This window comes from Pseudomonas sp. B13(2017) (assembly GCF_002113245.1).
Taxonomy (GTDB): Bacteria; Pseudomonadota; Gammaproteobacteria; order Pseudomonadales; family Pseudomonadaceae; genus Aquipseudomonas; species Aquipseudomonas putida_Z.
Genome location: NZ_NEJX01000013.1, coordinates 113,035 through 166,665, shown reverse-complemented (window position 1 = coordinate 166,665; position 53,631 = coordinate 113,035). Strand labels below are relative to the sequence as shown.

Below are 53,631 nucleotides of genomic sequence, written 5' to 3'. Positions count from 1 at the left end.
CGTCGTCTGCGGCTTCGGCCAGCCCGACGACCACGGCAACGTTTTGCGCTTGTGCGGCCTGTTGGACTGCCGTGATGCTCGGGCCGTCCAGTGGCTCGGCGATGCGGCCGATGTTTTCTTCGGTTGGGAAGCCCATCAGCTGGGTTTCCGGGAAGACCAGCAGATCGGTATCGGCGCCGCAGTTGCCGATCGCCTCGATGGTGCGCTGCAGGTTGTACGCGGTATCGCCATCGCGACCGGCCAGTTGGACAAGCTCTACCTTCATTTCCAATCCTCGACTAACGGCTTCGACCGCCATGCCCTGGCGGCATGGGGTGTAAAAAACGATCCCGGTACAGGTTCGCTCAGCGTAAGCTAGCCCGGATTATGGGGTGGTCATCATGGCGGGGGGTATTACGCCCACGTGGTAACCCAACAGGGGTAGAGGATGAATTTTACGCTGCACGACATCGCCTGGCACCGATCGGTAGGCCAATTGATCGAAACCCTCGACAAGGACCACTTCTGGACAGCTCTGGTGCGGTTGCTGAACGAGTACGTTGCCTGCGACAGCTGGGTTGCGCTGCTGTTTTCCGCAGGGCGCCCGCAGGTGTTCGCCGAATGCCCCAGTGCAGACGGCAACCCTGATCCGCTGTTCCAGGATTACCTGAACGGCCTGTACCTGCTGGACCCGTTCTACGTGGCCAGCCGAGAGGCTGCGGTGTCCGGCCTGGTGCGCCTGGCGGATGTGGCCCCTGAATGTTTCGAGCAGACGGACTACTACCAGCGCTATTTCCGGCTTAACGTGGTTGCCGATGAAATTCAGTTCAACGTGCAGCTGGATGCGCAGCGCACGCTGTGCCTGTCGCTGGGTAGCAAGCGCCGGTTCAGCATCGAACAGGTCACCCTGCTGGAACTGTTGCGGCCGTGGGTCACTGCGCTGATGCGCCAGCGGATGACCTTCGAGCGGGAATTGCTGGAAGAGGCCACCAAGCCCGCGCCGCACTGGCAAAGCCGCATGGAGGACAGGGTCGAGCAGATGGAGTCGCCGCTGACCGGGCGTGAGCTGGAGGTGGGCCGGCTGATGCTCAGCGGGTGTTCCAGCAAAGAGATCGCGCGCAAGCTTGAAATCTCCGTGGAGACAGTGAAAGTGCACCGCAAGCATATGTACAGCAAGCTGGGTATCAAATCGCAGTCGGAGCTGTTTTCGCTGTTTCTTCAGGCCCAGCTGGGTTGATTCCGGCCAACTGCATGCCCCCTCTCATGGGGCTGCACATGACTTGTTGCTTTGGCAGGGACCCTGTGTGTGGGTTTACCCGCGAACACCGGCTTGGCCGGTGCCATCCACCACGTCGCCTGCTTCGCGGGCATGCCCGCTCCCACAAGGACTGCGCTGGCACCCAGGCCTGCGCTGCATCTTCAGATTCGACTGGTAATCAGAAATGACCCGCCCGCTGTTTGTTTCCATCGATGGGCCCAAGGGCACCGGCAAGACCACGCTTCTGGAGGCGGTTACCAAGGCCCTGAGGGCTGACAACAAGAAAGTGATCCGGCTTTGCGAGAAAAAAAGCGACCCCTACCGGGGGGAAACCATGGCCCTCGTCAATCAACTGGTCAGAAACCCCTCCCGGGACCTGGAATTGAGGGTATGCGAGCGCTTCGCCGAAAGCCGTGCCTGGATTTCCCGGCATGTGCTGCCGAGGCAGCCAGTAGACAGCATCATCCTGATCGATCGCTGGTACCCGTCTGATGCCGCATTTCGCCGCAGCGTGGCGTTCGACGAGATCCTGCGCCTGAACCTCGAGCGAAATGTGCAAGTGCCCGATTTGCATGTCGGCGTTGTCACGGCCCCTGATACTTCATGGGCAAGGGCCGCGGCACGAACGCGCGGGTTGGGCAGTACGGTGATCCATAGCCTGGACGAGCAGGTTGCCTGTACCGAGGCGTTCGAACGTGCGGTTGTGGAACACGGCTGGGTACTGTGCCGTAATGAAGGGGCCATCGAGGATGCAACGCGGCAGGTAGTGGCCGAGATCGATGGCGTGCTTCGACCACGTCATCGCTTGCGCTGCGAGCACTGAAACTTTAATCCAGTCATGTTCCTGTCCCAGGGAGAAATACGATGACAATCGATTCGCTGGCCTTTACGCCATGGTCCGCGCTGGCCGGTGGTGTGTTGATCGGGCTGGGGGCTGGCCTGTTCGCTGTGGTGAACGGCCGTATTGCGGGAATAAGCGGTTTGCTTGGTTCGATGCTGCAGCGAGGCGGGGAAGGGCGCAGGGAAAAACTGGCCTTTCTTCTGGGGTTGCTGGCAGCACCGCTGCTGTGGGGGATATTTGCCACGCTGCCGTCGCCGCGCTTCACCACCGCATCGTGGACACTCATCGCAGCGGGCCTGCTGGTAGGGCTCGGCACCCGCTACGGCAGCGGTTGCACCAGCGGCCACGGCGTCTGTGGCCTGTCGCGCCTGTCACCCCGTTCGGCGGTGGCAACGCTGTGCTTCATGGCCACCGGTTTTGCCACGGTGTATGTCGTCCGCCACCTCGTACAAGGGGCCTGACATGCCAGTGTTCAGTGGTTTTTTCGCCGGGCTGCTGTTCGGCGTGGGGTTGCTGCTGGCAGGCATGGCCGACCCCGCCAAGGTGCTCGGTTTCCTCGACATTGCCGGGCAATGGGACCCTTCGCTGGCGCTGGTGATGATCGGGGCGATTGCCGCGGCATGGTTGCCGATGCGCTGGGCGCGCGGTCATTCAACGGCACTGCTGGGTGGGGCGATGCAATTGCCCGGCCGACGTGATGTGGACCGACGTCTTATCGGTGGCAGCCTGGTATTCGGCATTGGCTGGGGGCTTGCCGGCATCTGCCCGGGGCCGGCTTTGGTGCTGCTGCCTGCAGGGTACTGGCAGGCCTGGCTGTTCGTCGCTGCGATGCTGGGTGGCATGGGGTTGTTCCAGTGGCTTCAGGTGCGCCGTGCTAGCTGATGGTCGGGCTGCCCGAGAAAACCGGCTGGACTATTGATAGACATCAATATGGCAGGGCGCCGCTGGCACATGATCGAGTGACACATCCAGACCGCAGAGGTGTGCCATGTCCAACCCGCAGAGACTACTGCTCATCGCGTCACCATTGATGCGTCGCACCCCGGTCTATGACCGTGCCGCAGCGCTGGCCAAGGCCAAGGGAATGGCGCTGCACATCGTGGCATTCGATTACCTGGAAGGGCTGGCCACGGCGGGCCTGGTCAATGACCAGGCACTGGCCACCATGCGCGACGGGTATGTGCAATAGCACCGCCAATGGCTGGAAACCCAGGCGCTGTCGATGCGGCGCAATGGCGTGACAGTGACCACCGAGGTGGTATGGGCCCAGCATCCGCTGGATGAAATCCTGGTGCATCTGCGCGAGCAGCCGTTCGCCATGCTGATCAAGGCGTTCGAGCACGAACCATGGTGGATGCGCGCGATGTTCACCTCGCTCGATATCCAGTTGTTGCGCGAAGCACATGTTCCACTGCACCTGGTGCACAAGGCCGAGCACGCCCTGCCGCGCAGGATTCTCGCAGCCGTGGACCTGTCCCGGCCGGACGATCAATATGCGGGGTTCAACGACCGGATCATCAACGAAGCGCTGAAACTTGCGCTGCAATGCAACGCAAGCCTGGACGTGCTGTATGCCTACGATCTGGGCTCCATGTACCTGGATGCTGGCGGCAGTCGGGAACATTCGTTCCTGTTCGATTCAAACCTGGCCCAGACCCTGCACGAGGCCCAGAGCGACGCTTTCCAGGCATTGGCGGAGCGCAACGGGATCGCCGCCGAACAACGTCACATGCGGGTAGGGGACCCGGCCAAGGTCCTGGCACTGTTCATGGAAGCCAACGCCATCGATGTGGTTGTGGTGGGAAGCCATCATCACCATGGCGTCGGCTGGTTCATTGGCAGTACCACCGAGCGGGTACTGCACCGGTTGGGCAACAGTGTGCTGATTGTTTCGCCCGAGCGTTGAACGGCAGGGGCCTTGGCTATCCGTAGCCAGAGGCTATTGATCATCGCCACATCCGGCCGGAGGTTTCCCATGGGCCATTATCGACAACTGCTGGTGCTGCTCACCGACGTTGACCCGCATTCGGCCGCTTTGCGCAGGGCCCTGGCCCTGGCGCATGCGAGCGGCGCCGCCGTGCATGTGCTCGGGTTGTTCGAGCCCGTCGAGGAACATCTGCTGCGCGAAGAGCGCTTGAATGAGGCCGATGAACAGCGCCAGTACGAGCAATTTCGGGAACGGCTCGCGGGGCTGATCGAGCGGCACCGGTCCGGCGGCGTCCCGCTGACGCACGACAGTGTTTACGCCGACGACCTGCGTAGCGAGGCCATCGACTACATCACCGAGCTCCAGCCCGATATGGTCATCAAGGACAGCGAGGCTACACCGGTACTGGCGCGCGTGTTCGGCACACCGCTGGACTGTATGCTGATGCGCGCGACCAAGGGGCTGACGCACTTTGTGCCCAAGGCCGCCACGGCGTTGCCGAAACGCATACTGGTAGCCGTGGATACCGCCTTGAGCGAAACCCCCGACGCCCAGGCTGCGTTCAATCGGGCGCTCATCCAGTCAGCACGAGCGTTGGCATTGCAGTGCGACGCTCGGCTGGACCTGTTATCGGCATACAACCTGGCCGGGGTTTTCGCCGCCGATATCAACCTCACCCAGACGTGGATCGATGAAATGCGCGATGCCTTGCAGGCGAGCTTCGACACGCTGGCAGATAGCCAAGGCGTTCCTCTGGAGCGCCGGCACTTCAAGGAGGGGCCGCCGGTGCAGGTGATTCGCGAGCAAGTGCTTGCCTTGGATATCGATGCCGTGGTGATGGGCGTCGTTCAGCCCAAGGGGCTGGACAAGCTGCTGGGCGATACCACCGAACGTATCGTCAGCAAGCCGCCATGCAGTGTGCTGGCGGTTCATCCCCATGTAATCGATACGTGGGAGCCGTAGCGCCAGCCCCCGTGCATTGACGGCGATGCGGGAGGTGTCATGGATACACAAGCAAGGGCAAAGCTCAGGGCCTGGTTAAAACGCCCCCGGGGCAGTTTTGGCTGGATCGCAGCGATCGCCACGTTGGTGCTGGTGGCCTCTGTTTACCAGGCGCTCAGCCCGGTATGGCGGCTGCCAATGCGTACCCCGGCAGTGCTGCTGGCTTTGTTTGCATTGAGCGCAGCAGTCGGATGGGCCGTGCAGCGCAGCGTCAAGCGCATGGTTGGCAATACCATTTTCACCGGTGGCGCCATCGGCTGGCAGGCAAGGCTCAAGCGCATCCGGGCGGTGGCCAGGGAGTCGAACATTCTGTTGGCCATGTTGGCGTTGATGGCAGGGTTTGGCGCAGGCACGCTATGGCTGGCCGGGCGTACCGTGGAGAACATCGTCAATGCGTGCGAGGCCAATTTCCAGGCTCAGGCCGCTGTTCCGCAAAACGCGCCTATCGTCGCACAGGTGGCAAATCCGGTCTGCCAGTGCCTGGCACAGACGTTTCTGGATCGCAACGGGGTGATTCGGCTGGCGCTGTTCAATACACCGCTACTGGACGCGAGTACATTGAAGGGCGTTACCGCAATTGATGAGCGGCGGTGCCTCGAGCAACTGGATCTGTTGCTTTGATCATTGTCAAAGCGGTGCACCATGTACGAACCCTGGTGGATTGCTGCATCATGCCCGGCCAATTACCGCCCCAGGGAGACAGCGATGATCAAGACTGGCGATACACTGCCCGACGTAACGCTTTACCAGTACAGCAACGGCGAGGGCGGCTGTGCGATCGGCCCGAACGCGTTTTCCCTGCACGAGCGCTGCAAGCAGAAAAAAGTGGTGATCTTCGGCTTGCCTGGTGCCTTCACGCCAACCTGTTCGGAGCGGCATGTTCCGGGCTACGTGGCTGCGGCACAAGATCTGTTCGCTGCCGGGGTTGCCGAAATTCTCTGTGTTTCGGTCAATGATGCATTCGTCATGAATGCCTGGGGCGCGAGCCTGCAGGTGGGCGAGGCGGTCAGGATGATTGGCGATGGCAACGGTGAGTTCAGCGAGGCGCTGGGCCTGATCCAGGACCTCTCGGCACGCGGCATGGGCCGGCGTTCGCAACGCTATGCCATGTTGGTCGACGACCTGGTGGTCAGGCACATCGCGGTCGAAGCACCCGGCAAGTTCGAGTGCAGCGACGCTGCAAGCATGTTGGCTGTTTGTAAGCCCTGAAGGCATACACCGTTACTGTGGGAGCGGGCGAGCCCGCGAAACGGCCACCGCGGTGCATGGCACCGGCTGCGCCGGTGTTCGCGAGCACGCCCGCTCCCACAGGGGATGTGACCCGCTCTCGAATATTGTTCCCTGCGCGACAGCGCAGCTCGAAGGGCTGGGCAATTGGCCCGTCAACCTTTACTCGCCGCCTCACGCCGGGATGGTTTCAACTGAACCCCCTCCCAGCGGGCAATCACCAGTGGCGCTATTGCATTGCCGAGCACGTTCAGCGTGGTAGTCCCGCTTTCGATCACTCGGAAGATGCCTGCCACCAGCGCCACAGCATCGAGGGGAAGCCCGGCAGATGCCAGCGTGGCCGAGAGGATGATGATTGCGAAGCCTGGAACACCGGCTGCGCCCTTGGAGGTGAGCACCATGGTCACGACCAGCAGTATTTGCTGGGACAGTGTGAGGTCTATACCGTAAAGCTGGGCGATGAAGATCGTCGCGACTCCCAGGAAAATCGACGCCCCATCCAGGTTGAACGCATACCCGACCGGTACTACGAAGCTGACGATACGCCTGGGAACACCATAGTGTTCAAGCTTCTCCATCAGCTGTGGCATTACCGCCGCGGATGCCGCACTCGAGCACGCCAGGATCAGCTCATCCTTGAAATAGCGGACAAGCTTCGACAGGTTCTCGCCGATCAACAGGCAGATGCCGCCAAGTACGATCAGTGCGAAGAGGATCAGTGCCAGGTAAACGACCCCGATCAACTTCATCAATGGCAGCAGGGAGGCGAAGCCGAAGGTTGCCACGGTGGAACCGATCATGCCGAACACCCCAATGGGCGCGTATGCCATGACATAGTTCACCAGCTTGAACATTGCGTCGGCGGTGCCCTGCAGTGTTGCCACGACTGGCGCACTCTTTTCGCGCGGCAAGGCGTTCAGGGCCATGCCGAACAGTACCGCGAAGAACAGGATGGAAAGCAGCTTGCCTTCGGACAGCGACTGGAAGAGGTTGTCCGGCACAATGTTCTGCAGGATCAGCAAAGCGCCTTTGGCAGGTTCCGATTTAATGCTCGCATCGCCTCCCGCCATGCCGGCGATCACCGTACCTGAACCAGGCTCCAGAAGATTGGCCAGCACGAGCCCGACAATGATGGCCAAGGTGGTGATTGCGAAAAAGTAGCCGAGGGACTTGACCCCCATACGGCCAAACGACTTGTTGTCGCCACCCCCTGCAATGCCGAGCACCATGCAGCAGAAGACGATGGGCACGACAATCATCTTCATCATCTTGATGAAGATGTCACCCAGGGGTTTGAGCACTTCACTGCTGACCCATTGTTGATGTTCCGGGTGTGTATTCAAGAACCAGCCAACGCCGATGCCGAGCAACAAGCCGATAACGATCTGCCAGACCAGTGGGACTTTTTTCATGACGCCAGCCTATTTTTATTGATTTAAGGTGTGCTGCGCTGTTGGCAGTAATTGAAGGCGTGAGCGAAGGGCTCACGCCCGGGGGCACGCGGGCAAACAACGCTATTTGGCGAAGATCTGCCCCATGTCCTTGAAGGCTTTGAACTCCAGCGCGTTACCACACGGGTCGAAGAGGAACATGGTGGCTTGCTCGCCCACCTGGCCTTTGAAGCGGACGTAGGGCTCGATGACGAATTCGGTACCCAGGTCGGTCAGGCGCTTGGCAAGCGCTTCCCACTCGTCCCACTGCAAAATCACGCCAAAGTGAGGGGCTGGCACATTGTGGCCGTCTACCGGGTTGCTCAGCGCATGTTCCTGGTAGGGCATCTTGGGATGTTCGTGGATGACCAGTTGATGGCCATAGAAGTTGAAGTCGACCCATTGGGCTGCGGAACGTCCTTCTTCAAGGTTGAACACCTCGCCGTAGAACTTGCGAGCCGCGGGAATATCGTAAACCGGAATGGCGAGATGGAAGGGGGACAGGCTCATCAGAAACTCCTTGAGGGCTATGGGTAACGACCTGTGAAGCAACAGGTCGTCATTGGGGTGGGTGGCTTGTTTCTCGTTTTTGCCGATTCTAGGAGTGGCCAAATAATAAAAAAATCAATATATTTTTCTTAAAAACACAAAGGAAAATTGTGAATGATCCGCGAGCTCAAGACCCTGATTGCCGTGGCCCGGGAGGGCACGTTCGCTGCAGCCGGGCTCAAGGTGAACCTGACCCAGGCGGCCGTAAGCGCGCAGATGCAGAGGCTGGAGGCCGAACTGGGGTATGAAATCTTTGAACGCAAAGGCCGCAACGCCCAGCTGAACAGGCGCGGGCAGCAGATTCTGGAGCAGGCCCAGGAGCTCGTCAGGCTCTACAACAGCCTGGGTTCCAGTGCTCAGGGTGTGGCGCCTACCGTGCAGGTAGAGGTCGGCGCTATCGCGTCGGTACAGAGGTCACTGCTGCCACAAGCACTGGCGCAGTTTCATGGCGCCCGGCCTGAATGTCGCACGCGGATCATCCCTGGCCTGTCGCTGGAGCTGCTGAGTGCGGTAGATGCCCGGGAAATCGACATCGCCGTGATCATCAGGCCGCCGTTCGAATTGCAAAGCGATCTTCACTGGACAACGTTGGCAAGCGAGCCTTACAGGCTGATAGTTCCAGCCGGGCTCGCGGATGCCGAGTGGAGCGAAATGCTTTCGACCCAACCCTTCATTCGCTACGATCGCTCGTCATTTGGTGGGCGCCAGGTCGACCGCTTCCTTCGACAATTTCATTTCAATACCAGAGACGTGTGCGAACTGGACGAACTGGATGCCATCACCGAACTGGTCGGGAAGGGTGTGGGGGTAGCGTTGGTGCCACAAACAGTCAGCCGAGACGCCTGGCCTGCCTCCGTGCGCGCCTATGATCTTGGCGGCCACACGTTTCATCGCGACATTGGCCTGGTTCACCCTGCAAACGTTGCCTTGAGCGTGCAGGTTACGCTCTTGGTCCAGCTGATTGTCGAGGCGGCTGTTCAATGCCACTGACAACCTGAACCGGCGCACCCGGTTCAGGTTTGGCAGGCCAGCGACGGCTACGCGGCAAAGTCGGTAGATAGCGACAGGTCCCGCCACTGGGCCAGTTCTTGCTCGACCGCGCTGTTCTTGGCCTCGATGCGCGCGACGGCGTCGCTGCCCAGCGCCAGGCGCAGTGGCGGGTTCGCCGCATTGGCCAGGGCCAGCAGGGCTTCGGCCAGTTTCGCAGGGTTGCCGGGCTGGGCATGGTTGGCCGCCTCGGCGTGGTGGCGCATGACACCGACGGTGGCTGCGTAGTCAGGCAGCTCCAGCGCCGTCTTCACCAGCGATTGGTCATCCAGGAAGTCGGTACGAAAGAAGCCCGGCTCGACCACGGTCACCTTGATCCCCAAGGGGGCCAGCTCCTGATGCATCGCTTCGCTGATGCCTTCGACCGCGAACTTGGTCGAACCGTACACCCCCCAGCCCATGTAGGCCTGGTAGCCGCCGAGCGACGAGATGTTGATCACGTGGCCGCTGCGTTGGCGACGCATGTGGGGCAGTACGGCGCGGGTTACGTTGAGCAGCCCGAAAACGTTGGTGGCGAACAGCCGTTCGGTTTCGCTGGCGCTGGTTTCTTCTACCGCGCCGAGCACGCCAAAACCGGCATTGTTGACCAGCACGTCGATTTGCCCGAAATGCTTGATGCCAGCAGCGACCGCCGCATGGGCGTCCTCTTCGCGGGTCACATCCAGGCGCACGGCCAACAGGTTCGGGTGCCGGCCAAGGCGAGCCTCGATGTCTTCCGGGTTACGCGCCGTTGCGATGACGGCGTCACCCGCTGCCAGGGCCTGTTGGGCGATCAGGGTGCCGAAACCGCGGGAAGCGCCAGTAATGAGCCAGGTACGCATGTCAACTCCTCCTGTATCCGACCCTGCACCATGCGGGCCTTCTCGATGAGTTGAGCGAACTTTAAAATCTGCGGATTGCTGTGATAATCCCATGAATATTACATAGGCCTTTGAGTAGCTTTCAGCAATGAAGCCAACCAGCACCGCCGACTTGTCCCTGTTCCTGTGCATTGCCCGCCACCTGAACTTCAGCCGCGCGGCGGTCGAGCTGGGCCTTACGCCCTCGGCCCTGAGCCATGCGCTGCGGGCCCTGGAAACCCGTCTTGATGTTCGCCTGTTCAACCGCACCACGCGCAGTGTGGCGCTTACCGAGGCCGGGGAGCGTCTTTACCAGAGGCTGCAACCGGCCTTTCGGGACATCGCCGACGCGCTGGAGGACCTCAACAACTTCCGCGACAAACCGTCAGGCAACCTGCGCATCACCGCCGGGCGCGCCGCAGTAGAGCTCGCGTTACTGCCACTGGCCAATCGCTTTCTGCTGGCGTATCCGGATATACGCCTGGAAATCGTCAGTGACGATGCGCTGGTGGACATGGTGGGCACCGGCTTTGACGCCGGCGTGCGCCTGGGGGAGCGACTCCAGGCGGACATGGTTTCGCTGCCCATCGGCCCTTACCTTCGTTCGGTGGTGGTAGCGGCGCCCGCGTTCTTCGATCGATATCCTGTTCCACAGCACCCGCAAGACTTGAAGCAGCTACCTTGCATCGGGCACCGCTTCCCTGGTGGCGCACTTTATCGATGGGAGTTCGAGCGTGGGGGCGTGCAACTGGAGGTCGATGTCCAGGGGCCCTTGGTATTGGGTGACGTCAGCCTGATGCTGGCGCCTGCCTTGCAAGGGCTCGGCCTGGCCTATGTGTTCGAAGACATGGCCAAGGAGCATCTGGAGCGTGGCCATCTGCAGCAGGTGCTGGGGGACTGGTGTCACTACTACCCGGGGCTGTATCTGTACTACCCGAGCCGCCGCCAGGTGCCTGCGGCGTTGAGGGCCTTCATCGAGTTCGTACGGCAGCAGCGCTAGCGTGAGCGTGGCTTCTGGAGGCAGGTAGGGAAGGGCTAAACTGGCGCCAGTTCCAGACGTTCGCTTTGCCGTCGCTGCCTGCATACCCCGGAGGTAACTCATGGCTTCTGCACCTGAAAGGCTCTTTTTCGAGGACTTGCAAGTAGGTGAGTCCTTCATGAGCGGCTCGTATGAAATGACCCAGGAACGGATCCTGAGCTTCGCCTCGGAGTTCGACCCCCAGCCATTCCATACGGACCCCGATGCTGCCCAAAAAACCTTTTTTGCTGGGCTGGCTGCTAGCGGCTGGCATACATCCGCAGTCACGATGCGGTTATTGGTAGAGAGTGTTCCTGTGGCCGGAGGGCTCATCGGGGCCGGCAGCGAAATCACCTGGCCAAGGGCTGTGCGACCAGGTGACCTGCTGCGAGTGACCACAACCATAAGGGAGCTTGCCGCGTCGAAGTCTAAGCCTGACCGGGGCTTCGCTGTCCTTGAAAGCATCACGCTCAATCAGGACGATGCCGTATGCCAAACCACTGTTTCAAGGGTATTGGTGTTTCGCCGGCCAGATGCGTAAGGCCCCGAACCGTCCACATCAATCAATGCTCATGGGCATGCGAGTGAACGGTCAGGGCACCCGGCACCTTGGTCCGTTCGAGCCCGCCGTGGTCCAGCCACCGAAGCGTCTGCTCATAGGCCCGCTCCAGCAATGACTCGGTCTGGTCGAAGTTGAATACCGAGAAATCCACCGGGCACAAGGGCGGGACGATATGCAGGCTGGTGAGCGTGCGGAAGTGTTCGATGTCACTCACAAGCTGGCGCATGCTCATCAGGTTGACAGTGTGCAGGGCCAAGGCAACAAGGCCGCGGGGCGGTTGAGTCAAGGCGCAGCTGAGCCCGGTGGGGATTACCACGACATTGCTGGCGCCCAGCGCTACGGCAGTCGAAATAGGCGTGTTGCTTGCCACACCGCCATCCACCAGGAACTGGCCGCCGATCTGCACGCAAGGGAACACCAGCGGGATCGCGGCGCTGGCCAGTAGCGCCTGCTCGAGTTCGCCATTGCACAGCACTGTCTCGGCACCACTGAGCAGGTCGGTGGTGACGATATGCAGGGGCAGTTTCGCATCCTCGATGCGATGGATCGGCAGCGCCTTGCCAAGCAATCGGTGCAAGGCCGCTGGCTGCAGCAGGAAACCACGCCGTTTGAGCAGGCCTCGGCAGGTATCGAGCCAGGACAAGGGGAAGATGTCGGTTCTGCTCAGGCCTCGCCAGAATTCGGCGAGTGTCTCGACACCCTGAGCGTTGGGCCTTGCTGCAAAGTAGGCACCGTTGATGGCGCCTACCGAGGCGCCAACCACCATGTCGAACTGGACTTCGGCTTCGACCAGGGCCCGCAGCATCCCCACCTGGACCGCACCCAGACTGCCGCCGCCAGCGAACACGATTGCGGTTTGCGTAGGCATGATTACTGTCTCTGCGCAGACGTGTGTCGACTGAGTGTAGTTGGCCGGGTGCCGGCGGGGCTGGTTGCTGCGGCTGCTGCGCACGTCTCATTTCTTGCCCGGCAATACCGAACCGAGAACTTGCCGGGCCGTCTGCACGATGACCCCAGCCTGGTCCGGGTCGCCCTTGAGCAGGCTGCTGGCGAACTTCTTCGCCTGTTCAAGCTTGATGTGCGGCGGCAAGGGAGGTACGTCCGGATCGGTCTTGAACTCGATCAACACCGGCCGGTCAGCCGCCAGGGCTCGCTCCCAGGCGCCGGCAATGTCTTCTTCGCGTTCCACATAGATGCCTTGCAAGCCGATGGAGATGGCGAACAGATGGTAGGGCACATCAGGAATCGTCTGTGAGGCCTCGAACTTTGGGTCGCCCTCCATTACCCGTTGCTCCCAGGTCACCTGGTTGAGGTCTTCGTTGTTGAACACCGCGCAGATCCACTGGGGGTTTTCCCACTGGCGCCAGTACTTGGCGACGGTGATCAGCTCGGCCAGGTTGTTCATCTGCATCGCCCCGTCACCCACCAATGCCACCACGCTGCGCTGCGGATGGGCGAACTTGGCGGCGATGGCATAGGGTACCGCCGCACCCATGCTGGCCAGGCCACCGGACAACGAACACTGCATGCCCTGGCGTATCTGCAGGTCGCGGGCAAACCAGTTGGCGCAGGACCCGGAGTCGCTGGTGACGATGGCGTGGTCGGGCAGGCGAGGGGAGAGTTCGTGCACCACGCGCTGGGGGTTGATCGGGTCGGCCTTGACCAAGGCGCGTTTCTGCAAGGTCTTGTCCCAGTCTGTGCGCCAGCCTTCGACCTTGTCGCGCCAACGGCGCTCGGTCTTGTGTTCGAGCAATGGCAGCAGTGCCCGCAGCGTTTCGCTGGCGTCACCGACCAGGTTGACCTCCATGGGGTAGCGCAGGCTGAGCATGTCTGGCTGCAAATCGATCTGCACGCCACGGGCCTGGCCTTCCTCAGGCAGGAACTCGGCGTAGGGGAAGCCGGAACCGATCATCAGCAAGGTGTCGCATTCGCTCATCAACCGATAACTCGGTTCGGTACCTAGCAGCCCGATGGCGCCGGTGACCCAGGGCAGGTCGTCTGGCACTACGGCCTTGCCCAGCAGCGCCTTGGCCACGCCTGCACCAAGCGTTTCAGCTACCGCGATCACCTGTTCGGTGGCTTGCAGTGCACCGGCTCCGACCAGGATCGCCACTTTTCGTCCAGCGTTAAGTACCTCGGCGGCACGTTGCAGGTCCTGCTCGAAAGGCACCACCTTGGGCCTGCTGTAGCCGATGCCGGAATGCACCGTGCCATGGGCTTTCGGTGGTTCGTGGTAGGGCAGGTCCTGCAGGTCGTTGGGCAGGATGATGGCGGTGACCCGGCGTTCGCCGACGGCGGTACGTACGGCGCGATCGAGCAAGTGGCGCACCTGTTCCGGGGTCGAAGCCTGCTGGACGAAGGCACCTGCGACGTCCTTGAACATCGACAGCAGGTCCAGCTCCTGCTGGTAATGCCCGCCAAGCGCTGCTCGCGCCTGCTGGCCGACGATGGCCAGCACTGGCTGGTGATCCATGCGCGCGTCATACAGGCCGGTAAGCAGATGTGAAGCGCCGGGGCCGGAGGTGGCAATGCACACGCCCAATTCGCCGGTGAACTTGGCATGGGCGCTGGCCATGAAGGCTGCCATTTCCTCGTGGCGTGCCTGGATGAACTGGATCTTGCCCTCGGCCCGACTCAACGCCCCGAATACCCCGTTGATGCCGTCGCCGGGGTAGCCGAAGATGCGCCGCACCCCCCATTGATACAAGCGCTCCACCAGAAAGTCGCCTACCGTGCTGGTCATTGTCTTCTCCCGTCCTGTGACCGATAGGGGTCTGGACTTGGCTCGGATCGGGAAAGTTTCAAGCGTGTGCGCACTGGTCTACCGACTGGAACCTTGCATGAGCCATCGGGTTCGCAAGTGAACGGACAACAGGATCAGGATGCTCGACATGAATGCGACAGACACTGCGGGTGCCACCGTGCAGACCTTGTATTTCAAGGACGACGGTGCAACGCCGAACAGCCGTTTCCCGGTATTGCTGTACCGCTTGCAACTCAACCCGTCGCAAGACTGCGCCAGTGCCTTCGAGGCGCTGTTCACCGCACACCAGTGGGTGCCGCTGTGGCGCGGCGGGATCTTCGATTACCATCACTTCCACCCCAATGCTCATGAGGTTCTGGGCGTCGCATGCGGCCGGGCGCGGGTGACGCTGGGCGGCGAAGCGGGGCAGACAATAAGCGTGAAGTGCGGCGACGTACTGGTACTGCCGGCAGGAACTGGCCATCGCTGCGTCGAGAGCAGCGATGATTTTCTGGTGGTCGGCGCCTATCCCAAGGGGCAGGAAAACTACGATATCCAGCGCCCAGAAAGCGCAGCGCACCAGCAGGCGCTGGCGCGAATCGCTTCCGTGCCCGACCCTGCACAAGACCCGGTCAACGGCACGCGTGGCGCCCTGATGACGGCCTGGCGCTGAGTTCCTGAGCCGGTCGTCGTCGCTGCTGAACGGCTGCACTCAAGCCAGGATCAATCGAGCTGAGTCGCCCGATTTCACTCAGCCAGCAGGAGTTACAGCGATGGCCAAGTACCTGTACCTGATCAGCTACATCCTCGACAACCAACCCGGCACCTGCGAGTTGCGCAGCGACCAGGAGGACCTGAGCCGCGAAGCGGCGCGCGATTACCTGCAAGGCATGCACCGCAACGAAGCGTCATCTTTCACTGACGTGCAGGTGCAGCGTCTGGAGCACGACCATGAACCAGGCACATCGCCGGGGCATTATCAGCAGCCATGAAAAGGTGAGGGCTGGCAGATGAAACGAAGAGGTGAAACCTACAGACGGTGGTGCGACCCGATCCTGCACCATCAAACCCATGAGGAAACGCTCGGCACCGGCACCTGCCTGGAGGTGCAGACACGCTTGTCACGCACAGGCGCCACGCAGTTGTTCATCGGGGTCTATCGCACCGACGGTTCGGTGCTATACGAACGGATCTACGACCAGCGCGCAGGGGAAACCATGAGGCGGGCGCTGCTGTGGGGTGTTGGGTATGCCCGGCGCGTCGCGGGTGAGGGCGAGGCGTTGCGTAGCGAACCAGCAGGTCGTTGAATGATTCATCTGGGTTGCGCTGGCTGGAGCCTGTCGAGCCGTTACGCCGAGGCATTTGAGCAGCCCGGTAGTCACCTGCAACGCTACGCCAGCCGCTTCAATGCGGTGGAAATCAACAGTTCCTTCTACCGACCCCATCGCCCCGAAACCTACGCCCGTTGGGCTGCGTCCGTGCCTGAGCATTTCCGCTTTGCGGTGAAGGTGCCCAAGGCCATCAGCCATGAGCAGCGGCTCTGCGGGTGCGAGGATGCGCTGGACAGATTTCTTGCTCAATGCGGGCAGTTGGGCGACCGCCTGGGTTGCCTGCTGGTACAACTGCCGCCATCGCTTGGCCATGACCCCGAGCATGCGCGACGTTTCTTCGAAAGCCTGCGGCAACGGTATGACGGGCCGGTAGCGCTGGAGCCCAGGCACGCCAGCTGGCAATCGGCGCAGCCGATGCTGGTCGATTTGCGCATCGCCCAGGTTGCCGCGAGCCCGTCGCGTTTCGTTACCGATGCGCAACCGGGTGGTTGGCCAGGGCTGGTCTATTGGCGCCTGCATGGCGAACCGAGGATCTACCACAGCGAGTATCCCGACGAATATCTGCAGCGTCTGGCTGAACGCTTGCAGCACAGCCTTGCCGCTGGAGTGCCCACCTGGTGCATTTTCGACAACACCGCCTCCGGTGCTGCGATAGCCGATGCACTGGCTCTGGAGCGGCATTTGCGCTGAGTACGTGATGGAAACATGGCGATGGAAAAGAGCGATGACCAACCAGTCAAAATTAATGAATCTTTTTACACGTTGCTCGCTCCATTAGTCTGAATTGGTGAAGGAGAGTGCAATGGCTGGACAGCAGTTGTATGTGATCGAGTACGAGCTTCATGGGGAATTTCGCACCTTCATCATCCGGCTCGAGCGTATGGACAACGCCGAAGCCTGGCACTGGGCAAGTTGCGATGCTGGCGTGGGCATCATTCCACGGTTCGGCCAGCACAAGATCAAGAAGGTCAGCCGGCCGATGGCTGAGCGCTACGGCATCAACAATGTGCGCTGGCGGGTATCGGGCGACGGGCCGGAGTTCGTCGCACCGACCATTGATGTAAAGAAATTCTCCAATAGCGGTACCGGCGGTACCTGAAGCTTGTTGTGACCAGGACCTGCCTGAAATCTTCAGGCAGGCCTTCACTCATGGGTTCGCTTCTCAAGTTTCGAGGCACCATCATTCTCACTTTCAGGAGCCAGTACGTGCCGCGAATCATCACTCCAGGCACCCCTGAACACGAGATCAGCGAGCGGAACGCCCGCATGTTCGGTTCGCCAAAAGAGCGCCTTGATTTCTACCGCCGTGAAATCCAGTACGAGACCAGCATCCTCGCCAACCGCACTGACGCCTATCTTGCCGCGCAGTCGTTTCTGGTGATCGCCTTCGTATCGTCGATGGGTAACCTCAACCAGAGCTGGGGCGAGATGTTCACGCTGGTGGTTCCGCCGTTTCTCGCATTGCTGGGGGTGTTGAGTTCACTCAATGCCTGGCCGGGCATTCGCGCGGCCTACAAGATCATCGAGCACTGGCAATTGAAACAGAGCCACCTTCTGCGCAGCGAGCCACTGATGGGGCTGGCATATGACGAATCGCCACTGTTCAGCGAGGCGGAAACCTCCCTGGCCGGGCACCGCAAGTCGTTGTTGTTTTCGCTGCGTACACCTTGGATATTCCTGGGCTTCTGGATGATTCTCGGTATTTACGCGGTCTTCATCCAGCTGGCCTGAGCAGCACGGCTGCTCCCGAGACAACGCGGTGCTCGAATCGTTGTCGACTCTGATTACCGCCACCTTCAAAGCCTTTGCTCCGGTACCAACAACCAGGTTTGATTGCGCCATTTTCTCTGGGCCTCCAAGCAAATGTCATAGATCACAAACGCTGAACTCCTGCCGCCTCACCTGCGTCCCTCGAATGAATGCCCCAATAAAGGCGGCACTCACCCAACAATCAGCTTCGAGGGCGAAACGATGGACAAGACCAATCAAAGCTCGACCTCTCCACCCGGCAGCACCCAGGAACATGCCTTGATCGATGACGCCGGTGCGCTGCTTGGCGAGGCCAGGCACAAAGGCAGCGAGCAGTTCGAGCACTACCGCGATAACGCAGCCGATCAGCTTGATTCGCTTGAGGAGGGGGCGCGCTCGGCTGCTGCTGCGCTGCAAGGCAACGACAGTCTCGGGCTGTCGCAGTACCTGAACCAGGCAGCAGAGTGCGTGGGTGAGTTTGCCGAGCAGGTACGCCACGAAAGTGCCGAAAGCCTGCTGCAGCGTGGTGCTCAGTTGGCCAGGAGCAACCCGGCGCTCTTCCTGGCCGGTAGCGTCGCCATCGGGTTTGCCGTGTCGCGTTTCATGCGAGCCAGCACCAGCCATGAGTCCACCACCCCTGCGTCGTCCGCGGATTTGCGCCAGTCCCGCCCCGCGCAGCCCGTTCCTGATCGTGGTAGCGACGTATCCAACCGTGAACCTTTCACCCCCGTCGACCCAGTCGGCCCTGGTGCAGGCACGCCGGTCAGTGGCAGCCCGTTCGAGCGCGATCCACTCAAAGGAGGTGAATGATGAACAAAGACCCCTTGCATACCACCCCAGGCTTGCACACGGTGGAAGACGACGCCGTCGGTGTTGGCGGTTTGTTGCGCCAGCTGATGCGGGAAGTACCGGACCTGTTCACCAAAGAGCTGGCGCTGGCCAAGGCAGAGCTGCAGCAGAACCTCGCCACCCTGAAGGCCGGCACGGCTGCGGTGGCGGCGGGAGCGATCGTGATGCTGGCGGGCTTCGTCATCCTGTTGCTGGCGGCAGTCTACGCCCTGGCGATGGTGGTCGAGCCTTGGCTGGCAGCCTTGATCGTGGGCGCGGTCACCTTGGTGATCGGGTTCATCATGTTGCAGTCGGGCAAGAAACAGTTCGAACCCACGCACCTGGCCCCTGACCGCACCTTGCATGCCATGCAGCAGGACAAGGACACGCTGAAGAGGAAACTGCCATGACCACTTCCTTCGAACATGAGGCGCACAAAGACCCTGACTTGCTCGAGCAGGAAATCAACGCCAAGCGCGAGCACATCAGCGATCTGGTGGACGCCCTCGAACAGCGCCTGAGCCCGGGCCAGATAGTCGACCGAGTCCTGGCCTATGCCAAAGGCAATGGCGGCGAGTTCTTCCAGAACCTGGGCACCACCCTCAAGAACAACCCCGTACCCGCTACCCTGACGGTACTGGGCCTGGCTTGGCTGGGCCTGAACCAGAACCGCCCCTTCAACCCCGGGCCTGCGCACCAGGGCCCGGGGTTGGGCGAAAAGCTCGGCGACGCGGTGGACACGGTGAAGGGCGCTTTCGCGCAGGCGGGGGAGGCAGTGCACGACGCCAGCCAGAAGGTGCGCATGAAAGCCCACGACATGCGCGATCGGGCCAGCGAACTTGGCAGTGGTGCCCGCGACTCCGTGGGCGCTTCTGCGGATACCCTGCGCCATTCGGCACACAAGGCCGCAGACCAGGCCACGGCTCTGAAAGGCCAGTTCGATCATCTGCTTCAGGAGCAACCGCTGGTATTGGCCGCTTTGGGGATAGCACTGGGTGCGGCATTGGGGGCGGCGCTGCCCAGTACCCGCAAGGAAGACCAGCTGATGGGCGCCAGCAGCGATCGCTTGACCGACACACTCAAGGCCAAGGGCCGCGAGGTGAAGGCGTCGGTCGAAGAGTCGCTCGATCAGGCGGGTGGTAAAGCGTCGACACAGGCAGAGCGCAGGCCTGGAAACTCCGATCTTTCCTCGGGGTTGGGCTTCAATTCCTGATCCTGCGGCATCTTCGTCGTCGGCCCAACTGCCCCGGCAGAGGGCCGGCGGTTATCTGTGTGCAGGACAATCGCTTGCAGCTTGAATCAGGGAGGCTCTGCTTTGAAGATCGACGCGTTGTTGACCGAACTCCTCAATGCCCGTGGACCTCTAGCGCTGCAGGTTGTCCCGAGCGGCATCGTCTGCCTGCTATTCGCGAGGCGACTGTGGGGCCGTTTCGCAGTTTCGGCCCATCGCCTGATACTCCTTGCGAAGTTGATGGATCTCTCGGTTGTCGAGAGATTCGAGACCTAGTACCGATTGCTCTGCGGACTTTGTAGCGCGGATCAGTTCGTCGAGCTTCACGTGGATGATGTCGTTGTCACGGTTCTGGGTGTTCTGAATCAGAAAGACCATCAGGAAAGTGATGATGGTCGTCGATGTGTTGACGATCAGTTGCCAGGTGTCGTTGTAGTGAAACCAGGGCCCGGACGCAGCCCACAGGGTGATGAGCACCACGGCGATGAGGAAGGTACTGGGTTTACCAGCGTGCTTGGCGAGCCATTGGCAGAACAGCGCGAATTTCATGGTGTTATCTCCACTGCTATCTACGATTCTGACCGCAGCGGTGCGCTGAAATCTTTTTTGCTTTTTCGCCTGGATGACGGGATACACCTGGCGCGCTGCAATTCCTGCAAGCCAACGCTGGGCAGGTATCAGCATTGCCGCTACGCTTTGATCCTCGCGCCAGGTCAAGAATTTTCCACAGTGAAAAAAACAGTTCGGGTTGATGATCTTCAGGTCTTCGTCACAACAGCCTCGGCCGGCAGCTTCTCGGCAGCGGCCAGGTTGTTGAATATTTCACCGGCCTTGGCCAGCGGCGCAGTCCAGCGCCTGGAAAGCTGCCTGGGTGCCAGGTTGTTCGTGCGTTCCACGAGGCGTTTGCGGCTTTCGGATGATGGCGAGCGATACCTGCCTCATGCCCGTCAGGCCTTGGAGGCACTGGACAACGGTGAGGTGGCGCTGACCGAGGGGCGAGATGAGATCGCGGGTACACTTCGCCTGTCCATGCCCTCGGATATTGGCAGGAATCTGCTGCTGCCCTGGTTGGACGATTTCCAGCGATTGCACCCCAAGGTGATGCTGCAACTGCGGATCAGCGATCAGGTGGCCGACCTTGTCGGCCAGCAACTGGATGCGAGTATCCGATATGGGCAGCTGGCAGATTCCAGCCTTGTTTCACTGATGCTTGCCCCTGGAAATCGCAGAACGGTCTGCGCCTCGCCACATTACCTGGCACGACATGGGGCACCAGGGGCCTTGGAAGATCTGGGCAGGCATAATTGCCTGCGTTATGTGATGGGCGAGCAAACCTACGAGCGATGGAGCTTCCATTTGCCCGATGGCGTTAAGACCGTGCAAGTCACAGGCGACCGCGTGAGCGATGACGCCGATATCGTTCGGCGTTGGGGTGTTGACGGATTGGGGGTCGTTTACAAATCCAGGCTGGACGTGCTGGCGGACATACGTGCCGGGCGGCTGATCGAGTTGTTTCCCGGGGATTACGGTCAACCTGCGCCGTTGCAGCTGGTATGCGCGCATCGAACATCGCTCACGCCTGCTGTGCAGGTGCTCAGAGCGTTTCTGGCGGAGCGTTTCGAGCAGCTCATCGCTGCTGATGGATAAGATGACGGGGCTCATGGCCCCGCCTTCGTTGCGTTGACCGGGCGAGTGATCAGAAGCCTTCCAGAACGATCTTGCCTTTTGCCTTGCCGCTTTCGATCAGGGCATGGGCGCGTTTGAGGTTGCTGGCACTGATGCTGCCGAAGTGCTCGCCAACGGTGGTCTTGATGACCCCCTCGTCGACCAGCGCCGATACCTTTTCCAGCAGGTGGTGCTGCTTGATCATGTCCTCGGTCTGGTACAGCGAGCGAGTGAACATGAGCTCCCAGTGCACCGACAGCGATTTGCGCTTGAACGGCACGATATCGAGATGCTGAGGGTCATCGATCAGCGCGAGCTTGCCCTGTGGGCGCAGCACTTCGACGATCTGCGCGAGGTACGCATCGGTGTGGGTCAGGCTGATGACGTAATCCACCGAGTTGAACTGAAGTTGTTCCAGTTGCAGGGCAAAGGATGCCGAATGGTCGATGACATGATGTGCCCCGAGTTCGCTGACCCAGGCCTGGGTTTCAGGGCGTGACGCGGTACCGATCACCTTGAGCTGGGTAAGCTTGCGTGCAAGCTGTACCAGGATCGAACCAACACCGCCGCCAGCACCGATGATCAGCAGGCTCTTGCCAGCGCCGCCATTTTCCTCCACACCCAGGCGGTCGAACAGCAATTCCCATGCGGTGATGGATGTGAGCGGCAAGGCTGCGGCGCTGGCATTGTCCAGACTACGAGGCTTGTGCCCGACGATTCGCTCGTCGACCAGGTGATATTCGCTGTAACTGCCCGGGCGGTCGATTGCACCGGCGTAGAACACTTCGTCGCCAGGCTGGAACAACGATACCTCGGCGCCGACTTCGCGAACGATCCCCACGGCATCCCATCCCAACACTTGAGGGTGGTCACCGCTGCGGCTGGCTCTGACCTTGGTGTCGACAGGGTTTACCGCGATGGCTTTGATTTCCACCAACAGGTCCCTGGCGCCGGGTGTGGGCTTGGGCAGTTCGTGCTCGTACAACGATCGGGAATCCTGGATCGGGAGGCCGGGGGTGTCATAGACGATTGCTTTCATGGGGATGTGACCTTTCAGGTGAGCAGTGGTGGCAGGTTAATCGCGTCGAGCCCCCTGAAAAACCAGGTTGTTGCCGGAACACTTTCAGCGTTTCGCTGATAATCGGGTACCTCTACACAGGGAGCAGGTGCTCTCGTTCAAGCAGCTGGATGTTGGACGGCTTGACCTGCACTTCGTGAAGTTCAGGCGCTGTAAACCAGCGGCACTCCACGATCTCGTGATTTGCGGTAGGTTTTGCACCAGGTTCGACAGGCAGCTGATAAAGGTAATGTTCCTCGCCTGCGAGCACGTAGTGGTTGAGGAATCGAGCACCATTGAAGGGTAGGCAAGTCTCCTCCATCAGCTCGCGCTGCGCAGCGTCCAGATGATGCTCGCCCGGATCTATTTTCCCGCCTGGCAACGACCATTCAGCGCTTTGCTTGCGCACGAAAAGGATGCGTCCTGCTTGCAGGCAAATGACCGTCGAATGCCGTTCTCTGGAGTTGTTCATCAGGACCTCCCGTACGTTGGAGGTGGCATCAGGGCAAAACTCACCCTGATGCCGGCTGCGGATGATCAGCGATCTTTATCCCACTGCTGGTCATCTGCCTGGTTTTGCTGGCCGCCCATGCGGTCCTTGTCTGTCAGGTTCTGGTTCTGCTTGTCGGTCGTACGTTGGCCGCCTTGGCTCCCTGTGTCACGGGAACGTTCCCAGTCCTTGTTCATCTTGTCCTCAGGTTTCTGGCCGGACTGGCTGCCACCTTGCTGCTGTTGGCCGGGCATCCGGCCGCCCGAACCCTGGCCGCCTTGCTGGCCGGTGCCGGCAGTGTTGTTACCCATGCCGGTGTCAGCATTGCCTTGGTTGCCACCCTTGTCTTGATTGTTTGCCATGATCGCTTACCTCAGGTCAGACACAGGAAGGTCTGTGTGTACTGTTATGACCGAAGCCCGTTCCCGCGGTGTGCAAGGAATATTTGGCAAGCTGACTAAACGCATTAATTTCAAGGGTGCGAAATGTTGGTGTGCGGCCAGGAACCTATCTGAAGGCGAGTTCGACTTCGTGATGGTTGCCAAGTTTCGGGATGCCACCGAGTACACCGACTATATCTACCGGTTTCTCGACACTTGCAGGGATATTCCGATTCGCACTTATTCCTCGACGTTAGTGGTGCGTACGGTGAAGAAATCGTACGAATTGCCGCTGGGAGGAGGGCTGCAGCAGGCTGTCGATGCCTGATCGTGTTTCCAACCTCGTGGCTTTGCGCGGGCTCTTGTGGGAGCGGCCTTGTGTCGCGATTGGGCTGCGAAGCAGCCCCGGCCATTTGTGCACTTGTGCTGAAACCTTGGGGCCGCTTCGCAGCCCAATCGCGACACAAGGCCGCTCCCACAGGATCCTTTACAGGCCAGAAGCTCGATGCAAGGCATGTGCGATCTCTTTGGGAGATTACCCTGCCCTTTGAGCTGGCGCTGTTTGACGTAACTCCGAAATATCGCGTTTCGGCGGCGTACCGAATTGCCGCCCATATTCGCGACTGAACTGCGAAGGGCTTTCATAGCCGACCTTGAAGGCTGCCGTGGCAGCATCCAGGTGTTCATTGAGCATCAGCCGTTTTGCCTCGTTCAACCTCAACCATTTCTGATACTGCAGCGGGCTCATCGCGGTGAGCTGGCGGAAGTGCTGATGGAAGGTTGAAAGCCCCATCTGCACCCGAGAGGCCAATTCATCTACCCGCAACGGCGCGGCGTAGTTCAGCTTCAGCCAGTCGATGGCCTTTGCGATTCGATGCCCCTTGCTGCCGACCGAGGCGATGTAGCGGAGCAGGGGGGCCTGGTCGCTCTGTAGCAACCGATAGTGGATTTCTCGCTGAATCAGCGGCCAGAGCACGGGTATTGCATCAGGCTCTTCCAAAAGCCCGATCAGTCGGCTGAAGCTCTCCAGCAGCTTCGGGCTTAGCAAACCCACGCCGGCGCTTGTGTGAACAGACTGGCTGCCCGCCGGCAGGCGGCCGTCTTGCGCGATCAACTCTGCCAGAGTGCGCAGGTCGAGCTTGAACACCAGACCCAGGCAAGGTGCGCCTTCGCGGGCCATCGTCACTGCCGAATGGGCGGGGATGTTCAGCGAGGTGACCAGGAACCGGGTCGAGTCATAAGGGAACACGTCGCCGCCGATGACCATTTCCTTGGCGCCCTGCACGACCAGCACGATGCTTGGCTCGACGATACAGGTGACCGGTGGGGCCGGTACGTTGCGTCGGTAGACGCTGAGGTCTGCGATGCGTGTCGCGAAATCGCCAGCCGTTGGCGCGTGGGCGCCGATGACCTTGCACAGCGTGGCCATCGGGTGCGCGTGTGAGGTCGGTTGTGTGGGGGCGGACATAGGAAGCCTCAGGTCATCTCTTGGAAAGAAACTACTCGCGCGTCACTTCCGCTGTCCATGCCCCGTCGACAGGGTCTGGAGAATCAGGCAAGAAAACTGGTCGTTTGATCTACTGATACGCCGTTTTTCACGAGGAAGATGGGCGGCAGGCAATGTTGCCCAAGTGCTCGAGTAGCGCGAGGGCACCCGTATTTCATAACCTGCTGCACGAGAACCACCATGACCAGCTCAGCGATCCCCCTTCAACATTCCAGCAGGCAGGTCTGGGGCGCCGTGCTGGCTATGTCACTCTGCGCCTTTGCCCTGGTAGCGTCCGAATTTCTGCCGGTGAGCCTGCTTACACCACTTGCCACTGATTTGTCGCTTACCGAAGGCCAGGCCGGTCAAGCCATTTCGATCTCGGGCTTCTTCGCCGTAGTCACCAGTTTGTTGCTGTCCACCCTGACGCAGGGTATTGATCGAAAACCTGTCCTGCTGGCCACCACGGCGCTAATGCTGGTTTCCGGTGCAATGGTGGCGTTTGCCCCGAACTACCCGACCTTGATGTTGGGGCGGGCCGTGCTTGGGATCGCCATTGGTGGATATTGGTCGATGTCCACCGCAGTGATGATGCGTATCGCGCCTGAAGCCCTCGTTCCCAAGGCCATTGCCGTGATGCAGGGCGGTACTGCGCTGGCCACGGCGATCGCGGCCCCGGTCGGCAGTTACCTGGGCGGCCTGATCGGCTGGAGAGGGGCCTTCTTCTGCGTCGTACCTTTGGCCGCAATCGCGTTGATCTGGCAGGCCTTCACGCTGCCGGCGATGCCTGGCGAGCGTGGTACGGCTTCGGCGACCGCATCCCTGCGTTTGCTGCTAGACAGCAAGGTTGCGCTTGGCATGGCTGCAGTTGCATTCCTCTTCATGGGGCAGTTCACGCTGTTCACCTACCTTCGCCCGTTCCTGGAAACCGTGACACAGGTGGACGTGCCCACGTTGTCGCTGCTTCTGCTGATCATCGGCGTCGCGGGGCTGGTAGGAACGATGATGGTAGGTTCGCTCGTAGGCCGGCATCTGTTCAGAGTGCTGACCGGTATTCCACTGCTCATGGCCGTCATCGCATTCGCCGTGATTCCGACAGGTTCCTGGGTCGTCCCGACGGCGGTGCTGCTTGGTGGCTGGGGCTTGATTGCCACTTGCGCGCCAGTGGGCTGGTTCACCTGGCTGGCCAGGATGCTGCCCGAGGACGCCGAGGCCGGTGGAGGCCTGATGGTCGCGGTGATACAACTGGCGATCACTGTAGGTGCGACCTTAGGTGGGGTGCTTTATGACGGCGTTGGGTACAAGGCGACCTTCATCGCCAGTGGGATGATGCTCTTGGTAGCGACTGCCTTGACCATGAGGGTAGGGCGGCATCGATAGAGTACAAATGTGCTCCCTAATTGAGCAAAGGCTCAGCCAGCATAGACGCCTGTCGCTGCCAAGCCTGCGGCGACATCCCCTCGGCCTTCACGAATGTGCGACAAAAGTGGGACTGATCGCAGAAACCGCACTCCAGTGCGATCTCAGCGAGCATCATTCCCGAGCCCCCCAGTAGTTCCTTGCTTTTGCGCAACCGTTGTTCACGCATCCACTGCTGCGGGGGCACATGCAGGGTATCCCTGAACATTCGTGTGAAATGGCTACGCGACAGCGAGCAGGCTTGGGCGAGTTCCGTAACAGTTATGCCGGTGTCCAGGTTCTCCAGCATCAACCTCTTGGCAGTCGTGACCTGCCAGGGCTTGAGGAGTCCGGTTGTTTTCAGTGCGACAGTCGCCAGCACAGTGCAGTGATCGCTGTTCATACAAATCCATTAATCAATGAAGTGGGCACGCACGTTTCGAGTGGGCAGAGCAGGCCACTGCAGCCGCGGGCGGGCTACAGACGATAACGCTCGATTCGATGGCCTGGCTCAGCCAGCCGGCGTACCCATCAGCGGGTCAATGAACAGCCCCCGGAGGCAGGGGCTGGCAATGGTCAGACAGCGGCAGCAACCGGGGCCAGGGTTGGGCCGTGCTGAACGCGCTCTGGTGCTTTGTGCACCATGGTGTAGGCATAATCGACACCCATGCCGTAGGCGCCGGAGTGTTCTTTCACCAGTTCCATGACGGCATCGTAGGTGTCGCGGTTTTTCCAGTCGCGCTGCCACTCCAGCAGCACTTGTTGCCAGGTCACCGGAATCACGCCTGCCTGAATCATGCGCTGCATGGCGTAGTCGTGGGCTTCCTTGGTGGTGCCACCGGAGGCGTCGGCAACCATGTAGATTTCATAGCCGGCATCGTTCATCGCCGACAGCGCGAAGGTGGTGTTGCACACCTCCGTCCACAGGCCGGAAACGATGATCTTGTTGCGCCCGTTTTTCTTGAGCGCGTCACGCACCTTCTGGTCATCCCAGGAGTTCATGGAGGTTCGCTCCAGCAGCGGAGCGTCGGGGAAGACGGCGAGCAGCTCGGGGTAGGTGTGCCCAGAGAAGCTTTCAGTCTCGACCGTCGTGATGGTGGTGGGCACATTGAAGATCCTGGCTGCCTTGGCCAGGCCTACGGTGTTGTTTTTCAGGGTCTGGCGGTCGATGCTCTGAACGCCGAAGGCCATCTGTGGCTGCTGATCGATGAAGATCAGTTGGCTGTTGAATGGGGTCAGTACTTCAGTTTTTGGATTGTTCATTCTTGTTCCCTGTCAGCTGGATGATGGTCATCGCACAAGTCACGGCGCCTGCTTTGTGCAGACTGTGCTGAGGCACTGGATGACGTCCTCAGTGATGCCCGTTGCTTGAGTCCGAGCACAAGATAGCGAATCGCAGAGCGAAGCGGTGGCGCACTTTTGCGCTCTCAGGAGCGCATCAATGCGCCATTCGCTTGCTCATCCTGCTGCTAGGATTCGCACGCAAACGCGGATCTACCTGATCCGGTTTACGCCAGGAGAAAGCGATGGCAGCTTCACAACCACTCAACAAACAAACCGCCTATTGGGGCGTTCCGTGGGAGAATTCTTACGGGTATCCGCAGGCACGGCGGGTAGGGAACGAGATCTACGTATCGGGCCAGTTCAATCATGACGAAGAAGGCAACCTGGTCGCGCCGGCACCCCTGGATCGTGACGGCAGGCCCTGTGATTTCTCTTCGATGGGGGATCAGATGCGCGCCGCCTACGACAATATCGCCAAGCTGCTCGCGCTGTATGGCGCGACGCTTGAAGATGTCGTGGAAGAGACGCTCTACGTACTGGACATGGACGCGGCCTTTGCCGTGGTCGGCAAGGTGCGCAAGGCCGCCTACGGCACGGAACGGCCTCAATGCGCCAGCAACATCATCGGCGTCTCGAGGCTTGCCCAGCGCCCACAGCTGATCGAAATCGCCTGCAAAGCGGTACTTGGCTCACGCGCTGAGTGACCCGCACTCCCGGTTTCGCTCTACGTGACCGGGAGTACCAGTTGGCCCTCGATCAACGGCTTCTGGTTGGCAACGGCAGCTGCACAGAACGTCATGAATGCTTTGACCCGCCACGATTTGCGGATGTCCTGGTGCGTCAGCAGCCACAGCTCATCCTGCAGCTCCGGCACCACAGGGCCGACGCGTTCAAGCCCAGGCGTGATATCACCCAGCATGCAGGGCAAGAAACCCACCCCCAGGCCCGCCGCGATTGCAGCACTTGCCGCCGCAACCGAATCGGTGCGGTACGAGATGCACTCGGCAGCGACCCTGTTTTCGACATAGCTCGTTGCCTTGAGCCCGCGTAGCGCCGCGGAATAGGAAACCCATGCCTGGCCTTCCGTGAACAGAGGAGTAGGCGACGTGTGGTTGCTGCGGCCGTAGGGAGCCCAGGCGATTGTGGCCAGTTTGCGGCCCACCAGGCTTTCGGCGGGTTTCCTGGTCGCCCGAACCGCAATATCCGACTCGTCTCGCGCAAGGCTCAGTGATTCGTTGCCCACCAGCACCTCAATCGTGATTCCTTCATTGAGGGCCTTGAAGTCCGCGATGATGGGGGTGAGGAAGTAAAGCAGCAGTGAGTCGCTGGTGGTGATACGAAGCTTTCCGAGTGGCCCCTGGCCGGCACGTGAGACACGCCGGGTCACGCTGACAATGTCCAGCTCCACGCGCTCGGCGAGGGCACGCAATTCCGCGCCCTCGATGGTGAGCAGATAGCCTGATTTGCGGTGATCGAACAAGGCTACGCCAAGTGTTTTTTCAACCTGGGAGACCCTGCGCGAGACGGTGGACACGTTGATGCCGAGCTTCTTGGCTGTGGCAGCGCGATTGCCACACTCACTGAGCGTTTTGATGATCCGCAGGTCGTCCCATGAGAGCTGGTTGGCAGCCTCGCCCACGTTCCATTTCACGTCCTTGGGGGCAACCGGGGCAATTGGGACATTTCCAGGTAACGACTTCACGAAATCCGTTCCAGATCAGATTGCGACGATCATACGAGAAGGGGCTGCGTGAACCAAGTATCAGCATGAAAGCGAAGGAGGGGGCTTCGGTCGTCCCTTCATGCGCACATCGACACTTGTCGGCGTTATCCTGTCTGTTGAGCCAAGAGCCTTTGGGGAACTACTCATGCGCAAGTTGACACTGTTGTTGGCGATCGCCGCATTTGCTGGTTGTCAGGCGCCGATGCCAACTGCCAACCCACAGATGGCTTGGGTCGATCTCTCGACGCCATTCCCGAATGACCGTGTGCTGTTGGCCGAACGCCTGGATAAACAACGCCTGCGCGACGGGCGCTTCTTTGAGGTCAGCCCCGGCAGCCATGAATTGGTCGTCAGGTTCGACTACGAAGTAAATGGGGGCGGTGGCATCAGCCTGATGGGAGGCACCACGGTAAGGCAATGCTACCTGACCCTCGACTACGAGCATTTCAAGGCTGGGCAGCGCTACGTGCTCGAGGCCCGCTCCATGGCCATGACGCCAGAGGCGAGGCTTTATGATGCGAAGGGAGAGATTGTGGCAGAGGTTAGGGAATTCTATTGCCTGATGTGATGATGAATCGTTCGTTGTTCATTGATTACAACTAGCCTCGAAAAATCAGATTTTTTCGCTTTCTTGTAGGGCATTTCCCAAAGATACTGTTGCCGCCTATTTTCCGTTGCGGGTGCCCTGGCAGGGCTCTAGTCTGGGCCTGTCGCTGCTCATCAGTGACACGGCTTTGACAGGCCGTAACGGTTTAAGCATTCGGCTTTCCCTTTATGGTGGCTGTGCGTGGGGCACGCTTGCGTGCGCCGGAACTTGCTTATTCCGCCGGTCTGTCAACCTACGTACAGCTGCCACCCTTCTGTTTGACAGCAGCCAGGTGGCGCACTCATAAAGGTAATAAGCAATTGACTACTGACGAATCGAACGAGAAAACCACCGTAGGCAAGGCCACGTTCTACCAAGGTGAAAACCAGACCCATCCGTTGTTTCGCATCGAAGCCGGCATTCCTTGCAAGAGCGCTCGGGAGCAGTCTTCGGAATTGATGGGGTACGTGCGGGAACTGACGATTGTCGGGTTGATGGATGAAAAGCCGATGATGATCTGGGCTGCGCATTACCTGAGCGCGTTGGCCAAGGCGCTTATGGACGATGCCGAACTGGGTATGGTGCGCTGACTCCATTCCACCCGCGGCGGTTCGCGAAACGCGGCCGCCTTCACATCAGTGGGTGTCTTACGTCTGAGCCGGATGTGGGCATACGCTTAAACGGCGATGAGCTTCCTGTTCGGATCTTGCTGCATGAAGAGCAGGATGTCGAAGACCCGTCCAGGCTCGAATTGAAGGGCAGGGTGATCGCTCTTCAAAACGGCTTCAGTCAATAGCTCCTTGTTTTGCTCCCAGCATTGACCAAGCGTGAAGGGCAGCCTGCAGAGCTTTTGTCCGGCAGCTTTGTGGGTGTCGCTGGGGAGCAGGTAGCGAGAACTGCTGAATCCTTGAAAACCCGCGTGCTGCAATCCTTTTCTTACCTGGCTATCCAATGCCGGCATGAATCCCGTTATCAGCAGTAATGCTTTCATGGGGTAAGTGACATTGGTGTTATTGACGAACAGCGCCTCGGCCAGCATCTTCAAGACCCCGAGCAGATCTGCATCAAAATGAGCCGCTGACGGATAAAGCGCCTCGGTGGTGAAGATCCGTTTATCTGCGGATGACAGCGCGAATCCACTCAGTTGGTGACTGTCAAAACGGACAAGCTTAGCGTGTAGGTTCGGGTCGCAAAGCCTTGCTGCAGCTTGAGAAGGCAGGTGCAGCATCGGAGCCTTTCTCGCGCCTGCGCCCCAGTTCATCAAAGCACTTCGAAGCGCGTCGGCCAGCGCTGTGGCGTTTTGCGTCGTGAGTGCAGTCAGGTAGGCTGCTGAAATTTTCCTCACCCGAGAAAAGTCTTCATGGTAAGAGGAATTGAATCTGTTGATCGCGGAACGGATGTCTATCTCTTCACCAACCACTCTAAGCATGTTCGATCCATTGGGTAAGGCTAGGCACCCGGAAGTGAGTATGACCAGCGGCGCCAGATTGTATTAGCGGCCAGAATACCATCAAATGGCCATCTTTGAGCCTCGGTCTCTCGGATCGAACAGACTTCCCGGATTGCTTGGCGAACCTGGATAATGGAGGGGAATCACAAGGGCCATGCCATGCTGACCATCTCTAGTAACGTGCATCTGCCAGATGCCGACATCGAACTGACATACATCCGCGCGCAAGGCGCAGGTGGGCAGAATGTCAACAAGGTGTCCAGCGCCGTGCACCTGCGCTTCGACATTCACGCCTCGTCGCTGCCCGAGTATTACAAGGAGCGGCTGTTGGCGCTGCGTGACAGTCGCATCACCGGCGACGGCGTGTTGATCATCAAGGCACAACAATACCGCACACAAGAGCAGAACCGTGCTGACGCACTGGCGCGTCTTGCCGAGTTGATCATCAATGCCGGCAAGACTGAGAAGAAACGCCGTCCCACCAAGCCGACCCTTGGCTCGAAGACCCGTCGCCTCGAAGGAAAAGCCAGGCGCAGCACTGTCAAGGCGGGTCGGGGCAAGGTGGAGTTCTAGGCTCTGTACCAAAAGAGATGTCGCAAACACCGGAGCGAAGAAGCCGAGCTCAATCAGGATCTGTTTCGATGTAACCTTGTGGCTACAGCCGTCGCGACTCCTGGTCGGCAAGGTCAGCATGATTCAACCGTGGGCACATACAGCCCGTGCTAGGTGGGCGTAACGCGAGCTGTTAGTCCTTCTTGACCGGCCCATTCAAGTAGACCTCGTCGGACACAGGTTCCAACCAGTCGACAGGTTTGCCGTCAAGGTACTCGTTGATAGCCACGTGCTGCATCGCGGTGGTATCGGTGGCTCCGTGCCAGTGACGGCGTCCACAGTTGCACCAAATCAGATCGCCAGCGCGAATCTCAGTCTTGGGCCCGTTCTCACACTGCGTCCAACCCACACCATCTGTCACGAGCAGGGCTTGACCCAGCGGGTGGGTGTGCCAGTTGGTGCGAGCACCTGGTTCAAAATTGACGACCGCTATGCCAACGCGTGCTGGGGCTGGAGCAGTGAAAACGCGGTCAATACGTACGCGACCGGTGAACCAGCCTGCCGGCCCTTCGATTGCTTTGCTGGAGCCTGCGCGATGAATCTGCATGTCTGCATTAGCGGTGTCGATATCAGTCATGACGCTTACCTCAATGTATGGTTGAGTCAACTGTACCTACTGCGTTTTAATTCGAGTATCAGCAAAATCCAGAAATCGGTTTGAAGCGGAGCTTAATAATGCGGGCGGATAATCTCAGTGATCTGGCGGTCTTCGTCGCTGTAGCGCGCGAAAGCAATTTCACCCGAGCGGCGGCCCACCTGGCGGTTTCACCTTCAGCCGTCAGCCAGACAATACGTCTGCTTGAAGAGCGGCTTGGGGTGCGACTGCTCACCCGTACTACTCGAAGCGTCACACGAACGGAAGCAGGGGAGCGGCTCTTTCAAGAGATAGCGCCGCTTCTGGACAAGATCGAGGGGCACCTTGGCTCTTTGTCGGAATTCGGCCAGCGACCCTCTGGCCTGGTGCGCATAACTGCAGATGAATTCGCAGTGCGCCAGGTTCTTTGGCCGAAGCTGCAGTCGGTGATCGAAAATTACCCCGATGTGACTTTAGAGTTGATGACGGACTACGGCCTGACTGACATCGTCGCTGAGCGGTTTGATGCGGGGGTGCGTCTCGGAGGGATCATTGATGCTGACATGGTTGCCGTACCAATAGGGCCACCTATGCGAATGGTGACCGTGGCTTCACCGGCTTACCTCAAACGGTATGGTGCTCCGAAGCAACCTGAGGACTTGATGACTCACCGCTGCATCAACCTTAGACTGCCGACACATGGCGGACTCTATTCATGGGAATTTACCAGCGACGGCGCCGAGTTTCGTGTCCGTGTGCAGGGGCCACTGATCATGAATAGCGTGGTTCAGATCCTGGATGCCTGCCTGGCAGGCGTAGGGTTGGCGCAGTTGCCCGATGCCCATGTGCAGGAACACATCACCAGCGGCGCGCTCAAGGAAGTGCTTGGTAAATGGTCAGAGCCGTTCCCAGGCTATCACCTCTATTACCCTACACGCCGGCAGCAAACGGCTGCCTTCAGGGTGGTACTGGAAGCGCTCCGGAGCGATCAGCTCCAGACCTGACTCAAGCAAGCACGCCGCCGCTTCATTGGCCGGAAAATTTAATGCGTACCTTGTGGATTCCTAACATCTGAGCCAGGCCATCGGGATTATCAATCCTCCCAATTGGCGTGTAGGAGCAGGGTGTCTGGAACGTCTTGTAGAAGACCACCAGTGGTTGATTTACCTAAAACCCTTCATCATTAGTCCCTGCATGACGAAAGTGCTGATGGAGAAGTTCATGACCCGCCTCGAGCCTTCGCGCGACTACGCCGAAACAACCCTGTCAGGCTTGGCCGCTCTGATTGCCAAACATGTTCCTGGTACGGGTGACTTAGTGACTCGTTTGCCCGCGCTGAGCCTGCATCGCAGGGCCTCGCCGACTGACCCCATGCCCTGCATCTATGGCTTGGGCCTTGGCGTTGTTGCGCAGGGGAGCAAGCAGGTCATGCAGCAGGAAGCGGTGCTGCATTACCAAGCGGGTCAGGGCATGTTGACCAGTATCGACCAACCGGTGGTGTCCCACGTTTCAGTGGCTTCAGTCGCAAAACCGTTTCTGGGCTTGATGCTGACGCTTGACCCCAACCAGGTCATGCGAACTGTCTCTGACCTGCAACTGCCGCCACCGCCAAAGGAAAGCACGCACCAAGCGATCGTCATCGCCGAGCTCGACAGTGATGTAGTGCGAGCACTTGAGCGCCTGTTGAAACTGCTGGATGAACCCGTACTGTTTGATCATCTTGCTCCGTTGGTCCTACAGGAAATCATCGTCCGATTGCTCGTCGGTCAGCACGGCATAGCGCTGCGGCACCTGGTCGCCGCAGGCTCTCCAATGCAGCAGATTTCCAAAGTCGTTGCCTGGTTGAAGCAGAATCTGGCGGAACCCATGCGAATCGACGACCTGGCTGAACGTGTGCATATGAGTCCGTCGACCTTCCGTCAACATTTCCGCACGCTGACCGGCGTAAGTCCTTTGCAATTTCACAAGCAACTGCGGCTGCAGGAGGCCAGGCAACTGATGCTGAACCAGCATCTGGATGCAGGGCAGGCGGCTGGAATGGTTGGCTACGAAAGCGCCTCACAGTTCAGTCGCGAATACAGCAGGGCGTTTGGTGCTCCCCCGCAACGAGACGTTCGACGTATGCGCAGCATGACTTGAGTTCAGTGCAATAGGCAATCACTGCACTGCCGTTCATTAACCCAAACATCGCTGTCGCTGAGCTTTTGGCCAGCAATAGCATGCGTTCAGCCTGAATCATGCATTTTCACACGACTGTGCAATCTCCTTGGAACGTGCAAGCAAGCCGACCGATTAGGCAAAAATCCGAGTCTGCCCGTTCCTATACTTGTCTCCAACGAAGGGCAGAAGCGCTGCCCACTTGGAGGCAACACCATGCAAGACATCCAGTTCAACAACCGCAACATCGTGATGGCAGGCAACCTCTACCTGCCGCCAGCATTCTCTGAAAGCCAAAAATATCCCGCGATCATCACCGTTCACCCGGGCGGCGGTGTAAAGGAGCAAACCGCAGGCACCTATGCACGCTTGCTGGCCGAGCAAGGTTTCGTAACCCTGGCGTTCGATGCCTCCTACCAAGGAGCGAGCGGCGGCGAACCGCACTTCCTGGACGAGCCGATGAATCGCGTCGCTGATGTCTACAGCGCTGTTGATTACCTGGCCACCCTTGGCTTCGTCGATGCCCAGCGCATCGGTGTGCTGGGCATTTGTGCCGGTGGTGGTTTTGCCGCCAAGGCGGCCTCGGTCGATCGCCGCATCAAAGCGCTGGCTACCGCCAGTGCGGTTAACGTAGGTACGGCCACGCGCAAAGGCTGGGAGGGCAAAGGGTCCATCAACGACTTGTTGCCGGTGCTCGACGCACTGGCAGGTCAGCGCTCGGCCGAAGCAGCTGGTGCGGAACCGGTGTATGCCCCTTATGTTCCGCAATTGGGTGATACCAGTGCCCCGCGGGACCTGCAGGAAGCGGCCGATTACTACCTGACGCCTCGCGCCCAGCATCCCAATGCGCAGAACAAGATGCTGATGAACGGCCTCGGCGCCTGGGTCGCCTTCGATGCCTTCGACCTGATCGACCAATTGCTGACCCAGCCCACGCTGGTTATTGCGGGCAGCGAAGCCGGCTCCCTATGGCACAGCCAGGAGCTGCATGCCAAGGCGCTGGGGCAAAAGGAACTGGTGGTGCTTGACGGTCTGGCGCACATGGACCTGTACGACGGCCCAGGCGTCGATACGGCCATGACGCACCTGACGCCGTTCTTCCAGGCCAACCTCTGATTGTGCCGGGCGGCACCGGACCAGGCGCCGCCATCTACCCCATGAAGATTTCAGGATCGACAGATGAAAAACGTACTGGTAATCGGTGCCTCCGGGCAGATTGCGCGCTGGGTCGTGGCCATGCTGGCCGGGCGTGAGGACGTAAAACTAACCCTCTATGTGCGTGACGCCAGCAAACTGCAAGACCCTGTTGCGGCCAATGCTTCCGTCATTGAAGGTGACGCGCTGGACTCACGCGCCCTGGTTCGCGCCATGGTTGGGCAGGATATCGTCTACGCCAACCTGGCGGGTGATATCGATGAACAGACCGACCGCATCATTGCCGCCATGCACGCGGCAGGCCCCAGCCGCCTTATCTTCGTCAACTCACTGGGCATTTATGACGAGATTCCCGGCAAGTTCGGCGAGTGGAACCGCCGTGAAATCGGCCAATACCTTCCCCCATACCGGCGATCGGCCGATCTGATCGAGGCCAGCGACCTGGACTACACCATTCTACGTGCAGCCTGGCTCAGCGACCACGATGAAGTGGATTACGAGACCACTGGCCGACATGACCCTTTCCAGGGCACCGAGGTTTCCCGCAAGAGTGTTGCGGCACTGATCGTTCGGATAATCGAGACGCCCAGTTGGCTGTCGCGTGACAACGTTGGCGTCAACAAACCCGGCAGTGACGGCGACAAGCCGGCGTTCATATAACCCACTGCCCCCTGTGTATACGACCTAATTGGAGAATCCCATGAGCGATATCACTGTCAAGCACGTCAATTACCAGAACCTGGGCTGGCAAACTGCAGCGGATCTGTACCTGCCGCCAGGCTTCGATCCCTCCAAGCAATACCCCGCGATTGTCAGTACCCATCCAATCGGAAGCTGCAAGGAACAGACCGCCGGTAACGTCTACGGCGCTGGCCTGGCACGAGAGGGCTTCGTGGTCATCGTCTTCGATGCCAGCTTCCAGGGTGCCAGCGGCGGCGAGCCTCGCTTCATGGAAGATCCGTCGATTCGCGTGTCCGACATCCGCTATGCCATCGACTACCTGGTGACGTTGCCCTACGTCGATCCGGCGCGCATTGGCGCCCTTGGTATCTGTGGCGGTGGCGCTTACACGGTGCATGCCGCCATAACTGACCACCGCATCAAAGCGCTGGTATCGATCACCGGGGTCAACTTCGGCCGCCTGATTCGTGAGGGCTTCAGTAATTTCCAGCCGGTAGCAGCGCTACAGGCCATGGCCGCTCAACGCACCGCCGAAGCTCAAGGTGGCGCTCGGCACGTGATCAACTACCTCCCAGGATCAGTGGAGGAGGGTCGTTCAGCCGGGATTACCGATATCGATGTGCTCGAGGCGACCGAGTACTACAAGACTGCACGTGGGCAACAGCCCAATGGCGCCACCAGCGGTCTGTTCTCGTTCAACAGCGCAGCGTTTGGTTGGGATGCTTTCCTGCATGCCGAATCGCTGTTGACCCAGCCATTGCTGGTGGTCATTGGTGACAAGCCAGGCGGTTTCGGGGCCTACCGCGATGGTTGGGAAATCTATGGGCGGGCCGCGTCTTCCGATAAGCAGATTTATGTCGCTGAAGGCTGGTCGCATTACGACCTGTACGACAAACCGGAGCCCGTGGCGCTGGCTATGGCTCAGGCGGTCTCCTTCTTGCGCAAACATCTGTAACAGTGCTGGTGGGCCAGTGTGTCATGCACTGGCCCGCTCAAGCCGAATCTGCCGATTTAGGCAAAATTTTTCATCCCCGCCTTTAGCACGACTTCAAAGCATCCTAGACAAGCCTGGATTTTGAAGGGGTAGCTTGCCAAAAATTCAAACAGATCGAGCAAGTCTACCGTTGGAATAGGCAAAGTCGGCTTGACCTTCGTCCTTATACTGGCTTCAACATTTTCAACGTCTGGCAGTTACCGCCAGAGGAGCAAACCACGATGAACGATCAACGCCTACAACGTCGTGTGGTGCTATTCAACACTTACAACAGTCATTTCGCCCCCGAGTACATCGCGGCGTTTCGTGATCGCGTCATGGCACAAGGCGCCAGCAGTTTCGAGCACCGTTCGGTGCTACGCGGGCGCATGACTCGGCAGCTCACTCGCGAACAGATGTTGCGACGCATCGATCAGGACTGGTTGCCCGCGAACGCGACGCCAACCCCCACCCACTGACCTGCCAACGTTTACCGAGGTAGCCCATGAACGCGCCTTTCGAACCCTCGCGGCCGTCTGTTACTAACAGTCGCGCCCTGGCCGCGGCAATTGCCCGCATCGCGCCATCCGACGGCGACTACGAGACGGCCATCCCCGGCCTGACCTTGCACCGGCGCCGCGCGGTGACCCAGCCGATGCACTGTATCTATGGCCTGGGGCTGGGGATTACTGCCCAGGGCGAGAAGCAGGTGGTGTTGGGTGACCAGGTCCTGCATTTCGGGCCGGGGCAATCGTTGCTGACGGCCGTCGATCTGCCGGTGGTATCCACTGTGGTCCAAGGCAGCCACGCAGAGCCGTTCCTCGGCCTGATGTTGCACCTGGCCCCCCAGGACATCCTGCAACTGGCTACCGAACTGCGTCTGCCGTCACCCACCCGCGATTGTGGCTTCTGCTCGATGGCGGTGGAGCCATTGACCGATGGGCTGCTGGATGCAGTGCTGCGCCTGGTGCAGTTGCTGTCGGACCCTGTGCTGTTTCCCTACCTGGCGCCATTGATTCAGCGTGAGATCGCTTACCGTCTGCTGACCGGCCCCCATGGTGCCCAGCTGCGCCACCTGATCAACCAGGGTGCGCCCAGCCAGCAGATCGCCGGTGCCATCAACTGGCTGAAGCGCCATTTCGCCGAACCGCTGAAGATCGAGCAACTGGCCGCCAGTTGCCACATGAGCGCTTCGACTTTCCGCCAGCACTTTCGCACGATAACCGGCTTGAGCCCGCTGCAGTACCAGAAGCAATTACGCCTGCAGGAGGCCCGCCAATTGATGCTCACGCAGAACCTGGATGCAAGCGTGACTGCCGCGCGGGTCGGCTATGAAAGTGCATCGCAGTTCAGCCGTGAGTATGCCCGGCTGTTCGGCGAACCGCCCCAGCGCGACATCCGTCGATTGCGCCTGAACTGAAGTCCCCCGTTGTCATTTGCTGGCACCGCCACGCCAACTCTTTCTGGAACGCACCATGAAACCGAACTACCCCGGCGTCTTTCGTCCTCTGCATTTCGCCAATGGCCTGAGCGTCGACAATCGCCTGGCCATGGCACCCATGACCACTTGGTCCGCCAATCCCGACGCGAGCACCTCCGAACAGGAACTGGCTTACTATCGCCGCCGCGTGCAAGGCGTGGGCCTGGTAATCACTGGCTGCACCCATGTGAGCGTCGAGGGCATCGGCTTCGATAATGAGTTCGCCGCATGGGACGATCATTTTTTGCCTAGCTTGCGGCGCCTTGCCCAGGCCGCGAAAAGTGGCGGGGCGCCCGCAGTGCTGCAAATCTTCCACCCGGGCAGCAAGGCCATAGCGGAACAAGCGCCAGATGGCGAAATCGTCAGTGCCAGTGCTGTCAGGGCGCCCGCGGGGCCGTTCAACAGCGGTGATGTAACACCGCGGGCGCTGACGCAAGCGCAGATCCTCGGTTTGGTAGAGGCGTTTGCCCAAACTACCCGGCGCGCCATAGAGGCAGGTTTCGATGGTGTGGATTTGCATGGAGCACACGGCTTTCTGATTCAGAACTTCTTGTCGCCGGCCTTGAACCAACTAAACGACCAGTGGGGAGGCTCGCTCGATACCCGTACCGAGCTGAGCTTGTCGAAGCTGAGCTTGCCGTCCGGTTTCGGGTACTCGATTTTCTGCGAGTCGGCCGCCAGCTTCAGGCAGGCGTAGTCTGGCTTGGTGTCGTGCAGGGTGAACGGCAGCTTGCCGCCGAACCAGTTCTGGTCCACGTAGTTGAACGCGCCACCGAGCAACTGCCCCATCAATGCAGCCTTGAAACAATCCTCGGCTGTAGCGCCTTCAGGCAGTGCATCCATGCAGCGGTTGATATGCCGTACCGCACGTGGCCATCCTGACCACACGGGCCGAGTTGGGTCCATACGCGGCGGTGGATTGTGGTGGCTTCATCAGCGCCTTCCTGCTTGCAGCCCAGGCCCACGGTGTGGCCACCGCGCCACAAGCGGCATTGGCACGGCATGCCCGGTTCATTCGTGACTACTTTGGGACAGCCGAGGATTGTCCCATGGTCTGCGGCATCTCTTTCGGCTACGCCGATAGCGAGCACCCCGTGAACAGCTTCCGCACCAGCCGCGCTGCACTGAGCGAAGTGCTGCGGATCGTCTGAGTGGTAACGGGCGGGCATGATCGTTAACTGGCCAGTGGAATGAAAACCTGATCCGGCGCTTCACTCGCCAGCTGAATGCCCAGTTGGGCAAGCTCCAAATGCAGTGCCTCGCCATGGGCGCGCACATCCCACTGGGTGTCTGGCGCCTGCGAGCTGCTCTGGTGGGCTATCGCTAGGCGCAGCTGTTCGTTGGTTGGAAAGAACACCGTGAATCCATTGCCTTTCCAGGCCGTGGTGGTGAAACCAAGGTGGCGGCAGATATTGACCTTGGCCAGCGCATCTTCGCGGTCGGCCTGCCGCGAGGCGTCGATCAACTGAAGCAAGGCGGGTGGTGGCAGCCCATCCGAAGCGATCAAGGGCTCCCCATCCATCTGTGACCATGCCGTTGTCGGGCACTCCTTGGTTGCCGGGTTCAGTACGATGAACGGATTGACCTCCATCGGATAGATTCGGCATACCAGTGGTCGCTCGGTGTAGATCCCGCATCGGGTATCGGCGAGTTGGTTGGGGCAGCCCTGCAGATTGGCCGCCGCGAACACCGCAATGACCTGAATGTCCGCCGAACCGGAGCGCGCCGCCGCTGAGCGAGCGTGGTTATGCCGGTATTCTGGAGATTGCTCGTTGGCACCCAGGGTGGAAAATGCCTCCAGGAGCACGACCACATCATCGCCACGGGCCAGCCAGGCTTCGGTTTCCGCGAGGGTCAGGGGTACGAAGCGTCCCTTGCAGCAAGCGCCGCAGCCGGCAATGCAGTCGAAATGTACAGGGGAGTTCATGGCGCGTTTTCCGAGGCAGTTGGACAACTGCATGCTACGAAGCCGGCCATGGCTTTCCTTGCCCGATTCCACGAGCTTCTTGCACAAATGAAACGAGTGCGATAGTGGGCAGCAGGATCAGGCATGCAGCTCGTTGAATTGGGCAAACCCGTTTGAGTGACCGTTTTTATACTGTCTGCTCAACCACTGCGCCCGCACGAGGTCTGCAACTTGAAACGCCCTTCACTGATGCGCACACCGATTCTCGAATACGGCGACTCTCCCCAATCTCGCGAGGGGCGCTTTCACAATCTGTCACCGCGCCCTGCAGACATGCCTGAACCCGACGCCAGGACGATCTGGAACGCGCTGTTCAACAAGCCAACGTTCACGGTGCCGCGTGCGCCGGTGCCGGTGCTGCAGTTGACCCGTGCACAGCTCGATGCTGCGCCGCACGCCAGCTTGTTCCGCCTGGGGCATTCCACGGTCCTGTTCAAGCTGGGCGAGGGCTGGTGGCTGACGGACCCGGTGTTTTCCAAACGTGCCTCGCCATTCACGTTTGCGGGCCCGAAGCGGTTCCATGCACCTCCTTTGTCCCTGGATGAGCTGCCACCGATTCGAGGCGTTATCCTTTCCCACGACCACTACGATCACCTGGACCGGGCGACGATCAAGGCACTGGCGCCCAAGGTGGAGTGCTTTCTCACGCCGCTGGGTGTTGGCGACCGGCTGCTGGCCTGGGGTGTGCCGGCAGCCAAGATTCATCAGTTCGACTGGTGGCAAGGCATCGAGGTGGGTGGCTTGCGCCTGACGGCGACACCCGCGCAGCATTTCTCCGGCAGGGGGCTGCGAGATGGCAACCGCACGCTGTGGTGCTCGTGGGTGATCCAGGCAGCGGAGTTGCAGATGTTCTTCAGTGGCGACACTGGCTATTTCGATGGCTTTGCCGAAATAGGGCGGCGTTTCGGGCCGTTCGATGTGACGCTCATGGAAACGGGCGCCTACGATGAGCACTGGCCCTATGTGCACATGCATCCTCGGCAGACCGTACAGGCCCACCTGGACCTAGATGGAGGCTGGTTGCTGCCGATCCACAACGGCACGTTCGACCTTGCACTGCATGCTTGGTACGAACCCTTTGAGCAAGTGCTGGAGTGGGCAGGGCAGCAAGGCGTTCCTGTGGCTACCCCCAGAATGGGTGAGCGGGTCGACCTGCGCTCGCCGCGTGCGGGTGAGCGCTGGTGGCGCGAAGTGGTGAATAAAGAGGAGCAGCCCAAGGCACGCGGATGCCGAATGCGCTGGGCGAACCAATACGGCTGCTGACTAGGCGAGGGCCCTGCGGGCGCGGGGAACCTGCCCCCGCAAAGCCTAGGCACGTGCTTAGGGGACCAACGGGTCGATCAGCACAGGCACCACATTATCGAAACGCTCGAGTTGCAGTATGTCGTGAGTCATCCTATCCACCACCGCATCGGGCAATGGCAGCACAGAGTAGGGGACGCACAAGCGGAACTTGTCGATGAAGTCTTGCTCGCTGAAGGGGTTGAGTGGATGGCCCTTCAAATAGGTATAGGCATTTTCCAGCACTCTCCCGTCCCTAAGAAAAGTCGTCAAGTGGGCCCCCACTACTTGGATGCCAAGGTGCGCACCTGGCTGGATTTCCTCAAGGAGCAACTACCGTTGTTGTTTGCCGAGCACCAGCGGGTGGTGGATGATCACCGGTATTGGCGTTGAGGATAATTGCCTGAACAGGTTAGGTGCCTGACTTGATCTTGGTCCAGAGACGGGTCCGCACGCGTTCGAGCCGCAGAGGCAAGGTCTCCAAAGGGTACAAGGTATCCATGACCGCCTTGGTCGGGTACAACGTCGGATTATCACGCAATTTGGCATCGATCAGGGTATTGGAGTCTTTGCTGCCATTCGGGTAACCGACATAGTTGGAATTCCGGGCGGTGATCTGCGGCTCCAGGATATAGTTCATCAGCACGTATCCTTGTTGCGGGTGTGGCGCGTCCTTGAGCAACACCATATTGTTCATCCATATCGGTGCGCCTTCCCGCGGTATGTTTTAGGCGATCTTGATACCATTTCCTGCCCGCTCGGCCGTCTGTACTGCGCTGTACACTGAACCACTCCAACCAATCACCGCGCAGATTTCGCCGTTGGCCAGGTCGGTGGGGAACTTCGAAGAATCGAAGTAGCGAACATAGGGCCGGACTTCACGTAGTAACGCTTCGGCCTTGTCGTAATCGGCCGGGTTCTTGCTGTTGGGCGAAAGACCCAGGTAGTGCAAGGCAATGGGGATGATTTCCACTGGTGCATCGAGCATTGCCACGCCACATTGGCTGAGCTTACTGATATTTTCCTTTTTGAAGAGCAGATCCCAGGAGTCCACGGGGGCATTCACGCCCAGGGCCTTGGACACCTTGTCCACGTTGTAACCGATACCTGTGGTACCCCACATATAGGGGACGGCATAACGATTGCCAGGGTCGTTCACTTGCAGCTTTTGCAGAACTTCGGGTGCCAGGTGTGACCAGTTGGGTAATTGCGAGCGGTCCAGCGGTTGTAGCACACCTGCCTTGACGAAGTTTGGCAGGAGGTCGTCCGGCACCATGACCACGTCATAGCCGCTACGCCCGGCCATCAGCTTGCTTTCCATCACCTCTGCGTTGTCGAAGACATCTTGAACCAGGCGGGTACCGGTGGTTGTTTCGAGTTCATTGGCCGTTTCAGGCGCAAGGAAATCCGACCAGTTGTACAAGTGCACGGTGGCAGGCTCTGCCCAGGCGACAAGAGCCTGGATACTCAGTAATGAGACTGTGCCAAATTTGATGAGGCGTGAAAGTAGCATAAGGGGCTCCAGGCTGATCATTGCGTCTGGTGGCACAGGGCCGATTCGAGAAGCCCCATTGGTGCGTACTGACACCAGAACATTATGTTTTTATTGCACAACGCGCAGTCAGTATGCGTTTTGCCTGGCAATTTCCTATCCCATCGAAGGGGTAACCCTGGGGGTAGTTACGAATGAAAGACTCGCGTTTCCAGTGCCGTTCACCCGAGGTGAAAGGAGGGCAGCCAGGCGCCCCTGGCTGCGACGCCGATCAGATATCCGTCGCGCAGCAACTGGCGACTGGCACCCGCAGGCAGTCGCCCAGATCGTCATGAAGTAGTAACTGAAGTAACTCGCTGATCAGCGTGGTGGTTGGCCAGCTATTACGCGGATGTGGGTGTGCTCTAACGGGTACTTCAAGACTCAACCTCCACCAGTCCCGGTGTTGGTTTGCAAAAACCCGCTGTCAGCCATGTGAGGTACAACCCACCGCACACCAACCAGGCCACCCCGGCCAATATCACCATTGTGCTCAACAGTGACAGCAGATAGAGGTTAACCCCAATAGCCAGCACCGGAAGCACCACAAACCCTACACTGCTCAGTCGCTGCCTGTGCCGTTCACGCAGGTAATAGGTGATCACACAGGTATTCACCGCTGCGAACGCGAGAAAAGCACCGAAATTAATCAATGATGCGCCTGAACTCACATCCGCGCAGATTCCTATCAGCCCTAGCCCGGCGATCAACAGCAGGTTGAACACTGGTGTGCGCGCCTTGCCTTGCAGTCGAGCGAAGTAGCGTGCAGGTAGCACACCTTCGCGCCCCATGAAATACAGCAACCGGCTGGCGCTGACTTGCACCGCCAGGCAGGAGGCGAACCCGCCGACAATGCCGCCGAGGTTGATGAAGTCAGCGAAAAATTGGCCTCCGACCTCAAGCGACAGTGCATAAGTCGCTGTCTCAGGGTCGGCGAACTGTCCGCCGGGGTGGCTCAGTTGCATCAGGTAAGCCACCGCCGTGAACAACAGCCCGCCCAGACAGATCACTAACAGCACCGCCCGGGGAATATCGCGCTTGGGCTGCTCTGCCTCCTCGGCCAAGGTGGTCACGGCGTCGAAGCCGAGAAATGAATAAGCCGCGATCGCAGCAGCGGCGGTGAGGCCGGTCAGTGTGCTGTGATCGTTCCAGGCAGCGTCGGTGAAGCCGATTTGAGGCTGGCCGGCTACATAGCGCAGGCAGTAACCGATAAACAGCAGTACCAAGGCCACGCTAAGGGATGTCAGCAGCTTGTTCAGGCGGTCGGTCAAGGCCATGCCGCTGACGGTCACTGCCGTGGTCAGGCCAATGTTGATCAGCAGCCAAGCCCAGGTGGGGATCTGTGGAAACTGCGCATTCAGGAACACTGACTGTAACAGCCACGCGACCATGGGCATGAACAGATAAGCCAGCAACACTGCCCAGCCAACCACGAAGCCGCAGCCTGGGCCGAGCAAGCGTTTTGCATAGTAGTAAGCTGAACCGGACACTGGGAACAGGCGTGACAGCTTGGCGTAACTTAGGGCCGACAGCAGCATGGCTCCGGTGGCCAGCAAGAAGGCGCTCGGGGCGATACCGCCACTACGGTCGGAGATGACGCCGAAGATGACCATGGCCAGGCTTGGGCACATGTAGGCCAGGCCAAAGGCCGTCAGGGATGTCAGAGAAAGTTTAGTGGGCGTAGCATCAGGCATGGGCGACCTCTTGCTGCGCACTGGTTATGCCACGGGCCGGGCTTTGAACGAAATGAGCCATGCTTCATCCTCTCTTGTGTTTTTTCTGGGAGGCTGAATTGGAACTCCAAGGCCAGGAGCCGGGGAGTGGTGGGGGCAGGTGAGCGCTTGTGAGCTACTGCCGGCCTAGTATGCGGGGACCGGCAAGTATTTCTATAACGACGAATGATTAACCCGGGGTAATGGCCCCCGGTGACTAGGGCGCAGGTTTCAGGTTGGCCAAGTCATCGCCGGCGAGGAACAACAGCGAGAACAGCTCGCTTTGGGAGTTCACATTCAGCTTGCGATAGACGTTGCGCCGATGGACCTTCACCGTCTCGGCGGACAACTTGAGCTTGTTCGCCGTCTCCTTGTTGGAGTGCCCCGAAAGAATCAGCCTTACCACATCCAGCTCCCGGGCCGTGAGGGCCGACTCTAGCTTGCGGCACGCATCGTCCTGCCTTTGGGCGAGGCGAGGCCCGGGCTTTGCCAGTGTACGTTCGGGCAACTGCTCGAAGTGCAGGCGCTGGCGAAGCAGGCCGATAACCCAGGGGCGCACCAACTCCAGTTGAGCGATGGCCTGGGTGTCGAAGCGTGAGCGCCCACCCAGTGACAGGCACAGCGTACGTCCATCGCCGATTGCCAGGTTGAACTGGACTTCGTCGGCGACCACGTTGTGAGTGAAGTACAAGCGGTAATAGTCGGTCTGCTGAAACTGCTCCGGCGCAACGTCGGCGAGGCACACGAGGCCAGTCAATGCTTGCTCACGGCTGTTGATATAGAAAGGGTCAAGCAGGTACAGGCGATTGGCGTATTCACTCACCAGTGGGTCGATACCCTCATGCTTGTACGGGCTTTGAGCAAAGATCAGCGGCTTGTCGTGGCTGAATAGCAGCGCCACCCAGGTGTCCACTTCCACGAAGTCGGCGAGCACCGTGGCCAAAGTGTGCCAGAAGCTCGGCCGGTCCAGGTGTTCGACGCATTGGCCCACGCCTTGGTGCCACGAAAGATCCTGCAAGTTAAAGCTCATGCCTACCCCCGGGTTAACCCGTCGAAGTGATTGTTTTGTGGGCGATTATTTTCATACTTGCATCACCCTTCGCGAATGTCACCTAGCCCGCGGAAGGGTCGGGCGCAGCGAGATGGACTACCCATGAAGATCGAAGTGGTACAGACGACAACCCGCGACGGCGACACCGCTCACAATCTCAAAGGCATTCTCAAGGCCATGGCCCGGTGTGAGTCGGACACCGATATTCTGATGTTTCCCGAATCGCATCTGACCGGATTCCTTACCGCAGATGATGTGGATTCGCTGTCCGAAACCATTGACGGCGATGCGGTGCAGGCCGTAGTCGTTGAGGCACGCCAGCGCAATTTAGCGGTAGTGTTGGGCCTGTATGAGAATGCCAATGGCACCTTCTACAACACGACTCTTTTCATTGCCCCTGAAGGCATCTTGCTTACCTACCGTAAGACTCACCTGTGGGTGCCGGAACACGGCATCGTGGTACCGGGCGACCGCTTTGCCACCGTTGAATGGCGCGGTGTGCGTCTGGGACTGTTGATCTGTTATGACAGCGAGTTCCCCGAAACCGCGCGCGCATTGAAGGCCCTCGGGGCACAGGTGATGTTGATCACCGATGGCCTGGCCGAGCCTGAGGATCATGTGCATCGGGTGTCGGTAATGGCCCGGGCGATGGAGAACCAGGTGTTCGCAGTGGCCGCCAACCGAGTCGGTGATGGGCCGGATGACAGTGTGTTCGTGGGGGGTAGTCTGGCGGTAGATCCGTATGGCCGAACGCTGTTCGAGGCTGGTCGCGGCGAGTCACGGCACAGCGTGACCTTGGACTTGTCATTGATCGACAAGGCACGGGCGTTTCATGACTATGGCGTCAATCAGCGCATGGTTATGTTGGGGGAGCAGATCGAGCATGCCAATGGCGTACGTGAGTTGATCATTGGCAATACAGTCAATCGGTAGCCTTGATCGGGATGGCTATCAAGAAGGGGACCATCAAATTCACATCTGTGGAGAGGGGCTGGCATCAGGACATCAGTTGTCGGTCAGCTACTTTCCGAATCAATCCTAAGCAGCACCGCCGAGCTGGCCTAGTGCACGCGGATGCAGTTGCCTTAAATGAGAAAATGTATTCGTATTTGCGAGGGAGAAGATGGCGCCTAGGTTAACTGTCGAAACCTTTGAGCGGCGGACAACGACTGAGGCATGGAGCGCTGGCAGCTGGCTGGGCAAGGTAGAGCGCCTCGGCGCTCCTAAGCCTCTGCACCTCGGGCACGATATTTGAACCTTGTATCGCAACATCCGGCCCGCAGCTTTTCCATCAATTGAGCTATCTACTCGGCTACTCGCCGGCAGCCCCGCCCTGCATCGTCAAACCAGCCCACAAGCGCGCATAGGTTGTCGGTGCGGCGAAGCATGAACCTCCACCCGCGGGAGCGGCTTACCCTCCGAGACAAGCGCCAGTACCCCCGGGCGGTCTTACCCATGGCGACGGTCAATGCCGCTTCCGGGAGGACATTGCAGCCTGTTCTGGTCCAGATGGAAAATACATTCATTGGCGTACGCATCGACATTGTATGGCTGACTCATCAGGACAGCTCATTTCGGTATGCCAGCGCGACGCCTTATCATTGACATCCTCGCCCTCTAGACTAAGCGTCTTCTGACGGGCTCACTCGCGAGCCGGCCACGTCGTTACAGATGCCCCCTCAAGCGTTCGTTCAGACCTGCCCCGTCTCGTCTACAAACACGCCCTCGCAGCTTCTTCCCACCGTTCTGCCCGGCCCTGCGCCGTCGGCAAGAAGACTTCGACGCGGATCCCCGGTGTCTGTTCATGGATCACGGCCAATGCAATGGGGCCGATATGCAAAGCGGACACTTCCAGTGTGTAGCCGGTAGGCGTCTTGGTTTTCGAAAGCGAGGTGGCCGGCGCTTGCCACTTGGGCTCCAGGCACTGCACGTACGCCTGCGCGGTCTTTTCACTTTCGCCAGTGAAACCTGTGGAGTGGGACTCCAAAAATCCCCTTGAGCAACCTGACAGTGCCAGGGCTGCGAGGAGGGCTGCGAGTGTTTTCATGGTGTGCGTCCTGTCGGGAAAAGATTACATGTTGGGATAGTTGGGGCCGCCGGTGCCTTCTGGGGCGACCCAGGTGATGTTCTGGGCGGGGTCCTTGATATCGCAGGTCTTGCAGTGCAGGCAGTTCTGCGCATTGATCTGCAGGCGCTTGTCGCCACCTTCGGCCGCGACTATTTCATAGACGCCCGCAGGGCAATAGCGTTGGGCAGGCTCATCGAAAAGGGGCAGGTTGTTGCTGATAGGAAGGTTCGGGTCGGCAAGCCTGAGGTGAACCGGCTGGTCTTCCTCGTGGTTGGTGCTGGAAAGAAACACCGAGGAGAGTTTGTCGAAACTCAGCTTGCCATCCGGTTTTGGATACTCGATCAGTGGTGCCTCGCTGGCCGGCTTGAGGCAGCTGTGGTCAGGGCGGGTGTCGCGAAGGGTGAACGGGAGTTTGCCGCCGAACAGATTCTGGTCGATGAAATTGAAAGCGCCGCCTGCGATCGCCCCAAACTTGTGAAGGGCGGCGCCGAAGTTACGACTGCGCAGTAATTCGTCATGCAGCCAACTGGCCTTGAACCCTTCGACATACTCGAATAGTTCGTCTCCGCTACGTCCTGCCTGTAGTGCTTGCACGACGGCCTCTGCCGCAAGCATGCCCGACTTCATCGCGGTATGGCTGCCCTTGATCTTGGCGAAGTTCAAGGTACCCAAGTCACAGCCGATCAGCGCGCCGCCGGGGAACACCATCTTGGGCAATGCGTTCAGACCGCCCTTGCAGATTGCCCGGGCGCCATAGCTGACCCGCTTGCCGCCCTCCAGGTATTGGCTGATCACCGGGTGGTGCTTGTAGCGCTGGAACTCGTCAAACGGTGACAGGTGCGGGTTGCTGTAGGACAGATCGACGATCAGTCCGACCACCACCTGGTTGTTTTCCAGGTGGTAGAGGAACGAGCCGCCGGGGTTCTCGTCATTCAGCGGCCAGCCTGCGGTGTGCACCACCAGGCCAGGCTCGTGTCGCGCCGGGTCGATGTCCCAGATTTCCTTGATGCCAAGGCCGTAGTGTTGCGCATCGGCCTCACTGTCGAGGTCGAAGCGCTTGATCAGTTGCTTGCCGATATGCCCGCGGCAACCCTCCGCGAACAGCGTGTATTTGCCGCGCAGTTCCATGCCAGGTGTGTAATAGCCTGCCTTGGGTTGGCCTTCACGGTCCACGCCCAGATCGCCTGTGACGATGCCGCAAACCCGGCCATCTTCATCGAGCAGCGCTTCTTGAGCGGAGAACCCAGGGTAGATTTCCACACCCAAGGCTTCAGCCTGTTGTGCCAGCCAGCGGCACAGGTTTCCCAGCGAAATGATGAAGTTGCCTTCGTTGTGCATGGTACGAGGAACGAAGAAACCAGGGACTTTGCTGGCCCGTTCCGCGTCCCGAAGAAAGTAGATATCGTCGCGTTTCACCGGTGTGATTAAGGGTGCGCCGAGTGCTTGCCAATCCGGGAAAAGCTCGTTCAATGCACGGGGCTCGAAGATGGCACCGGAAAGGATATGGGCGCCGACTTCCGAGCCTTTCTCGACCACGCAGACACTGATCTGCTGGCCCGTTTCCAACGCCTTCTGCTTCAGTCGGCAAGCCGCGGCCAGGCCCGATGGGCCGGCTCCGACGATGACGACATCGAACTCCATTGATTCCCGTTCCACTGCTCGACCTCTCTGTAGCGATGTAGCGATTCGATATCCACCCAGGCATGCCCAGGCACGGCTTATTGAGTTGAATGATTCGGCAGGCAATCCGGGAATTCAATTTATGAAACGCCAAGTGGCACTTCCGATTCGTTGAACAGAATCAATGCCGATGCCAGGTCAACAGCGGGCTATGCGTGGCCCTGACGATCGATGAATTGCAATGCGGTTTCACCGAGGAGGCACTTTCGAATTCGTAAATTGAATTGGAAGTTCGCTTGCTGAAACATCCCCTCAAGTCATGAACAGCGACAAGAACAAGGGGATGGCACCATGCCCATCGAGATTGAAAAGCTGCTTGATTATCCGATCCCTGTGGTCCGCCAAACCCTGACCCGACAACAGACGGCGTTCTATGCACTGTCTGTCGGGATGGGTTGCGACCCGTTGGACGAGCGGCAGTTGGGCTATGTCGACTTCCGTCGCGACCTGCACGCCATGCCTTCGATGGCACTGGTACTCGGGCACCCTGGCTTCTGGCTGGGCGACCCGCGCTCGGGGGTGGACCCCAAGTGTGTGGTGCATGGCGAGCAGGAAATTACCCTGCATGCCCCGCTTCCTGTGGAAGGGGAAGTGATCGGCGCGACCAGGATCCTTGGCGTGGCTGATAAGGGGGCGGGACAGGGAGCCTTGCTCTACACGCAAAAAGAAGTGCGTAACGCGCAGAGTGGGCAGTTGCTGGCGAGCACGTTGAGCACGACCTTTCTGCGTGGTGGCGGAGGCTTTGGTGGTGACAGCACGCCACTGCGTGGCAGCCACCAGGTGCCGGACACCGAGCCCGACTTCTGCGTGGACCTGCCCACCCGCCCGGAGCAGGCCCTTTACTACCGAATCAATGGTGACGACAACCCGTTGCACGCAGACCCGGCCGTGGCCCGTGCGGCGGGCTTCAGCCGGCCGATCCTACACGGTCTGTGCACCTTTGGCGTGGTCTGCCACGCCCTACTCAAGACCCTTGGCGACTATGACGCCGGCGCCCTGCGCAGCATGGCGCTGCGTTTTTCCGCACCGGTGCTGCCGGGGGAAACCATTCGCAGCGAGATCTGGCGCGACGGCTCCTTCCGTGCGCGTGTCCTGGAACGTGACGCCCTGGTGGTGAGCAACGGCCTGGCGACATTTGACCCGACCTCCACCCAGAACTGAATTCATTACCAGGCTATCAGGAGACCGAGATGCATTCGTCTGAAGAACGTTTGGAAAACATCCGCATGATCCGCGACAGCGCAGTGGCGTTCGCCCCGGCCAGTGAGCTGGCTCGGGTGCGCGGCCTGCGCTACCAGGTGCCGGGGTTCGACGGTGCGGTATGGCGCGAGATGGCCGATAACGGCTGGCTGGGCCTGTCGTTACCCGAGGCCCAGGGCGGTATTGGCCTGGGCATGGCCGAGTACTGCGCCTTGCTGGAAGTGTTCGGCGCCGCCTTGCTGCCCGAGCCCTTCGTGCCGGCGGTGCTGGCGGCGCGCCTGCTCGATGGCGAGCAACGGGCTGCGCAGCTGAGCGGCGAGCGCCTGCTGCTGCCGGCCTTGCAAGAGCAGGTCGACAACCTGGAGGCCACCGAAGGCGGCACCCGCCTGCACAACGGCAAGGTCCGGGGGCGCAAGCTGTGCATTCCCATGGCCGCTGGTGCCGACGGCTTCCTGGTCAGCACCCCCGATGGCCTGGCCCTGGTGGACGCCAAGGCGCCCGGTGTGGAGCTGGAGATCATCACCACCCAGGACGGCGGCCATTTCGGCCACCTGCACCTGAACAACGCCCCCGCTGAAACCCTGCCCCTGCAGGCCCAGGCCTTGTCCGACGCCCTCGACGAAGCCGCCCTGGGCACTGCCGCCTACTTGCTGGGCGCTGCCGAACAGGCGTTCACTCTGACCTTGGACTACCTGCGCACCCGCAAGCAGTTCGGCCAGACCATCGGCAACTTCCAGGCCCTGCAGCACCGCGCCGTGGACCTCAAGCTGCAACTGGCTTTGTGGCGCGCCAGCCTGGAAGCGGCGGCAGCGACGTGCGATGCCGGCGCGCCCGCCACCCAACGTCGTGCGGCCGTTTCCCGAGCCAAGGCCCGTGCCGCCGACGCCGCCTTGCTGGTCACCCGCCAGGCGGTGCAGCTGCATGGCGCCATTGGTTACACCGACGAGTGCGACGTCGGCCTGTACCTGCGCAAGGCCATGACCCTGGCCAACCTGTATGGCTCATCCGACCAGCACCGTCGCCGTTACGACGCCTGCATGCCACGCCTGGCCAGCGCTTGAGGACACGACCATGAATGAACAACCACAACTGCCCGATTTCAACGCCCTGAGCGACGACGCATTTCGTCAGACGGTCCGCGAGTTCTTGCACGAGCATTTCCCGGAAGAACTGCGCGACCTGCCCAAGCGCCTGCACTGGGAGGAGGTCAAGGACTGGTACATGACCCTTTCCGCGCACGGTTGGCTGTGCCCGGGCTGGCCGCGTGATTTTGGCGGCATGGGCCTGTCTGCCGCCAAGCAACTGATCTACACCGAGGAGTTCGAGAACCACGGCGTGGCCCGTACCCCGGACCACGGCATCATGCTGCTCGGCCCGCTGCTGATCCGCTACGGCTCGCCCGAACAGCAGCAGTATTTCCTGCCGCGCATCCTCAGCGGCGAGCACATCTGGTGCCAGGGCTACAGCGAGCCGAACGCCGGCTCCGACCTGGCCAGCCTGCGCACCGAGGCAGTCCTGGACGGTGACGAGTGGGTGATCAACGGCCAGAAGATCTGGACCACGCTCGCCACCGACGCCGACTGGATCTTCATGTTGGTACGCACCGACAAAGCGGCCAAGAAACAAGAAGGCATCAGTTTCGTGCTGGTGCCGATGGACAGCCCCGGTGTGACCGTACGGCCCATTCTCAACCTCGACCTGCACGACGAGTTGTGCGAGGTGTTCTTCGACGACGTGCGCGTGCCCAAGGCCAACCTGGTCGGCGAAATGAACGCCGGCTGGACCATGGCCAAGGCGCTGCTGGGCTTCGAGCGGATCTTCCTCGGCTCGCCCAAGCAATCGGCCAATGCCTTGACCCGCCTGGAAGTCCTTGGTGAGCACCTGGGCCTTCACGACGAGCCGGGTTTCCGCGACCGCCTGACTCGGCTACGCCTGGACCTGGACGACCACAAGCTGCTGTTCGAGACCTTCGCCGAGCGCCTGCGCCGTGGCGAGAACCTCGGTGCTGACGTGTCGTTGCTCAAGGTGCACCAGACCGAGCTGTTCCAGCGCATCACCGACTACATGCTGGAGATTGCCGGGGAATACGCGGCGTACCTTGAGCCGATCGAAGGCAACGGCAACCTCAATCCTACCGGCCTGTTCCTTCAGGCGCGTCCCGCGACCATCTACGGCGGCAGCTCGGAGATCCAGCGCAACATCCTGGCCAAGGCGATGCTCGGCCTGTAACCGAACGACGGAGAGAACGACATGCTCGACAACAAAGTAGTGGTAGTCACTGGTGCCGGTGGCGGCATCGGCCGCGCCATCGCCGTGGAAATGGCACGTGCCGGCGCCTCGGTGGTGATCAATGACGTGGGCGTGTCGCTGGGCGGTGAGGGCGGCTCATCCACCCCGGCCCAAGAGACGCTGAAACTGATCGAAGGCTTC

General features: G+C 60.0%; 62 protein-coding genes and 6 pseudogenes (2 of these 68 cut by a window edge). 43 read left to right on the top strand and 25 right to left on the bottom strand.

From position 1 onward, the window contains the following. Nucleotides 1–265 carry the 5' end (the start) of a carbon-nitrogen hydrolase family protein gene (locus CAG44_RS17930; protein ID WP_085692657.1) on the bottom strand. 557 nt of this gene lie to the left of the window's left edge, so only the first 265 of its 822 coding nucleotides appear in the window; it begins with the start codon at nucleotides 263–265; the stop codon falls past the left edge of the window. Between the two features lie 162 nt (nucleotides 266–427). Between CAG44_RS17930 and CAG44_RS17925 the strand changes: the two genes are divergently transcribed. The 8 genes and pseudogenes from CAG44_RS17925 (at nucleotide 428) to CAG44_RS17890 (ending at nucleotide 6,216) form a co-directional block, all read left to right on the top strand. Further along, entirely contained in the window at nucleotides 428–1,216 is a 789-nt protein-coding gene (locus CAG44_RS17925) for a LuxR C-terminal-related transcriptional regulator (protein ID WP_075045269.1), read from the top strand. A 205-nt stretch (nucleotides 1,217–1,421) separates the two neighbouring features. Then, entirely contained in the window at nucleotides 1,422–2,060 is a 639-nt protein-coding gene (locus CAG44_RS17920; protein ID WP_085692656.1) for a dTMP kinase, read from the top strand. A gap of 41 nt (nucleotides 2,061–2,101) precedes the next feature. After that, nucleotides 2,102–2,539, top strand: coding sequence for a YeeE/YedE family protein (locus CAG44_RS17915; protein ID WP_085589848.1), 438 nt, complete (start codon nucleotides 2,102–2,104; stop codon nucleotides 2,537–2,539). A 1-nt stretch (nucleotide 2,540) separates the two neighbouring features. Further along, the gene (locus tag CAG44_RS17910; RefSeq protein WP_085692655.1) at nucleotides 2,541–2,960 is read left to right on the top strand and encodes a DUF6691 family protein; all 420 of its coding nucleotides are present in this window, start codon (nucleotides 2,541–2,543) and stop codon (nucleotides 2,958–2,960) included. 106 nt (nucleotides 2,961–3,066) lie between these two features. Then, nucleotides 3,067–3,984: pseudogene (locus tag CAG44_RS17905) on the top strand (universal stress protein). Nucleotides 3,985–4,053: 69 nt separating this feature from the next. Next, nucleotides 4,054–4,968 carry a universal stress protein gene (locus CAG44_RS17900; protein ID WP_085692654.1) on the top strand — a complete coding sequence of 305 codons (915 nt, stop codon included), beginning with the start codon at nucleotides 4,054–4,056 and terminating at the stop codon, nucleotides 4,966–4,968. 39 nt (nucleotides 4,969–5,007) lie between these two features. After that, nucleotides 5,008–5,628 (top strand): hypothetical protein, encoded by a 621-nt coding sequence (locus tag CAG44_RS17895; protein ID WP_085589840.1) that lies wholly within the window; start codon nucleotides 5,008–5,010, stop codon nucleotides 5,626–5,628. Nucleotides 5,629–5,712: 84 nt separating this feature from the next. Further along, nucleotides 5,713–6,216, top strand: coding sequence for a peroxiredoxin (locus CAG44_RS17890; protein WP_085589838.1), 504 nt, complete (start codon nucleotides 5,713–5,715; stop codon nucleotides 6,214–6,216). Between the two features lie 173 nt (nucleotides 6,217–6,389). On the opposite strand, the gene CAG44_RS17885 is transcribed toward CAG44_RS17890, so the two are convergent. Next, nucleotides 6,390–7,646, bottom strand: a complete 1,257-nt coding sequence (locus tag CAG44_RS17885) for a cation:dicarboxylate symporter family transporter (protein ID WP_085589836.1) — start codon at nucleotides 7,644–7,646, stop codon at nucleotides 6,390–6,392. A 102-nt stretch (nucleotides 7,647–7,748) separates the two neighbouring features. Continuing rightward, the gene (locus CAG44_RS17880) at nucleotides 7,749–8,174 is read right to left on the bottom strand and encodes a VOC family protein (protein WP_025339200.1); all 426 of its coding nucleotides are present in this window, start codon (nucleotides 8,172–8,174) and stop codon (nucleotides 7,749–7,751) included. Nucleotides 8,175–8,327: 153 nt separating this feature from the next. On the opposite strand from CAG44_RS17880, the gene CAG44_RS17875 reads away from it, so the two are divergent. After that, on the top strand, nucleotides 8,328–9,203 hold the full coding sequence (locus CAG44_RS17875) for a LysR substrate-binding domain-containing protein (protein ID WP_025339199.1): 876 nt from the start codon (nucleotides 8,328–8,330) through the stop codon (nucleotides 9,201–9,203). 47 nt (nucleotides 9,204–9,250) lie between these two features. Here CAG44_RS17875 and CAG44_RS17870 read toward each other — a convergent pair whose 3' ends face one another. Next, nucleotides 9,251–10,081 (bottom strand): oxidoreductase, encoded by an 831-nt coding sequence (locus tag CAG44_RS17870; protein WP_085692653.1) that lies wholly within the window; start codon nucleotides 10,079–10,081, stop codon nucleotides 9,251–9,253. 127 nt (nucleotides 10,082–10,208) lie between these two features. On the opposite strand from CAG44_RS17870, the gene CAG44_RS17865 reads away from it, so the two are divergent. Both CAG44_RS17865 and CAG44_RS17860 read left to right on the top strand, forming a co-directional pair. Continuing rightward, nucleotides 10,209–11,099 carry a LysR family transcriptional regulator gene (locus CAG44_RS17865; protein WP_085692652.1) on the top strand — a complete coding sequence of 297 codons (891 nt, stop codon included), beginning with the start codon at nucleotides 10,209–10,211 and terminating at the stop codon, nucleotides 11,097–11,099. A 100-nt stretch (nucleotides 11,100–11,199) separates the two neighbouring features. Continuing rightward, nucleotides 11,200–11,658: a MaoC family dehydratase gene (locus CAG44_RS17860; protein ID WP_085692651.1), complete on the top strand. Its 459-nt coding sequence runs from the start codon at nucleotides 11,200–11,202 to the stop codon at nucleotides 11,656–11,658. A 22-nt stretch (nucleotides 11,659–11,680) separates the two neighbouring features. Here CAG44_RS17860 and CAG44_RS17855 read toward each other — a convergent pair whose 3' ends face one another. Then, complete coding sequence (locus tag CAG44_RS17855) at nucleotides 11,681–12,547, bottom strand: patatin-like phospholipase family protein (protein ID WP_085692670.1); 867 nt, start codon at nucleotides 12,545–12,547, stop codon at nucleotides 11,681–11,683. An 87-nt stretch (nucleotides 12,548–12,634) separates the two neighbouring features. Further along, nucleotides 12,635–14,422 (bottom strand): thiamine pyrophosphate-requiring protein, encoded by a 1,788-nt coding sequence (locus tag CAG44_RS17850; RefSeq protein WP_085692650.1) that lies wholly within the window; start codon nucleotides 14,420–14,422, stop codon nucleotides 12,635–12,637. A gap of 139 nt (nucleotides 14,423–14,561) precedes the next feature. On the opposite strand from CAG44_RS17850, the gene CAG44_RS17845 reads away from it, so the two are divergent. From CAG44_RS17845 to CAG44_RS17805, 9 genes are all read left to right on the top strand, one after another. Beyond that, on the top strand, nucleotides 14,562–15,095 hold the full coding sequence (locus tag CAG44_RS17845; RefSeq protein ID WP_085589826.1) for a cupin domain-containing protein: 534 nt from the start codon (nucleotides 14,562–14,564) through the stop codon (nucleotides 15,093–15,095). 100 nt (nucleotides 15,096–15,195) lie between these two features. Beyond that, entirely contained in the window at nucleotides 15,196–15,414 is a 219-nt protein-coding gene (locus CAG44_RS17840) for a hypothetical protein (protein WP_003258752.1), read from the top strand. Nucleotides 15,415–15,432: 18 nt separating this feature from the next. After that, nucleotides 15,433–15,729: a hypothetical protein gene (locus tag CAG44_RS17835; protein ID WP_085692649.1), complete on the top strand. Its 297-nt coding sequence runs from the start codon at nucleotides 15,433–15,435 to the stop codon at nucleotides 15,727–15,729. Continuing rightward, nucleotides 15,730–16,443 (top strand): DUF72 domain-containing protein, encoded by a 714-nt coding sequence (locus CAG44_RS17830; RefSeq protein WP_085692648.1) that lies wholly within the window; start codon nucleotides 15,730–15,732, stop codon nucleotides 16,441–16,443. It begins immediately after the preceding gene. A gap of 112 nt (nucleotides 16,444–16,555) precedes the next feature. Beyond that, entirely contained in the window at nucleotides 16,556–16,852 is a 297-nt protein-coding gene (locus tag CAG44_RS17825) for a DUF6555 family protein (protein WP_025339190.1), read from the top strand. A gap of 107 nt (nucleotides 16,853–16,959) precedes the next feature. Continuing rightward, nucleotides 16,960–17,484 carry a hypothetical protein gene (locus CAG44_RS17820; protein ID WP_085692647.1) on the top strand — a complete coding sequence of 175 codons (525 nt, stop codon included), beginning with the start codon at nucleotides 16,960–16,962 and terminating at the stop codon, nucleotides 17,482–17,484. A gap of 240 nt (nucleotides 17,485–17,724) precedes the next feature. Then, complete coding sequence (locus tag CAG44_RS17815; RefSeq protein WP_085692646.1) at nucleotides 17,725–18,312, top strand: hypothetical protein; 588 nt, start codon at nucleotides 17,725–17,727, stop codon at nucleotides 18,310–18,312. Further along, nucleotides 18,312–18,740: a phage holin family protein gene (locus CAG44_RS17810; RefSeq protein ID WP_085664863.1), complete on the top strand. Its 429-nt coding sequence runs from the start codon at nucleotides 18,312–18,314 to the stop codon at nucleotides 18,738–18,740. Before CAG44_RS17815 ends, CAG44_RS17810 begins: the two co-directional genes overlap by 1 nt. Next, nucleotides 18,737–19,543, top strand: coding sequence for a DUF3618 domain-containing protein (locus CAG44_RS17805; protein WP_085692645.1), 807 nt, complete (start codon nucleotides 18,737–18,739; stop codon nucleotides 19,541–19,543). Before CAG44_RS17810 ends, CAG44_RS17805 begins: the two co-directional genes overlap by 4 nt. A 189-nt stretch (nucleotides 19,544–19,732) precedes the next feature. Here the strand turns inward: CAG44_RS17805 and CAG44_RS17800 are convergent, their stop codons facing one another. Continuing rightward, nucleotides 19,733–20,110, bottom strand: coding sequence for a low affinity iron permease family protein (locus CAG44_RS17800; RefSeq protein WP_085692669.1), 378 nt, complete (start codon nucleotides 20,108–20,110; stop codon nucleotides 19,733–19,735). 180 nt (nucleotides 20,111–20,290) lie between these two features. On the opposite strand from CAG44_RS17800, the gene CAG44_RS17795 reads away from it, so the two are divergent. Beyond that, the gene (locus CAG44_RS17795; protein WP_085692644.1) at nucleotides 20,291–21,208 is read left to right on the top strand and encodes a LysR family transcriptional regulator; all 918 of its coding nucleotides are present in this window, start codon (nucleotides 20,291–20,293) and stop codon (nucleotides 21,206–21,208) included. A gap of 49 nt (nucleotides 21,209–21,257) precedes the next feature. On the opposite strand, the gene CAG44_RS17790 is transcribed toward CAG44_RS17795, so the two are convergent. The 3 genes from CAG44_RS17790 to CAG44_RS17780 all read right to left on the bottom strand — a co-directional run bounded on the left by CAG44_RS17790 (nucleotide 21,258) and on the right by CAG44_RS17780 (nucleotide 23,135). Further along, nucleotides 21,258–22,265 carry a zinc-binding alcohol dehydrogenase family protein gene (locus tag CAG44_RS17790; RefSeq protein ID WP_085692643.1) on the bottom strand — a complete coding sequence of 336 codons (1,008 nt, stop codon included), beginning with the start codon at nucleotides 22,263–22,265 and terminating at the stop codon, nucleotides 21,258–21,260. Between the two features lie 112 nt (nucleotides 22,266–22,377). Then, a complete protein-coding gene (locus tag CAG44_RS17785) occupies nucleotides 22,378–22,755 on the bottom strand; it encodes an NUDIX domain-containing protein (RefSeq protein WP_085664858.1) in 378 nt (125 codons plus the stop codon). A 65-nt stretch (nucleotides 22,756–22,820) separates the two neighbouring features. Next, nucleotides 22,821–23,135, bottom strand: coding sequence for a hypothetical protein (locus CAG44_RS17780; RefSeq protein WP_075045255.1), 315 nt, complete (start codon nucleotides 23,133–23,135; stop codon nucleotides 22,821–22,823). A gap of 145 nt (nucleotides 23,136–23,280) precedes the next feature. Here CAG44_RS17780 and CAG44_RS17775 point away from each other — a divergent pair. After that, nucleotides 23,281–23,481, top strand: a pseudogene (locus CAG44_RS17775) (Lrp/AsnC family transcriptional regulator); the annotation flags it as partial. Nucleotides 23,482–23,688: 207 nt separating this feature from the next. Here CAG44_RS17775 and CAG44_RS17765 read toward each other — a convergent pair. After that, nucleotides 23,689–24,582 (bottom strand): AraC family transcriptional regulator, encoded by an 894-nt coding sequence (locus CAG44_RS17765; RefSeq protein ID WP_256575273.1) that lies wholly within the window; start codon nucleotides 24,580–24,582, stop codon nucleotides 23,689–23,691. A 258-nt stretch (nucleotides 24,583–24,840) separates the two neighbouring features. Here CAG44_RS17765 and CAG44_RS17760 point away from each other — a divergent pair, with 258 nt between their 5' ends. Next, the gene (locus tag CAG44_RS17760) at nucleotides 24,841–26,019 is read left to right on the top strand and encodes an MFS transporter (protein WP_085692640.1); all 1,179 of its coding nucleotides are present in this window, start codon (nucleotides 24,841–24,843) and stop codon (nucleotides 26,017–26,019) included. 16 nt (nucleotides 26,020–26,035) lie between these two features. Here the strand turns inward: CAG44_RS17760 and CAG44_RS17755 are convergent, their stop codons facing one another. Further along, entirely contained in the window at nucleotides 26,036–26,440 is a 405-nt protein-coding gene (locus CAG44_RS17755; RefSeq protein ID WP_085589795.1) for a helix-turn-helix domain-containing protein, read from the bottom strand. Between the two features lie 173 nt (nucleotides 26,441–26,613). Then, nucleotides 26,614–27,300, bottom strand: a complete 687-nt coding sequence (locus tag CAG44_RS17750) for a hydrolase (RefSeq protein ID WP_003258732.1) — start codon at nucleotides 27,298–27,300, stop codon at nucleotides 26,614–26,616. A gap of 263 nt (nucleotides 27,301–27,563) precedes the next feature. Here CAG44_RS17750 and CAG44_RS17745 point away from each other — a divergent pair, with 263 nt between their 5' ends. Further along, complete coding sequence (locus CAG44_RS17745; RefSeq protein WP_025339175.1) at nucleotides 27,564–28,025, top strand: Rid family hydrolase; 462 nt, start codon at nucleotides 27,564–27,566, stop codon at nucleotides 28,023–28,025. A gap of 20 nt (nucleotides 28,026–28,045) precedes the next feature. Here CAG44_RS17745 and CAG44_RS17740 read toward each other — a convergent pair whose 3' ends face one another. Next, nucleotides 28,046–28,972 carry a LysR family transcriptional regulator gene (locus CAG44_RS17740; RefSeq protein WP_085692668.1) on the bottom strand — a complete coding sequence of 309 codons (927 nt, stop codon included), beginning with the start codon at nucleotides 28,970–28,972 and terminating at the stop codon, nucleotides 28,046–28,048. Nucleotides 28,973–29,189: 217 nt separating this feature from the next. Between CAG44_RS17740 and CAG44_RS17735 the strand changes: the two genes are divergently transcribed. Both CAG44_RS17735 and CAG44_RS17730 read left to right on the top strand, forming a co-directional pair. Continuing rightward, entirely contained in the window at nucleotides 29,190–29,612 is a 423-nt protein-coding gene (locus CAG44_RS17735; RefSeq protein ID WP_085692667.1) for a hypothetical protein, read from the top strand. Between the two features lie 338 nt (nucleotides 29,613–29,950). Further along, entirely contained in the window at nucleotides 29,951–30,220 is a 270-nt protein-coding gene (locus tag CAG44_RS17730; protein WP_085692639.1) for a DUF3077 domain-containing protein, read from the top strand. A gap of 86 nt (nucleotides 30,221–30,306) precedes the next feature. On the opposite strand, the gene CAG44_RS17725 is transcribed toward CAG44_RS17730, so the two are convergent. After that, nucleotides 30,307–31,059, bottom strand: a complete 753-nt coding sequence (locus CAG44_RS17725) for a hypothetical protein (protein ID WP_085692638.1) — start codon at nucleotides 31,057–31,059, stop codon at nucleotides 30,307–30,309. Between the two features lie 180 nt (nucleotides 31,060–31,239). On the opposite strand from CAG44_RS17725, the gene arfB reads away from it, so the two are divergent. Further along, complete coding sequence (gene arfB, locus CAG44_RS17720) at nucleotides 31,240–31,653, top strand: alternative ribosome rescue aminoacyl-tRNA hydrolase ArfB (protein WP_085692637.1); 414 nt, start codon at nucleotides 31,240–31,242, stop codon at nucleotides 31,651–31,653. A 172-nt stretch (nucleotides 31,654–31,825) separates the two neighbouring features. Here the strand turns inward: arfB and CAG44_RS17715 are convergent, their stop codons facing one another. Beyond that, a complete protein-coding gene (locus tag CAG44_RS17715; protein ID WP_085589785.1) occupies nucleotides 31,826–32,269 on the bottom strand; it encodes a cupin domain-containing protein in 444 nt (147 codons plus the stop codon). A gap of 98 nt (nucleotides 32,270–32,367) precedes the next feature. On the opposite strand from CAG44_RS17715, the gene CAG44_RS17710 reads away from it, so the two are divergent. Then, the gene (locus CAG44_RS17710; RefSeq protein ID WP_085692636.1) at nucleotides 32,368–33,270 is read left to right on the top strand and encodes a LysR family transcriptional regulator; all 903 of its coding nucleotides are present in this window, start codon (nucleotides 32,368–32,370) and stop codon (nucleotides 33,268–33,270) included. Nucleotides 33,271–33,292: 22 nt separating this feature from the next. On the opposite strand, the gene CAG44_RS28840 is transcribed toward CAG44_RS17710, so the two are convergent. Continuing rightward, complete coding sequence (locus CAG44_RS28840; protein ID WP_256573544.1) at nucleotides 33,293–33,418, bottom strand: hypothetical protein; 126 nt, start codon at nucleotides 33,416–33,418, stop codon at nucleotides 33,293–33,295. Between the two features lie 69 nt (nucleotides 33,419–33,487). On the opposite strand from CAG44_RS28840, the gene CAG44_RS17705 reads away from it, so the two are divergent. From CAG44_RS17705 to CAG44_RS17675, 7 genes and pseudogenes are all read left to right on the top strand, one after another. After that, nucleotides 33,488–34,405, top strand: a complete 918-nt coding sequence (locus CAG44_RS17705; protein ID WP_085589878.1) for an AraC family transcriptional regulator — start codon at nucleotides 33,488–33,490, stop codon at nucleotides 34,403–34,405. A 234-nt stretch (nucleotides 34,406–34,639) separates the two neighbouring features. Next, nucleotides 34,640–35,539: an alpha/beta hydrolase gene (locus CAG44_RS17700; protein ID WP_085589781.1), complete on the top strand. Its 900-nt coding sequence runs from the start codon at nucleotides 34,640–34,642 to the stop codon at nucleotides 35,537–35,539. 63 nt (nucleotides 35,540–35,602) lie between these two features. Continuing rightward, entirely contained in the window at nucleotides 35,603–36,238 is a 636-nt protein-coding gene (locus tag CAG44_RS17695; protein ID WP_085692635.1) for an SDR family oxidoreductase, read from the top strand. Between the two features lie 40 nt (nucleotides 36,239–36,278). Beyond that, nucleotides 36,279–37,214 carry an alpha/beta hydrolase gene (locus CAG44_RS17690; protein ID WP_085692634.1) on the top strand — a complete coding sequence of 312 codons (936 nt, stop codon included), beginning with the start codon at nucleotides 36,279–36,281 and terminating at the stop codon, nucleotides 37,212–37,214. Nucleotides 37,215–37,474: 260 nt separating this feature from the next. Then, nucleotides 37,475–37,711 (top strand): hypothetical protein, encoded by a 237-nt coding sequence (locus CAG44_RS17685; protein WP_085589775.1) that lies wholly within the window; start codon nucleotides 37,475–37,477, stop codon nucleotides 37,709–37,711. Between the two features lie 26 nt (nucleotides 37,712–37,737). Continuing rightward, on the top strand, nucleotides 37,738–38,652 hold the full coding sequence (locus CAG44_RS17680; RefSeq protein WP_085589773.1) for an AraC family transcriptional regulator: 915 nt from the start codon (nucleotides 37,738–37,740) through the stop codon (nucleotides 38,650–38,652). Nucleotides 38,653–38,707: 55 nt separating this feature from the next. Next, nucleotides 38,708–39,265, top strand: a pseudogene (locus CAG44_RS17675) (hypothetical protein); the annotation flags it as partial. Between the two features lie 44 nt (nucleotides 39,266–39,309). Here the strand turns inward: CAG44_RS17675 and CAG44_RS29170 are convergent. Continuing rightward, a pseudogene (locus tag CAG44_RS29170) lies at nucleotides 39,310–39,498 on the bottom strand (electron transfer flavoprotein-ubiquinone oxidoreductase); the annotation flags it as partial. 83 nt (nucleotides 39,499–39,581) lie between these two features. On the opposite strand from CAG44_RS29170, the gene CAG44_RS17670 reads away from it, so the two are divergent. After that, nucleotides 39,582–39,863, top strand: a complete 282-nt coding sequence (locus CAG44_RS17670) for a nitroreductase family protein (protein ID WP_085589769.1) — start codon at nucleotides 39,582–39,584, stop codon at nucleotides 39,861–39,863. A gap of 23 nt (nucleotides 39,864–39,886) precedes the next feature. On the opposite strand, the gene CAG44_RS17665 is transcribed toward CAG44_RS17670, so the two are convergent. Then, nucleotides 39,887–40,672, bottom strand: coding sequence for a YkgJ family cysteine cluster protein (locus CAG44_RS17665; protein WP_085589767.1), 786 nt, complete (start codon nucleotides 40,670–40,672; stop codon nucleotides 39,887–39,889). Between the two features lie 195 nt (nucleotides 40,673–40,867). On the opposite strand from CAG44_RS17665, the gene CAG44_RS17660 reads away from it, so the two are divergent. Beyond that, entirely contained in the window at nucleotides 40,868–41,941 is a 1,074-nt protein-coding gene (locus CAG44_RS17660) for an MBL fold metallo-hydrolase (RefSeq protein ID WP_170929273.1), read from the top strand. Nucleotides 41,942–41,998: 57 nt separating this feature from the next. Here the strand turns inward: CAG44_RS17660 and CAG44_RS17655 are convergent, their stop codons facing one another. Further along, nucleotides 41,999–42,205 (bottom strand): MmgE/PrpD family protein, encoded by a 207-nt coding sequence (locus CAG44_RS17655; protein WP_139833407.1) that lies wholly within the window; start codon nucleotides 42,203–42,205, stop codon nucleotides 41,999–42,001. Between the two features lie 36 nt (nucleotides 42,206–42,241). Between CAG44_RS17655 and CAG44_RS28165 the strand changes: the two are divergent. After that, nucleotides 42,242–42,352, top strand: a pseudogene (locus CAG44_RS28165) (LysR family transcriptional regulator); the annotation flags it as partial. A 19-nt stretch (nucleotides 42,353–42,371) separates the two neighbouring features. Here the strand turns inward: CAG44_RS28165 and CAG44_RS17650 are convergent. From CAG44_RS17650 to CAG44_RS17640, 3 genes and pseudogenes are all read right to left on the bottom strand, one after another. Then, nucleotides 42,372–43,472: pseudogene (locus tag CAG44_RS17650) on the bottom strand (polyamine ABC transporter substrate-binding protein). Nucleotides 43,473–43,867: 395 nt separating this feature from the next. Continuing rightward, a complete protein-coding gene (locus CAG44_RS17645; protein WP_085692632.1) occupies nucleotides 43,868–45,184 on the bottom strand; it encodes an APC family permease in 1,317 nt (438 codons plus the stop codon). A gap of 235 nt (nucleotides 45,185–45,419) precedes the next feature. After that, entirely contained in the window at nucleotides 45,420–46,232 is an 813-nt protein-coding gene (locus tag CAG44_RS17640) for a LuxR C-terminal-related transcriptional regulator (RefSeq protein WP_085692631.1), read from the bottom strand. Between the two features lie 123 nt (nucleotides 46,233–46,355). Here CAG44_RS17640 and CAG44_RS17635 point away from each other — a divergent pair, with 123 nt between their 5' ends. Further along, the gene (locus CAG44_RS17635; protein WP_085692630.1) at nucleotides 46,356–47,186 is read left to right on the top strand and encodes a carbon-nitrogen hydrolase family protein; all 831 of its coding nucleotides are present in this window, start codon (nucleotides 46,356–46,358) and stop codon (nucleotides 47,184–47,186) included. A gap of 778 nt (nucleotides 47,187–47,964) precedes the next feature. Here CAG44_RS17635 and CAG44_RS17630 read toward each other — a convergent pair. Together CAG44_RS17630 and CAG44_RS17625 are read right to left on the bottom strand one after the other, a co-directional pair. After that, a complete protein-coding gene (locus CAG44_RS17630; protein WP_085692629.1) occupies nucleotides 47,965–48,300 on the bottom strand; it encodes a hypothetical protein in 336 nt (111 codons plus the stop codon). Between the two features lie 24 nt (nucleotides 48,301–48,324). Further along, complete coding sequence (locus CAG44_RS17625) at nucleotides 48,325–49,977, bottom strand: electron transfer flavoprotein-ubiquinone oxidoreductase (protein WP_085692628.1); 1,653 nt, start codon at nucleotides 49,975–49,977, stop codon at nucleotides 48,325–48,327. Nucleotides 49,978–50,292: 315 nt separating this feature from the next. Here CAG44_RS17625 and CAG44_RS17620 point away from each other — a divergent pair, with 315 nt between their 5' ends. The 4 genes in view from CAG44_RS17620 to CAG44_RS17605 are tightly spaced (at most 29 nt apart) and all read left to right on the top strand, a layout consistent with a single transcriptional unit that may run on beyond the window. After that, nucleotides 50,293–51,162, top strand: coding sequence for a MaoC family dehydratase (locus CAG44_RS17620; protein WP_025339163.1), 870 nt, complete (start codon nucleotides 50,293–50,295; stop codon nucleotides 51,160–51,162). Between the two features lie 29 nt (nucleotides 51,163–51,191). Beyond that, nucleotides 51,192–52,262 (top strand): acyl-CoA dehydrogenase family protein, encoded by a 1,071-nt coding sequence (locus CAG44_RS17615; protein WP_025339162.1) that lies wholly within the window; start codon nucleotides 51,192–51,194, stop codon nucleotides 52,260–52,262. 28 nt (nucleotides 52,263–52,290) lie between these two features. Then, on the top strand, nucleotides 52,291–53,430 hold the full coding sequence (locus tag CAG44_RS17610; RefSeq protein ID WP_085692666.1) for an acyl-CoA dehydrogenase family protein: 1,140 nt from the start codon (nucleotides 52,291–52,293) through the stop codon (nucleotides 53,428–53,430). Nucleotides 53,431–53,451: 21 nt separating this feature from the next. Beyond that, nucleotides 53,452–53,631, top strand: partial view of an SDR family oxidoreductase gene (locus CAG44_RS17605; protein ID WP_085589749.1) — the beginning only. 726 nt of this gene lie beyond the right edge of the window; the window shows 180 of its 906 coding nt (coding positions 1–180); its start codon is at nucleotides 53,452–53,454; the stop codon falls past the right edge of the window.

Coding starts and splice junctions, on each gene's coding strand:
- CAG44_RS17925 (WP_075045269.1), top strand. CDS start 428: ATGAATTTTACGCTGCACGACATCGCCTGGCACCGATCGGTAGGCCAA.
- CAG44_RS17920 (WP_085692656.1), top strand. CDS start 1,422: ATGACCCGCCCGCTGTTTGTTTCCATCGATGGGCCCAAGGGCACCGGC.
- CAG44_RS17915 (WP_085589848.1), top strand. CDS start 2,102: ATGACAATCGATTCGCTGGCCTTTACGCCATGGTCCGCGCTGGCCGGT.
- CAG44_RS17910 (WP_085692655.1), top strand. CDS start 2,541: ATGCCAGTGTTCAGTGGTTTTTTCGCCGGGCTGCTGTTCGGCGTGGGG.
- CAG44_RS17900 (WP_085692654.1), top strand. CDS start 4,054: ATGGGCCATTATCGACAACTGCTGGTGCTGCTCACCGACGTTGACCCG.
- CAG44_RS17895 (WP_085589840.1), top strand. CDS start 5,008: ATGGATACACAAGCAAGGGCAAAGCTCAGGGCCTGGTTAAAACGCCCC.
- CAG44_RS17890 (WP_085589838.1), top strand. CDS start 5,713: ATGATCAAGACTGGCGATACACTGCCCGACGTAACGCTTTACCAGTAC.
- CAG44_RS17885 (WP_085589836.1), bottom strand. CDS start 7,646: ATGAAAAAAGTCCCACTGGTCTGGCAGATCGTTATCGGCTTGTTGCTC.
- CAG44_RS17880 (WP_025339200.1), bottom strand. CDS start 8,174: ATGAGCCTGTCCCCCTTCCATCTCGCCATTCCGGTTTACGATATTCCC.
- CAG44_RS17875 (WP_025339199.1), top strand. CDS start 8,328: ATGATCCGCGAGCTCAAGACCCTGATTGCCGTGGCCCGGGAGGGCACG.
- CAG44_RS17870 (WP_085692653.1), bottom strand. CDS start 10,081: ATGCGTACCTGGCTCATTACTGGCGCTTCCCGCGGTTTCGGCACCCTG.
- CAG44_RS17865 (WP_085692652.1), top strand. CDS start 10,209: ATGAAGCCAACCAGCACCGCCGACTTGTCCCTGTTCCTGTGCATTGCC.
- CAG44_RS17860 (WP_085692651.1), top strand. CDS start 11,200: ATGGCTTCTGCACCTGAAAGGCTCTTTTTCGAGGACTTGCAAGTAGGT.
- CAG44_RS17855 (WP_085692670.1), bottom strand. CDS start 12,547: ATGCCTACGCAAACCGCAATCGTGTTCGCTGGCGGCGGCAGTCTGGGT.
- CAG44_RS17850 (WP_085692650.1), bottom strand. CDS start 14,422: ATGACCAGCACGGTAGGCGACTTTCTGGTGGAGCGCTTGTATCAATGG.
- CAG44_RS17845 (WP_085589826.1), top strand. CDS start 14,562: ATGCTCGACATGAATGCGACAGACACTGCGGGTGCCACCGTGCAGACC.
- CAG44_RS17840 (WP_003258752.1), top strand. CDS start 15,196: ATGGCCAAGTACCTGTACCTGATCAGCTACATCCTCGACAACCAACCC.
- CAG44_RS17835 (WP_085692649.1), top strand. CDS start 15,433: ATGAAACGAAGAGGTGAAACCTACAGACGGTGGTGCGACCCGATCCTG.
- CAG44_RS17830 (WP_085692648.1), top strand. CDS start 15,730: ATGATTCATCTGGGTTGCGCTGGCTGGAGCCTGTCGAGCCGTTACGCC.
- CAG44_RS17825 (WP_025339190.1), top strand. CDS start 16,556: ATGGCTGGACAGCAGTTGTATGTGATCGAGTACGAGCTTCATGGGGAA.
- CAG44_RS17815 (WP_085692646.1), top strand. CDS start 17,725: ATGGACAAGACCAATCAAAGCTCGACCTCTCCACCCGGCAGCACCCAG.
- CAG44_RS17810 (WP_085664863.1), top strand. CDS start 18,312: ATGAACAAAGACCCCTTGCATACCACCCCAGGCTTGCACACGGTGGAA.
- CAG44_RS17805 (WP_085692645.1), top strand. CDS start 18,737: ATGACCACTTCCTTCGAACATGAGGCGCACAAAGACCCTGACTTGCTC.
- CAG44_RS17800 (WP_085692669.1), bottom strand. CDS start 20,110: ATGAAATTCGCGCTGTTCTGCCAATGGCTCGCCAAGCACGCTGGTAAA.
- CAG44_RS17790 (WP_085692643.1), bottom strand. CDS start 22,265: ATGAAAGCAATCGTCTATGACACCCCCGGCCTCCCGATCCAGGATTCC.
- CAG44_RS17785 (WP_085664858.1), bottom strand. CDS start 22,755: ATGAACAACTCCAGAGAACGGCATTCGACGGTCATTTGCCTGCAAGCA.
- CAG44_RS17780 (WP_075045255.1), bottom strand. CDS start 23,135: ATGGCAAACAATCAAGACAAGGGTGGCAACCAAGGCAATGCTGACACC.
- CAG44_RS17765 (WP_256575273.1), bottom strand. CDS start 24,582: ATGGCCACGCTGTGCAAGGTCATCGGCGCCCACGCGCCAACGGCTGGC.
- CAG44_RS17760 (WP_085692640.1), top strand. CDS start 24,841: ATGACCAGCTCAGCGATCCCCCTTCAACATTCCAGCAGGCAGGTCTGG.
- CAG44_RS17755 (WP_085589795.1), bottom strand. CDS start 26,440: ATGAACAGCGATCACTGCACTGTGCTGGCGACTGTCGCACTGAAAACA.
- CAG44_RS17750 (WP_003258732.1), bottom strand. CDS start 27,300: ATGAACAATCCAAAAACTGAAGTACTGACCCCATTCAACAGCCAACTG.
- CAG44_RS17745 (WP_025339175.1), top strand. CDS start 27,564: ATGGCAGCTTCACAACCACTCAACAAACAAACCGCCTATTGGGGCGTT.
- CAG44_RS17735 (WP_085692667.1), top strand. CDS start 29,190: ATGCGCAAGTTGACACTGTTGTTGGCGATCGCCGCATTTGCTGGTTGT.
- CAG44_RS17725 (WP_085692638.1), bottom strand. CDS start 31,059: ATGCTTAGAGTGGTTGGTGAAGAGATAGACATCCGTTCCGCGATCAAC.
- arfB (WP_085692637.1), top strand. CDS start 31,240: ATGCTGACCATCTCTAGTAACGTGCATCTGCCAGATGCCGACATCGAA.
- CAG44_RS17715 (WP_085589785.1), bottom strand. CDS start 32,269: ATGACTGATATCGACACCGCTAATGCAGACATGCAGATTCATCGCGCA.
- CAG44_RS17710 (WP_085692636.1), top strand. CDS start 32,368: ATGCGGGCGGATAATCTCAGTGATCTGGCGGTCTTCGTCGCTGTAGCG.
- CAG44_RS17705 (WP_085589878.1), top strand. CDS start 33,488: ATGACCCGCCTCGAGCCTTCGCGCGACTACGCCGAAACAACCCTGTCA.
- CAG44_RS17700 (WP_085589781.1), top strand. CDS start 34,640: ATGCAAGACATCCAGTTCAACAACCGCAACATCGTGATGGCAGGCAAC.
- CAG44_RS17695 (WP_085692635.1), top strand. CDS start 35,603: ATGAAAAACGTACTGGTAATCGGTGCCTCCGGGCAGATTGCGCGCTGG.
- CAG44_RS17690 (WP_085692634.1), top strand. CDS start 36,279: ATGAGCGATATCACTGTCAAGCACGTCAATTACCAGAACCTGGGCTGG.
- CAG44_RS17685 (WP_085589775.1), top strand. CDS start 37,475: ATGAACGATCAACGCCTACAACGTCGTGTGGTGCTATTCAACACTTAC.
- CAG44_RS17680 (WP_085589773.1), top strand. CDS start 37,738: ATGAACGCGCCTTTCGAACCCTCGCGGCCGTCTGTTACTAACAGTCGC.
- CAG44_RS17665 (WP_085589767.1), bottom strand. CDS start 40,672: ATGCAGTTGTCCAACTGCCTCGGAAAACGCGCCATGAACTCCCCTGTA.
- CAG44_RS17660 (WP_170929273.1), top strand. CDS start 40,868: ATGCGCACACCGATTCTCGAATACGGCGACTCTCCCCAATCTCGCGAG.
- CAG44_RS17645 (WP_085692632.1), bottom strand. CDS start 45,184: ATGCCTGATGCTACGCCCACTAAACTTTCTCTGACATCCCTGACGGCC.
- CAG44_RS17640 (WP_085692631.1), bottom strand. CDS start 46,232: ATGAGCTTTAACTTGCAGGATCTTTCGTGGCACCAAGGCGTGGGCCAA.
- CAG44_RS17635 (WP_085692630.1), top strand. CDS start 46,356: ATGAAGATCGAAGTGGTACAGACGACAACCCGCGACGGCGACACCGCT.
- CAG44_RS17630 (WP_085692629.1), bottom strand. CDS start 48,300: ATGAAAACACTCGCAGCCCTCCTCGCAGCCCTGGCACTGTCAGGTTGC.
- CAG44_RS17620 (WP_025339163.1), top strand. CDS start 50,293: ATGCCCATCGAGATTGAAAAGCTGCTTGATTATCCGATCCCTGTGGTC.
- CAG44_RS17615 (WP_025339162.1), top strand. CDS start 51,192: ATGCATTCGTCTGAAGAACGTTTGGAAAACATCCGCATGATCCGCGAC.